This window comes from Desulfosporosinus sp. FKA (genome assembly GCF_002196785.1).
In the GTDB taxonomy this organism is placed as follows: domain Bacteria; phylum Bacillota; class Desulfitobacteriia; order Desulfitobacteriales; family Desulfitobacteriaceae; genus Desulfosporosinus; species Desulfosporosinus acididurans.
On record NZ_NAHZ01000028.1, the window covers coordinates 403700 to 458277 of the forward strand.

Annotated in this window: 50 protein-coding genes (1 of these 50 cut by a window edge); 6 read left to right on the top strand and 44 right to left on the bottom strand. The window is 43.0% G+C overall.

What is annotated here, in order from left to right; all coding sequences use genetic code 11:
- The 3 genes in view from B5771_RS12515 to B5771_RS12525 are tightly spaced (at most 37 nt apart) and all read left to right on the top strand, a layout consistent with a single transcriptional unit that may run on beyond the window.
- Positions 1-1036: the 3' portion of an ATP-grasp domain-containing protein gene (locus B5771_RS12515; protein WP_088187789.1), read on the top strand. 245 nt of this gene lie to the left of the window's left edge; the window shows 1036 of its 1281 coding nt (coding positions 246-1281); the start codon falls outside the window, past its left edge; its stop codon occupies positions 1034-1036.
- 4 nt (positions 1037-1040) lie between these two features.
- Complete coding sequence (locus B5771_RS12520; RefSeq protein ID WP_088187790.1) at positions 1041-1334, top strand: hypothetical protein; 294 nt, start codon at positions 1041-1043, stop codon at positions 1332-1334.
- Positions 1335-1371: 37 nt separating this feature from the next.
- Complete coding sequence (locus B5771_RS12525) at positions 1372-2268, top strand: CoA-binding protein (RefSeq protein ID WP_088187791.1); 897 nt, start codon at positions 1372-1374, stop codon at positions 2266-2268.
- A gap of 356 nt (positions 2269-2624) precedes the next feature.
- On the opposite strand, the gene B5771_RS12530 is transcribed toward B5771_RS12525, so the two are convergent.
- Together B5771_RS12530 and B5771_RS12535 are read right to left on the bottom strand one after the other, a co-directional pair.
- Entirely contained in the window at positions 2625-4721 is a 2097-nt protein-coding gene (locus tag B5771_RS12530; protein WP_088187792.1) for a hypothetical protein, read from the bottom strand.
- Positions 4722-5146: 425 nt separating this feature from the next.
- A complete protein-coding gene (locus B5771_RS12535) occupies positions 5147-5611 on the bottom strand; it encodes a VOC family protein (RefSeq protein WP_088187793.1) in 465 nt (154 codons plus the stop codon).
- Positions 5612-5983: 372 nt separating this feature from the next.
- On the opposite strand from B5771_RS12535, the gene B5771_RS12540 reads away from it, so the two are divergent.
- Entirely contained in the window at positions 5984-7405 is a 1422-nt protein-coding gene (locus B5771_RS12540; protein WP_088187794.1) for a sodium:solute symporter family protein, read from the top strand.
- A 290-nt stretch (positions 7406-7695) separates the two neighbouring features.
- Here the strand turns inward: B5771_RS12540 and B5771_RS12545 are convergent, their stop codons facing one another.
- The 32 genes from B5771_RS12545 to B5771_RS12700 form a co-directional block, all read right to left on the bottom strand.
- The gene (locus B5771_RS12545; RefSeq protein ID WP_348982946.1) at positions 7696-8868 is read right to left on the bottom strand and encodes an iron-containing alcohol dehydrogenase; all 1173 of its coding nucleotides are present in this window, start codon (positions 8866-8868) and stop codon (positions 7696-7698) included.
- A gap of 255 nt (positions 8869-9123) precedes the next feature.
- Entirely contained in the window at positions 9124-9813 is a 690-nt protein-coding gene (locus B5771_RS12550; protein WP_088187795.1) for a response regulator transcription factor, read from the bottom strand.
- A gap of 74 nt (positions 9814-9887) precedes the next feature.
- Positions 9888-10502 carry a TlpA disulfide reductase family protein gene (locus B5771_RS12555; RefSeq protein WP_088187796.1) on the bottom strand — a complete coding sequence of 205 codons (615 nt, stop codon included), beginning with the start codon at positions 10500-10502 and terminating at the stop codon, positions 9888-9890.
- A 20-nt stretch (positions 10503-10522) separates the two neighbouring features.
- Positions 10523-11239, bottom strand: coding sequence for a cytochrome c biogenesis protein CcdA (locus tag B5771_RS12560; RefSeq protein WP_088187797.1), 717 nt, complete (start codon positions 11237-11239; stop codon positions 10523-10525).
- A gap of 210 nt (positions 11240-11449) precedes the next feature.
- Positions 11450-12502 (bottom strand): DUF4179 domain-containing protein, encoded by a 1053-nt coding sequence (locus B5771_RS12565; RefSeq protein ID WP_088187798.1) that lies wholly within the window; start codon positions 12500-12502, stop codon positions 11450-11452.
- A 1-nt stretch (position 12503) separates the two neighbouring features.
- The gene (locus B5771_RS12570; RefSeq protein ID WP_088187799.1) at positions 12504-13031 is read right to left on the bottom strand and encodes an RNA polymerase sigma factor; all 528 of its coding nucleotides are present in this window, start codon (positions 13029-13031) and stop codon (positions 12504-12506) included.
- A gap of 408 nt (positions 13032-13439) precedes the next feature.
- A complete protein-coding gene (locus B5771_RS12575; RefSeq protein ID WP_088187800.1) occupies positions 13440-15344 on the bottom strand; it encodes an FtsX-like permease family protein in 1905 nt (634 codons plus the stop codon).
- On the bottom strand, positions 15331-16095 hold the full coding sequence (locus tag B5771_RS12580; protein ID WP_088187801.1) for an ABC transporter ATP-binding protein: 765 nt from the start codon (positions 16093-16095) through the stop codon (positions 15331-15333). Before B5771_RS12580 ends, B5771_RS12575 begins: the two co-directional genes overlap by 14 nt.
- Positions 16096-16182: 87 nt before the next feature.
- A complete protein-coding gene (locus B5771_RS12585; protein WP_088187802.1) occupies positions 16183-16548 on the bottom strand; it encodes a hypothetical protein in 366 nt (121 codons plus the stop codon).
- Positions 16549-16669: 121 nt separating this feature from the next.
- On the bottom strand, positions 16670-17587 hold the full coding sequence (locus tag B5771_RS12590) for a hypothetical protein (protein ID WP_242966823.1): 918 nt from the start codon (positions 17585-17587) through the stop codon (positions 16670-16672).
- A gap of 395 nt (positions 17588-17982) precedes the next feature.
- On the bottom strand, positions 17983-19707 hold the full coding sequence (locus B5771_RS12595) for a methyl-accepting chemotaxis protein (protein ID WP_088187803.1): 1725 nt from the start codon (positions 19705-19707) through the stop codon (positions 17983-17985).
- A gap of 449 nt (positions 19708-20156) precedes the next feature.
- The gene (locus B5771_RS12600) at positions 20157-21536 is read right to left on the bottom strand and encodes a radical SAM protein (RefSeq protein ID WP_242966824.1); all 1380 of its coding nucleotides are present in this window, start codon (positions 21534-21536) and stop codon (positions 20157-20159) included.
- Positions 21537-21599: 63 nt separating this feature from the next.
- Positions 21600-22475, bottom strand: a complete 876-nt coding sequence (locus B5771_RS12605; protein ID WP_088187804.1) for a DmsC/YnfH family molybdoenzyme membrane anchor subunit — start codon at positions 22473-22475, stop codon at positions 21600-21602.
- A 35-nt stretch (positions 22476-22510) separates the two neighbouring features.
- The gene (locus tag B5771_RS12610) at positions 22511-23062 is read right to left on the bottom strand and encodes a DMSO/selenate family reductase complex B subunit (protein ID WP_088187805.1); all 552 of its coding nucleotides are present in this window, start codon (positions 23060-23062) and stop codon (positions 22511-22513) included.
- A 14-nt stretch (positions 23063-23076) separates the two neighbouring features.
- Complete coding sequence (locus tag B5771_RS12615; protein ID WP_088187806.1) at positions 23077-24744, bottom strand: molybdopterin dinucleotide binding domain-containing protein; 1668 nt, start codon at positions 24742-24744, stop codon at positions 23077-23079.
- Positions 24745-24752: 8 nt separating this feature from the next.
- Positions 24753-25337, bottom strand: coding sequence for an MFS transporter (locus B5771_RS12620; protein ID WP_207652692.1), 585 nt, complete (start codon positions 25335-25337; stop codon positions 24753-24755).
- A gap of 20 nt (positions 25338-25357) precedes the next feature.
- Positions 25358-25696: a type II toxin-antitoxin system RelE/ParE family toxin gene (locus B5771_RS12625; protein ID WP_088187807.1), complete on the bottom strand. Its 339-nt coding sequence runs from the start codon at positions 25694-25696 to the stop codon at positions 25358-25360.
- A 1-nt stretch (position 25697) separates the two neighbouring features.
- A complete protein-coding gene (locus tag B5771_RS12630; RefSeq protein WP_088187808.1) occupies positions 25698-25943 on the bottom strand; it encodes a type II toxin-antitoxin system prevent-host-death family antitoxin in 246 nt (81 codons plus the stop codon).
- A gap of 840 nt (positions 25944-26783) precedes the next feature.
- Positions 26784-27662, bottom strand: a complete 879-nt coding sequence (locus tag B5771_RS12635) for an urease accessory protein UreD (protein WP_088187809.1) — start codon at positions 27660-27662, stop codon at positions 26784-26786.
- Positions 27659-28273, bottom strand: coding sequence for an urease accessory protein UreG (gene ureG, locus B5771_RS12640; protein WP_088187810.1), 615 nt, complete (start codon positions 28271-28273; stop codon positions 27659-27661). The genes B5771_RS12635 and ureG overlap by 4 nt, the downstream gene beginning before the upstream one ends.
- Positions 28274-28331: 58 nt before the next feature.
- Entirely contained in the window at positions 28332-29012 is a 681-nt protein-coding gene (locus B5771_RS12645) for an urease accessory protein UreF (protein WP_088187811.1), read from the bottom strand.
- Complete coding sequence (locus B5771_RS12650; protein ID WP_088187812.1) at positions 29009-29440, bottom strand: urease accessory protein UreE; 432 nt, start codon at positions 29438-29440, stop codon at positions 29009-29011. Before B5771_RS12650 ends, B5771_RS12645 begins: the two co-directional genes overlap by 4 nt.
- Positions 29441-29461: 21 nt before the next feature.
- Entirely contained in the window at positions 29462-31168 is a 1707-nt protein-coding gene (ureC, locus tag B5771_RS12655) for an urease subunit alpha (RefSeq protein ID WP_088187813.1), read from the bottom strand.
- A 109-nt stretch (positions 31169-31277) separates the two neighbouring features.
- Positions 31278-31640: an urease subunit beta gene (locus tag B5771_RS12660; RefSeq protein WP_088187814.1), complete on the bottom strand. Its 363-nt coding sequence runs from the start codon at positions 31638-31640 to the stop codon at positions 31278-31280.
- A 57-nt stretch (positions 31641-31697) separates the two neighbouring features.
- Entirely contained in the window at positions 31698-32000 is a 303-nt protein-coding gene (locus B5771_RS12665) for an urease subunit gamma (protein WP_047809854.1), read from the bottom strand.
- Between the two features lie 27 nt (positions 32001-32027).
- The gene (gene urtE / locus B5771_RS12670; protein WP_088187815.1) at positions 32028-32720 is read right to left on the bottom strand and encodes an urea ABC transporter ATP-binding subunit UrtE; all 693 of its coding nucleotides are present in this window, start codon (positions 32718-32720) and stop codon (positions 32028-32030) included.
- The gene (gene urtD / locus B5771_RS12675; RefSeq protein WP_088187816.1) at positions 32708-33469 is read right to left on the bottom strand and encodes an urea ABC transporter ATP-binding protein UrtD; all 762 of its coding nucleotides are present in this window, start codon (positions 33467-33469) and stop codon (positions 32708-32710) included. The genes urtE and urtD overlap by 13 nt, the downstream gene beginning before the upstream one ends.
- A 35-nt stretch (positions 33470-33504) precedes the next feature.
- Positions 33505-34614, bottom strand: coding sequence for an urea ABC transporter permease subunit UrtC (urtC, locus tag B5771_RS12680; RefSeq protein ID WP_088187817.1), 1110 nt, complete (start codon positions 34612-34614; stop codon positions 33505-33507).
- A 29-nt stretch (positions 34615-34643) separates the two neighbouring features.
- Positions 34644-35549: an urea ABC transporter permease subunit UrtB gene (gene urtB / locus B5771_RS12685; RefSeq protein ID WP_088187818.1), complete on the bottom strand. Its 906-nt coding sequence runs from the start codon at positions 35547-35549 to the stop codon at positions 34644-34646.
- Between the two features lie 200 nt (positions 35550-35749).
- Positions 35750-37012 carry an urea ABC transporter substrate-binding protein gene (urtA, locus tag B5771_RS12690; RefSeq protein ID WP_047809858.1) on the bottom strand — a complete coding sequence of 421 codons (1263 nt, stop codon included), beginning with the start codon at positions 37010-37012 and terminating at the stop codon, positions 35750-35752.
- A 243-nt stretch (positions 37013-37255) separates the two neighbouring features.
- The gene (locus tag B5771_RS12695) at positions 37256-38338 is read right to left on the bottom strand and encodes a response regulator (protein WP_088187819.1); all 1083 of its coding nucleotides are present in this window, start codon (positions 38336-38338) and stop codon (positions 37256-37258) included.
- 17 nt (positions 38339-38355) lie between these two features.
- The gene (locus B5771_RS12700) at positions 38356-41061 is read right to left on the bottom strand and encodes an ATP-binding protein (RefSeq protein WP_242966825.1); all 2706 of its coding nucleotides are present in this window, start codon (positions 41059-41061) and stop codon (positions 38356-38358) included.
- A 196-nt stretch (positions 41062-41257) separates the two neighbouring features.
- Between B5771_RS12700 and B5771_RS12705 the strand changes: the two genes are divergently transcribed.
- Entirely contained in the window at positions 41258-42346 is a 1089-nt protein-coding gene (locus B5771_RS12705) for a response regulator (protein ID WP_242966826.1), read from the top strand.
- Positions 42347-42676: 330 nt separating this feature from the next.
- Here the strand turns inward: B5771_RS12705 and B5771_RS12715 are convergent, their stop codons facing one another.
- The 10 genes from B5771_RS12715 to B5771_RS12760 all read right to left on the bottom strand — a co-directional run bounded on the left by B5771_RS12715 (position 42677) and on the right by B5771_RS12760 (position 53513).
- Positions 42677-44026, bottom strand: coding sequence for an aspartate aminotransferase family protein (locus tag B5771_RS12715; protein ID WP_088187821.1), 1350 nt, complete (start codon positions 44024-44026; stop codon positions 42677-42679).
- A gap of 53 nt (positions 44027-44079) precedes the next feature.
- Positions 44080-45210, bottom strand: a complete 1131-nt coding sequence (locus tag B5771_RS12720; RefSeq protein ID WP_088187852.1) for an iron-containing alcohol dehydrogenase — start codon at positions 45208-45210, stop codon at positions 44080-44082.
- A gap of 154 nt (positions 45211-45364) precedes the next feature.
- Positions 45365-46750, bottom strand: coding sequence for a putrescine aminotransferase (locus tag B5771_RS12725; RefSeq protein ID WP_282433342.1), 1386 nt, complete (start codon positions 46748-46750; stop codon positions 45365-45367).
- 3 nt (positions 46751-46753) lie between these two features.
- Positions 46754-48232 carry an aldehyde dehydrogenase family protein gene (locus B5771_RS12730; protein ID WP_088187823.1) on the bottom strand — a complete coding sequence of 493 codons (1479 nt, stop codon included), beginning with the start codon at positions 48230-48232 and terminating at the stop codon, positions 46754-46756.
- 101 nt (positions 48233-48333) lie between these two features.
- Positions 48334-49140, bottom strand: coding sequence for an ABC transporter permease (locus tag B5771_RS12735; protein ID WP_088187824.1), 807 nt, complete (start codon positions 49138-49140; stop codon positions 48334-48336).
- A 14-nt stretch (positions 49141-49154) separates the two neighbouring features.
- The gene (locus B5771_RS12740; RefSeq protein WP_172408261.1) at positions 49155-50033 is read right to left on the bottom strand and encodes an ABC transporter permease; all 879 of its coding nucleotides are present in this window, start codon (positions 50031-50033) and stop codon (positions 49155-49157) included.
- Positions 50030-51163, bottom strand: a complete 1134-nt coding sequence (locus B5771_RS12745) for an ABC transporter ATP-binding protein (RefSeq protein WP_047809867.1) — start codon at positions 51161-51163, stop codon at positions 50030-50032. The genes B5771_RS12740 and B5771_RS12745 overlap by 4 nt, the downstream gene beginning before the upstream one ends.
- Before the next feature lie 29 nt (positions 51164-51192).
- Positions 51193-51531, bottom strand: coding sequence for a P-II family nitrogen regulator (locus B5771_RS12750; RefSeq protein ID WP_047809868.1), 339 nt, complete (start codon positions 51529-51531; stop codon positions 51193-51195).
- 46 nt (positions 51532-51577) lie between these two features.
- Entirely contained in the window at positions 51578-52645 is a 1068-nt protein-coding gene (locus B5771_RS12755) for a spermidine/putrescine ABC transporter substrate-binding protein (protein ID WP_047809869.1), read from the bottom strand.
- Positions 52646-52925: 280 nt separating this feature from the next.
- Positions 52926-53513, bottom strand: a complete 588-nt coding sequence (locus tag B5771_RS12760; protein WP_047809870.1) for a cytidylate kinase-like family protein — start codon at positions 53511-53513, stop codon at positions 52926-52928.
- Positions 53514-53893: 380 nt separating this feature from the next.
- Between B5771_RS12760 and B5771_RS12765 the strand changes: the two genes are divergently transcribed.
- The coding region (locus B5771_RS12765; RefSeq protein ID WP_172408262.1) for a PucR family transcriptional regulator ligand-binding domain-containing protein at positions 53894-54578 on the top strand (685 nt) is incomplete at its 3' end.

The following is a 54578-nucleotide window of genomic DNA, read 5'->3' on the forward strand; positions in this document are numbered from 1 at the left end:
AGGATTACCGGTCCGTCAGGTACTTGTTGAAGAAAAACTTGATATCAAAAAGGAATTTTACGTCTCACTCGTGATTAATGGTGCAAGAGAAGCTCGATCTCCCATGGTCATGTTTAGTACTGAGGGCGGCATGGATATTGAAAGCGTACCCGAAGAAAAGATTATCAAAATGTTTGTCAACCCAGTAAATGGACTGCAAACCTATGATGGAGTTGATTTGGCGAGTCAAGCGGGAATACCGGCCAAAGACTTGAGTAAATTTGCCTCCTTCTTTGCCAAACTTTCACAAACGTATAAAAAATACGATTGTCAGACTCTCGAAATTAATCCTTTAATTATGACAGGAAACGGTGAACTTATTTGCGCTGATTGTAAGATGGAAATCGACAATAGTTCCGTTAGCCGACACCCGGAATTCGGGATTAAGATTGCCCGGGATCTTCCCGGAGAGCCGACAGAACTTGATTATATTGGCTGGAGTATCGAAGAGACAGATGCCCGGGGAACAGGATTTCTGATGAATATGGGGTATGACGAAGTTAGTCCTTACCATATCGGTTATCACCCCATTGGCGGCGGTTCCGCCATGATGGGTCTCGATGCCCTAAATCAAGTTGGCTTAAAACCCGCGAACTATGCTGATACCAGCGGAAATCCCGTGGGTTCTAAGATATACCGGGTGGCAAAATGCGTCCTCTCGCAGCCAAATATTGACGGTTATCTCCTTGGAGGTTTCATGATGGCTAATCAAGAACAGTGGCATCATGCTCATGCCATTGTCAAAGTTCTCCGCGAGATTTTGCCGACTCAAAAACCGGGTCTCCCCTGTGTTCTTCTCCTCTGCGGCAATCGGGAAGACGAGTCCTTGGAAATCCTCAGGACCGGCCTGGCGGATTTAATGACCCCGGATGGACCTGGAAAGAGAATCGAAATTTACGGAAAAGAACACGTTACGGATACCAAGTTTATCGGTGAACGACTCTTAGCCTTAAGCCAAGAATACCGGGCAGAGAAAGATGCCAGGAAGGTAGGATAAAATCATGATGGAATTTGCTGAGAAAAGCTGTACGATTACAATTGACACCAGTAAGTGCCCAAGTTGTGAAACAAAGGCCTGTGCCGAAGCTTGTAAGAAATTTGCCAGAGGTATCTTGGAAATCGATAGCGAAGGCAGACCTTCTGTTATCCATCGCAGTCAGGAAGAGATTTTACGGCTGGGTACGGAATGCTTGGCCTGTGAGTTTGCCTGTCAGTTCAAAGGCAAGGATGCAATTCGTATTGAAGTTCCGATTAACGGATTCGATGAATATCTGCAAAAGCGTCAGCAGGCCTAAGTGAACTCGAATTTTTTAGGAAAATGAGGGATAAAATATGGGCATTTTGATAAGTAAAGAGACGAAAGTCATTGTCCAGGGGATTACCGGACGTGAAGGATCAGTTCGTACAAAATATATGAAAGAATATGGAACTAATCTGATTGGCGGAACGAGCCCCGGCAAGGCGGGTGAAGAAATCCATGGCGTTCCCGTCTATAACACGGTCAAAGAGATTGCGCGTGCACACGGAGAGATAGACTTCAGCGTACTCTTTGTCCCGGGAAGGGGGCTAAAAACCGCTGTCATGGAGGCAGCAGATGCTGGAGTCAAATACATCATTCCTTGTGTGGAAGGAACGCCAATTCACGATATTATGGAAATGATTGCTTATGCTCAAATGAAGGGCTCGCGCGTTATTGGACCGGGGTCGATTGGAATTATTACTCCTGGAGAGGCGGTTGTCGGTTGGCTCGGAGGCAACGTTGACTGGGCGAATAAATTTTTCCAACGAGGCAATATTGGAGTATTTTCCCGCAGTGGAGGACAGTCAGGGACGATTCCCTGGGTCTTACGGGAAGGCGGTTTTGGCGTCAGCACCGTCGTGCATACCGGTACGGAACCGGTACTTGGAACATCCATGGCAGATCTTCTCCCCTACTTTGAAGCTGATCCAGAAACAGCAGGAGTTGCAGTTTATGCTGAAATCGGGGGATCACAGGAAGAGGAATGTGCTGAAGTAATTGCCTCAGGCCGGTTTACTAAGCCCTTCGTTATCTATGTCGCCGGGGCCTGGGCTCCGGAGGGACAGCGCTTTTCTCACGCCTCCAATATCGTCGAGCGAGGACGAGGTTCGGCCAAAAGTAAGATCGATGCGATTACAAAAGCAGGAGGCTATATTGCCGAAACTCCAACGGATATTCCGAAAATCTTAAGGGAGAAGATTCAAGTATAGTATAATCCTTATCCTTAAATCTCCGAATAATTCATCACGAGTTAAATTCCTGATTTGTCTAAACCTTAAATAGTAACTCTCATCAGAGATGATGGGAGTTTTTTATCTAATTCAGCGATTAAAATGAAAAGCCCCTTATTTCTTACTACAGCTTGAGCCACAGTAATCAAAAAGGGGCAATTTATCCAGTTTTAAGCCCCACTTCTATAAGTGGGGGGTAGTCCTTCGTTAACTTCAGATGGGGTAGAGTCCTCCTTCGCCGCTAAGTATTCCTATTGGGAAAGGCGGCTCGGCAATAATGTCCACCGGACATTATTGTATCTGAAGCACCGATGTTCAGCTATAGCTGAACGAGTTCACTGAAACATAGGAACAACCGTTACTGTAGTCTTTGTTGAAACCCCGCTAGCCGAATCCTTTGCGGTTATCACTAAAGAAGGAATAGAGAGAAGATCATAATTTTTATTCGGAGTTAAAATAAGTACACCGTTGTTCCATGTTACATTACATTCTGCAAAATCGCTTTCAAATACAACCCCCTGAGCGAGGGGCAAATTAGTAATATCGTTTCCGTATTGATCTGTTACGACATAGGTTACATATCCAACTCCGTCAATAGGTGAAACACCTAGCCTAGGCCCGATACTAATTTTCGCGATTTTGGGGCTTTCGGCTGCACTTGATGATCCAGGTTCAGCTATTTTCAAGGTCGCGCTCATCTTTTCACCCGTTACTTTGTCAGTAAGCGTGATTGAAATAGGTTTTTCCATGTCCGATGAAGAATTATAGTGGATTGCGCCTATTCCCACTAATGGATTGAAGGTTATTGATGCATTAAGAGAATTCGTGACCTCTAGCTGAGAAACAGGAATAGCTTCAGTGATTTCCGAATTGTTATTTGCTAGCAGCCTGTAATGAAATATGGCAGTTTTATCTCCTGCTTTCGTTAATGATCCTGAATCAAAAGCAATTTGCTCGATCTTTTTATCAATATCTTGTTTCCAAGAGTGTATGTGCCCTAAATTTTCAGAAGCTTCCACACCTGTAAGTTTGTCTTGCAATTTTAGAATTATATCTTTGTTCGTATTATAGGAATCATATCGAAAGTTACATGATCCTGTAATGGGATCCAAACTAATTATAGAATTCACAGATGAACTGAGAGCAATTTGAGAAGACGGAATTTTACTTGTAATATCTTGGCCATATTTATTAAATATCTGATATTGTAATTGATCTGTTAAGAGAAAGGAGATTTTAGCAACTACTAAATCATTATCATCTACTGTTGTTTTATTTTGCGCCTCCAGTTGCGCTTCTGATTCACCTACATTGAGCGAAGCTGTTGCCCCAACACCCGTCTTATATAAGAGCTTGACCATGACACTTTTATCCGTATCTGTGAAATTATAATTGATTGTTCCTGTACCTGTTAAAGGATCCAAAGTGACATCAGCTTTTGTCGATCCTACCCAGGCAGTTGCAGTAATATCAGTGGCAGGAATTTGATTTGTAATCGTTGCATAACCGTTATCTAGAATCTTGTAACTAAAAGTCGCTGTTTTATCATCAGTTATTAGAGCATTATTCGCAGGAAACAATACTTTTGCCGGTTTGACAGTATCTTCGTCCTGCTTTGCTTCCTCGGAATCATTGGGATTTAAAACGGCTGTTGCTCCAGTTAACTGATCGGTCAATGTAATAATTAACGGTTTAACGCTGTCAGACGAGCTATCAGTTGCAGATAAGCTACTAGTTATTGTTCCGGTCTCTGTTAATGGGTCCAATGTTATTTTTGAATCGGATGATGATGTTGCGGTAATCTGATCAACAGGGATCGAATTCGTAATATCGATACCGAATTTATTTAATGCCTGGTAAGAAAATGTGAAAGAATCTTCACCTGTTTTCTTCAAAGTAGTTGTCGTAAAAATTATTTGAGAGAGTTGATGGTCATTATTCTCAGCTTTCAAGAGTTCAGCAAGATCAGAAGCTTCGGCAGCGCTGTTATCATTAATGCCTTCAATTACAGCAAACTGGGAGGCTACCCGAGTTATGCTGTCACCTAAGGCAAATGTTATCGTCTTCTTAGGATCGGCCTGAGAATTAAGGGAAATTTCGCCCGTTTGACTCGCAGGGTCCAGAGTAATTGTTCCGTCCTTTAAAGCGGTAATTATTTGCGAGGCCGGGATCTGCTGAGTAATTACTACCCCGTATTTATTATCTATTTCGTATCTAAAGGTGAAATGAGTATTATCTTTTCGTACCACATTAACAATCTCAATAGAGGCAACTACGTGATCCTCTCTAGCTTGGGCTTGAGCTTCGGCTTGAGCTTGGGCTTCGACTTCTGCTGGACTTAATTGCCTAGGCTCCCCCGCAAAAGCCGATGTTGGGTACAATAACGAAAATAATAGTATCGGGAGAAAAATTAATATTCTAACTCTTTTCATGTGTATACCTCCACCTCCGCATTACTATTTCATGGACTTAGGACATCAACTTATTCCAAGATGACATTCCTCTCTGTTGTCTTGATATTAAATTGTTAGTTCATTAATCCGTTCCCACAATATAGAGTCTTTGACATAGTTAAAAAGTTACAAAAAAGTTTGTAATTTATATTAAAAATTTTTATGGTATATGTTAACTCGTATGACGAATCCACTAAGAAGCTCAATTACCATTTCGACCCAAGTAAAACATTTCCTTCTTTATTAAATGTAAAATACTCCAAATTGGAAATGTAAGCTAATAATAAGAGGACGCCGGGTCGTCCTCTAAACGGTTTGGATTGAATATTCTGATACTTATATAACTTGTGGGATACGGACATAACTTCGTCTAGTTTAATTACAGCCTTAAAATCTTTGCTTTACTAACTTTGCTTACATTTTTCCACAAATTCAATAGGATGTTGGATGATTTTAGAGGTTTCTTCAATCGAATAGCCCTTAGCAAGATAACGTCGGGCAATAACCGCCATGGACTCACCGATTTCAATCATGTGATAGTCGGGATCATATATACGAACTACTCTTTGCTGCCATTCATATTTCTTTGGCAGATGAACGTATTCAATTGACTCATAAGTACTAAGCTTAGCAATAAACTCCTCAAAATCGTCAACCTCAAAATACAATTCCATATTATTTGGTTTTTCAATAACCGATCCTGACGATAAGTTCGTCAACCAGGCAAAATCCTCTTGGATAGCGAAACCACCGCTAAAGGTTACATTTTTGCCCAAATCAAGAACAACTTCTTGATCAAATAACTCTTTATAAAACTGCTTAGATTTTTCAACATCTTTTACTGCTAGAAGAGCTAACTTAAACTCCATCCCTAACACTCCTGACCTTCAAACTGATTTTAACCATTCTAAGACGCTAGATATTTTGCCATTGATGCAAGTTACTAATATATTAGTAAAATTATACATTTTTGTCAAAGGTTTAGATTTGCTTATTCACTTTTCAGAATCGCATTCATTTCATGAAGCTCAGTAATTTAGGCGAATTATACCTTTTTGCTAAAAAAGAGCGCGATATGGTTTAATTTAAAACAAGCCTGTTGTATAATACTAACAAAACCGCAGGATTATTATATTGCCGATCATTTGGCAATTTAAAGTTCAGCGGAGACAAACAACTAGCGGGCTTTGAGCTTTCTATAAAAGCTTGAAACTTTATAAAACAATAGGAGGATGGTAGGAATGAACGTACCCATGATTATTGTAGCACTTTATATCGTTGCCTTATTTGCAATTAGTGCTTATGCCCGCAAACTTGCGGCAAAGGGGAAGGACGGTTATTTACTGGCGGGACGTCAGTTGACAACTCTTCTTGTGGCTGTATCGATTACTGGTCTCGCCATTGGGGGAGCATCAACGATTGGTGTTTCCGAACAAGCTTACTCAGTGGGATTAGCTGCAGGTTGGTACAATGTTGCTTGGGGACTCGGGGCAATTATTATGGGATTTGTAGCGGCGGGACATTATCGCAGGCTTAATATTACTACAGTTCCCGAAATGTTTGAGCGTTTCTATGATGCAAAAGGCAGAGTCATTAGTGTAGCGAGCCAAATCACCATTCAACTCGTCATCACTTCACTCCAATACCTTGCCGGAGGAGCGATTCTTGCCTCCATGTTGCCCTCAATCTTTACCCTGAAAAGTGGCATGATTATGAGTGCCATCGTGTTTATCGGCATTACCTTTGTTGGTGGAATGTGGTCTGCGGGGTTAGCTAATATTTTAAATGTACTCCTCATATATATCGGAATCACAGTTGCTGCGATTTTTACTGTAATTAGTCAAGGAGGAATCCATCAGATTGCCCTGAAACTTCCCCATAATGTGCCCTATTTTCATCCAGTTGCAGGCTTAGGTTGGGGTATTATTGTTGGCTGGCTTGCTGTAATGATTACCATGGGGATGTCAACCCAAAGTATCGTTCAAATCTCTTGTGGGGCTAAGGATATAAAAACAGCACGCCGAGGCTTTGTTATCGGCGGAATGCTGATGATTCCAATTGGCTTTTTATCCGCGCTTATTGGAATGGCTGCCAGAGTTGCCTATCCTTCGATGAGCGCTACTTTAGCGATGCCTAAAATTATTATGAGTTTAAACCCTCTTCTCGCTGGGATTACTCTTGCAGCATTATGGGCGGCGGATGTATCAACGGCGGGAAGCTTGTTGCTTGGTTCGGCAACCTTGTTCTCACAGGATATCTATAAACGTTTTATCAACCCCAATGTCAGCGAGAAACAATATGCAGCGATCACTAAAGCATCGGTCATCATCCTTGGGCTCCTAACCTTTTTGTTAGCCATGAATGTCGCAGGAATCTTAAAAACCCTCATGGTTGGTCTTAGCCTGACAACAGCCTTTACTGTGGTTTTCTTATTTACTATTTTTGCCCCAGGGCTTGCACGTAAGAATTCAGCGTTCTTTACTACCTTAGTTGGAATCATTGTCATTGTCCTATGGCAGCTGGTTCCTGCCATTCGTGTTGTTTCTAATGTCATTTATTTTGAATGGATTGCCTGTGTCGCTACCTATTTACTTACAGCCATCATCGATTCCAAGTCGGCAAATATTACTCCGGAATCCTTAGTGAAAACTTCAGAAATGTAGCGACTCTACCCCCACCGAAGCAAGGTATGGGAATCACTCCCACTTGATGTGGGAGTCTTACGATCGTATAAATGAAAGTGAAACGAAATAAAAAAACTGACCGGCAGCGAAAACTGTCGGCCTGTTTATGTTAACTGGGTACCATCACTAAACCCTCAACGGCCGAAAACATTTGCCATCAAAGGAACAACTCCAATGAGTATTCTTCTACTCTTAATACTCAAATGGTCAAATATTAAGAAAAATCACTACTTAATTATAATTAAAGTGTTTCTTACTGAACCTCAAAACTAAATTACAACGTCATAACCATAATAAGCAGCCTTATATACTTGAATCAAATCTTCGACGCTGGGCTGACGTGGATTAGTTCCGGTGCAGGGATCTTCCAAAGCGGCCTTAGCATAAGTTTCTACGTTTTCTAAGAAAGAACTTTCGTCCATCCCTAGTTCCTTAAGACTTGCCGGTATTCCGAGTGAAGAATTTAAATTTTTAATAGCTGTGACTAAAGAACTGACCAAAGCTTCATTAGAAGAACCGAGTAATCCTATATATTTAGCAACTTGAGCATAGCGCTGACCGGCAACCTTAGAATTGTACTGGATTACAGCAGGCATTAGAATCGTATTACAACGTCCATGGGTAGTATTAATTGTCGAGATTTTATGCGACAAGCTATGGTCTATACCTAAGATTGCATTGGAAAATGACATACCGGCATAGTTTTGGGCAATATGCATTTTAGTTCTAGCTGTGATATCCGATCCATCTTTAAATGCTTTGGGAAGCCACTCAAAAATTGTCTTAATAGACTCTAGAGCTAAGGTATCAGTATAGTCATTAGCCATAGTTGATACGTACGCTTCAAGTGCATGAGACAAGGCATCAACTCCGGTATCAGCAGTAACATTAGAGGGCATCGAAAGACAAATTTCCGGGTCTAAGATTGCAATATCCGGAGTGATTTCATAGGAAGCCAGAGGATGTTTTATCCCGCCCTGTTCAGTAATTACTGCTACGCAGGTTACTTCCGTTCCCGTGCCGCTGGTAGAGGGGATAGCAATAAATTTAGCCTTATTTCTGAGCGGAGGAATACTAAATGGCGCTTTGATATCTTCAAACCGCTTATCGGGATATTCATAAAATACCCACATTGCTTTAGCTGCATCAATTGCGGAGCATCCGCCTAAGCCCAGAATCAAATCGGGCGCAAATGCTTTCATTTTCTCTGCGCCGCGATAAACCGTCTCAACAGAGGGATCGCCCTCAACTCCGTCAAAGATTGTATAGTCGATATTTGCTTCTTTGAGATATCCTGTGACCTTATCCAGTACACCATTTGCTCTCATTGAATTTTTGCCCATGCATATAAATGCTTTTGAACCCTGAACTTGCTTTAGATACTCTAAGGTACCTGCACCGAACACTACATCTCTTGGTACTCTGAACCATTTCAAATCCAATCTTCTCTCTCCTTCACAATCATCCTTTTCGAGTCGGCAGTCTCTAATCGCCGCCAAAAAAGACTATGTGTCGCTGCTTAAATTTAGAACCATATTCTGCTAAAAAAATAGGAGAGTGTTAGCCGTAAAGCCTCTTTCATTCTTTCGAACTGAGATTGTTCTACGTTTTCCGATTTAAGTGTCACAGTCGCAGTCGTTTCGCGGAATTGAATCAATTCTAAAGTTGTTCCCTTCCTTCGCCAATAAAACAAGCCCTTAGTAGGCAACAAAACGATACCCCATTCCCCTGACCGTTTCAATGATTTCATGGCTACCATCATATCTGAGTTTTTCCCGTAATTTGCCGACATGCACATCGACTGTTCTTTCTGTAACGATTTTTTCCTGATGAGGATAAAGTTCGTCGACAATTTGTTCTCTGGTTAAGATCTGGTCGGGATGACTCATAAAAAAATACAATAAGCGAAATTCATGGTGCGTTAATACAAGGGTTTCTCCGTTGTAATGAATTTCTCCCTTTAATGGTTTCAAGGTAAGTCCTCTGTAATTTATTTTCCTGCAGTTCTGTACGGTTCGCCGCAAAATGACCTCGACTCTTGTCACCAATTCTTGTGGACTGAAGGGCTTGGTGACATAATCATCCGCGCCCATTTTTAAGCCCTGAATACGTTCAGCCTCTTCAACTTTGGCTGATAACATAATAATTGGCACGGTGCTTCTCAATTCTGTTCGGATTATTATACAAACTTCTTCTCCGCTTAATTTGGGCAACATAAGATCGAGAATCAGCAAACAGGGATCGAATTGTTTAAACATTTTCAAAGCCTCTTCACCATCTTCTGCTTCCAAGGCTTCATACCCTTCTCTTTCCAAGTATACTTTGACCAGTCGGCGGATTTTAGCATCGTCTTCAACAACGAGTACAGATTTCCCCTTGGGTGTCATGAACACGCCTCCATCCGTTTAGCAGTGAATCATAACCACGATATCTTATCTTCCCTAACCTAAACACGGCTGCCTTATTTTATAATACCCAACATTTCTTGCATAGACTCAGCGGTCATAGGTCCGTCGATTTTATCACGGATTATCCCCTGAGAATCCAGGATGAAGCTGGCAGGGATTGACGATATATTATATAACTGAGCTGCATCTCCGCTTTTATCCAGAAGTACCGGGAATGTAATACCGTCAGCCTTCATAAATGAGGTAACCTCGGCCTGACTCTTTTCTGCTGTCGTTAAATTGACGGCCAGAATTTCAACCCCGGTGTTTCTATTCTTGGTATAATAGTTTTCCATTTCCGGCATCTCCAAGCGGCAGGGCGGACACCAACTTGCCCAGAAGTTGACAATAACCTTCTTCCCTCTCAAGCTGGAGAGCTTAACGGTTTCTCCACTTACGCTCTGCAGTTCAAAATCCGGTGCCAAGTTCCCATTTTCCAGACCGACAGTCAATGACTGTCCTTGATCTGTATTTGTTGACGCTCCCGCAGAAGTTGAGGCGGACTTTGTGTTCTGCACACTGGCTGAATTGGCTGCAGTATCCGGGCTCTTACTCTTATTCCCGCCCACATCATACATCCCCCAAATCACTAATCCGATCAAAACTGCAATCGCTAAATACTTTTTCATTGCTCAATCTTCCTTTCGTGCTAATATGTAAGATAGCTTAAACTGAACAGCCAGGCACTAATCTTTGGCAGCTGATCTGTATATAACAATAAGCCCATACCAATGAGAATCCAGCCGTTAATTGTAGAGAGCAGACCCAAACTCCGATTGATTTTCTTTACAAATCCTAAAGAATAGGTGATGATCACTGAAATCACCAGAAAGGGAACGCCCAAACCCAACGAATAAACAAAAAGCATCATCATCCCACTATAAACCGTCTTGGCTGATCCAGCCAAAAGGAGGATCGAGGACAAGGCTAACCCAACACAAGGGGTCCAGCCGGCTCCAAAAGACATACCCAATATAAAGGAACGCCAAATATTCTTTTCCCCTGTTTGTTTAGCTTCCCAGCGTTTTTCCATCATTAGAAAGCGTAGTTTTAGGATTCCCGCCATTTGTAATCCAAAAATAATAATCAAAAGTCCGCTTATCTTTTGAATAATATCCCGGTTATGGCTAAAAATCTGTCCCAAGGCGCTGGCCGAAGCCCCCATCATCACGAAGATTATACTAAATCCCAGAATAAAACTGAAAGAACGGGCCAGCAACAATCGCTTGGATACCTCAATCTTATTGTTTCCAAATGTTGAACCGGTAAGATTAGCAACATATGCCGGAATCAGCGGAAATACACAAGGCGATAAAAACGATAACATCCCTGCCGTAAAAGCAAATAGCACCGAAACATTCTCCACAAAACTTCACCCCCATGCTAGTATTACTTCGCAGTAACATTTTCTAATCTTAAGATAAGTTACTAATTCATTATGGTCAATCGTATAAACTATACCATCGAATTTTAAAGATTGTATAAAGATTGAAAATCAGAAAAGCAACCGAAGTCTAGTTAAAACTCGGTTGCTTAGTCAATTTTAGGATCTTAATCTCAAGAGAAATATAATCGTTTACTTTGCAGCTTTCACCAATTTTACAACACTGTTTTTACCGTTAGCATCTTTATACATAATTTTAAACCAATCAACCCTATCAAAGCTCGAAACTTCGAAGGTCATTGAAACCACAGCTTTGTTATTGACCGTAGACATATCTGCCATCCCAGAGCTTTTATAACTATTGCCCTTCGAATCCACTAATTGAACCCTGGATATAATAGTTTCATCATTAGGATTTGGAGTAGCAAGGGAAAATTTAACATTGAACCCGGTCGGCAATAATTCAGCAGAGTCAATACTAAACACTTCATTATTATTCGCTGCAGTATAGGTTATACCTTTAGCATTCGCGAACTGTTTGTCTAAGGAAACCTTCTGATCCCAAGACCCTTTGATAACTTCAAGGGGTTTATCTGCTCTGCCTTTAGCATATAAGGCAATACTCTTAATTTCCACGTTTAGTTGGTCGGTTTGCGGGATACTGGATGACGGAGATTGAAATAAAACATTATATCTTAAACTTCCGCTATTCTTGTTGGTATCATCTGTTGTGGAATCAAATCCTCCTACCGGCTGATTCGGATAACCATCGCCTGAAATAACGTTTCCCTGACTATCGGTTATGAGCATATCCAAATTCATTGATTCCACGTTTTTTAGCGCCTTTAAATCATCAAATTTTACATCAACTGAGAGACCAAGTCTTGATTTGTCAATAACGACGTTGGTAACCTTAGTCTCTACTCCCTGGGATTTTACCGAAGCAGTTTGCAGTTCCTGCCCATATCCATTTTCGACGGCCCTTTCAACTCCGGTATGATTCCCCCAAAATGTTGCTTTTATAGCTGCAATTACCGGCTGATTGAACGTTAAGCCTAAGAAGAGCACAACTGCTGCTGCGGCCATCCAGCGTTCTTTAAAAGACACAAATTTTTTGGCAGACCTTTGTTTTCTTTGGTTGCGAATTTCATTAAAGGCTCCTTCAGCCTTATCAAGAACACTTTGAGGAATTTCAACATTACGACTTAAGGAACTTTTTAATCGCTGCTCAAAATCTCTTTCCATATTACTCTACCTCCAATAGTCCGATACAGCTCGATTTTAACTGTGCTCTGGCCCGAGATAATCTTGATTTTATAGTTCCTTCCTTCTCATTAAGGATTTCGCTGATTTCTCTGGTATTAAAGCCATTGACATAATAGAGAACAATAACTGTGCGGTAGTCAATACTTAATCCCATCAGAATTCGCTTAAAGTCCATATCACCCTCTAGGTAATCATGATTAACAGCTTCGGTTAACTTATCCGCTTCTTCATAAGAGCCAATGCACATTACTCTGCTGTTTTGCTTGATAATATCATTGCATTTGTTAATGAGGATCTTAATAAGCCATGCCTTAAAACTGCCGGGATTTTTCAAGGACTGCAAACTTTTAAACGCTAAGAGAATGGTTTCCTGAATTGCATCTCCAATGTCCTCTTCAGAGGCAAGCCTAGTTCTTGCCACTTTATACAACATCGGCATGTAGGAAGTTAACGCTTGAATAAAAGCTTCCTCATCACCTTTTTGAGCCTTTTTTATTAGAAATTCCATATTGCACCTCATTTATGGCATTCCGGAATGCACATATCAATTTGTCTTTCTATCTATAAGACTCTGTACCTTAGCAAATAGTTGCATGATGCTCAGATATTTTAGTGCCAACAATATGTTAATTTGCAAACAGCCTGCTCCGACGCTGCCCCAGGAAGGAGTACCCCATCAGAAATGAGATGCCTATCTATCCCAATTACAGTTAGCCCTACGAGGTTATCCAGTTTTTAAGACCCCCACTTCTATAAGTATAAGTGGGGGCGGGTCCTTCGTTAACTTCAGGTGGTGTAGAGTCCTCCTTCGCCGCTAAGTATTCCTATTGGGAAAGGCGGCTCGGCAATAATGTCCACTGGACATTATTGTATCTGAAGCCCCGATGTTCAGCTTTAGCTGAACGAGTTCACTATGCTATAGTCCAAAACCTAGCAGTTCTCTTCTCGAATATCTCAGCACAATAACGAATTGAAGCGTCGCTAAGCCCAACCCGATGAGCAGACTGTAGCCGGCAGCCTGCCAGCCATAGCCATAAAATTCATTAACCGCGTAGCCATAAAGACTCCCCATAAACAGACCGGCGATTACTTGAGGCATAAAGTAATAGATGTTTTTATGACGTATCATTGTCAGCATTTCCTCTGCAGTTACACCCAGCCGGCAGAGACCGGATAATAGTCTCTGCTCTTCTTCCCCTTCGGCCTTAATCTTAAAATGAATCATGATATTGGCGGCAGCACAGAATAAAACCTCAACAAAAAACATCACAAACAGCAAAAATTCTGCCGACTGTTGGGCCAAGGTGTAAGATTCAATCCTGGATGTTGCCCGGTAATAACGTTGCTGTACCGCCTGGTCAACTCGATTCTTTTCTAATAAATAGTTCTGGACAGCAGCAATTCCTTTTCCCGAATTCTGCCACTGCTTAAACGAGTACAATTTGAGGATCCCCGCCCAATAATCAGAGCTCTGCCCGGCTATTTTCCGATAATCAGCATCATTCAAAACCAAATTACGATCAGCCAACGTCGGATTTCGATTGAATAAGATACGTACATCACTTCCTGCGGACTTTAATTCCATTGTCTTCTGACCACAATCGAAACCGACCGTTGACGGTGACGTCAGATCATGTTTGTATCCATCCTGAAAGTCAAACTGAAAAACCGTCAAAAACTCACCTTGGGGAATTTGATAGCTGGTGCCAAATTCCTTATTTACTTCGGAAAGCGGAAGCAAATTATAGACTCCGTTGCGCAAATAATCCACCTGCTTGACCCTTTGAACTGCTACCCCATTTTGAGCCAATAGGTTAACGATATTACTGTCAGCCACCTGGTTTTTGCCGAAGATCTGAGAATATTCTAAATCATAGGGGGAATTGCTGATAGCATCCTTGGTAAGAGCCGGATACATAATCCCGGTCGATCCGGCAAAAAAAATACAAAATCCAACCAGCCAGGCAGCTATTATACCAATCCTGCTTCTTGACCCGGCATGCTGCCTGTTAAAAGCGATCCCGAGAAAATGGTGCTCCCGAAACCCCGGAATTATTTTAGCCCAAACGTTATCCAACGCCTCCACCTGGGCCAAAATAAAACCGGAGCCTGCCAAGATAACGCCAAAACTAATTCCCAGCCAAAGCACTAAATTAGCATGAACATAACCAATAAGCATCATCGGAACAGAAACGGAGACTAAGATCACGCCAACGATAAATCGTCCCCTGCTTGATTTTCTTTTCCTCTCGCCTCGAAATTTATCTTTGATCAGATCGATAAGTTCCATCTTTTTGAAGCCTATGACACTCATTGCCAGGGTGAAAAGGGTCGTCAGGCCATAGAGCAAAGCCGTCCATTGATAAGACTCGACGTTAAAATACCAATGCAACCCGGATACCCCAATCACGTGTTGAATTACAAAATAAAAGGCAAAGGCTATCAATGTGCCCAGGAGCAGCCCAGCGAGCAGCGATATCCCAGCAATCAGGCACTGCTCTAAGAGCATATTGGTTAGGACTTCCGTTTCACTCATGCCCATAGTCATTAAAATACCATAGTCATGTTGGCGGAGTTTCATAAATTGCTGATAGGAATAGGGAATAAAGAGAACGAAAAAAATGCCGACAAATAGGCTTGGGGCATAAATATTGCTGGAAATATAGCTGTTTACGCTTTTAGGGTTCATAAACGCCTGATTCGTAAATATGGCCGCAAAGCTATAAAACAGGACAAGAGAAAAGACATTGCCTAAAAAATACAACCGGTAACGCCGAAAGTTAGTCCTTAACATTTTTCTGGAAATATCAAAAAAGGTCATCCTGCTCACCTCCCATCAAGGTCAGCATTTCTGTCAGGGAATCCAGAAATTCCTTGCGGCTGCCTGTCCGCTGTTCTTCGGCCACAAATTCACCGTCTTTTAACAAAACGGTTCTGTGACAATGGCTGGCAGCAAAGGTATCATGAGTGACCATTAAAAGAGTCGTACCAAATTCGCGATTAATCCGCAGAAAAAAGTTCATCACTTCCCGAGTGTGCTTAGAGTCCAGATTTCCCGTCGGTTCATCAGCCAAAATAAGAGCAGGATTATTGATAAGCGCCCTGCCAATAGCTGTCCGCTGTCTCTCTCCGCCGGATATTTCCGTGATACTTTGATCCCGGATATCTTCGATGCCCAGAATCTTGAGAATTTTTTCTGCTTGTTCTTCCTGTTCCTCCGCCGGCTTTTTCTCCAGGATCATCGGCAGCAGGATATTTTCTTTCACGGAAAGGCTTTCAATCAGATTAAAGTCCTGAAAGACCATTCCTAAGCTTCTCCTGCGGAATAAGGCTGTTTCCGCTTTATTCATCTCTGCCAGATACTGACCGTCAATCCAAACGCTTCCCTGATCAGAACAGTCCACGCCGCTGATGATATTTAAGAGAGTTGTCTTGCCGCTTCCCGACGGTCCCATGACAGCAACCATTTCCCCTTGTTTTACCTGCAAATTAAGGCCTTTTAAGATTGTATTTTTTTGGCCATTCCTAGCTTGATAATATTTCCATACATCTCGTATTTCTAAACTGATCATACCCTTATCCCCAATCTTTTAATAAATCCGCACACCAAAATAAAGCCGGAAGATCCGGCTTAAAAAATTGTTATGATTGGGCAGGGTTCATTCGTCCATACGAACGCACAAAGATACAAGGGTATCGTTTCTTCTCCAGAGCAATTTGCTCTGGTTTTTCCAAATAAGACATAGTAATGGCAAATGAAAAAGGATATCAACTCTACCACCAGATCCAATACCCTTGATATTGTCTCTGCTATAAGTATCCTTTATCTTTTCCCAGCCATATGTATCCGTTAAAATAGTATGATTTAATACGATCGACTGATTGCTTGAAATTCCTTCGTGATCGCCACTATTAGAAGTAGTCCCGCTTGAGACAGTCACATTTACAGCCAGGAAAAGAATAAAAACCAACGGAATCAAGGCGATTCTCGTTATATATTTTTTACTTCTGTAGATTAATGTCATCCAATCAAAATCCTTTAACTAAAACGTACATTCATTTACACCTATTATGAAGTCTGATTCCGCATTTATTATATCATAAGCAGAAAATTTCAGCTCAAAGATACATAACAACTGCACGATGCTATTTTAATACCTTTCTTGATACATGTTTATCTTTGGCTGCACAACTATAAAAATTGTCAATTATTAATACCGAAAGGTACGTCCAACAAATTGAAATTGTTGAGACCAATACAAACCGACCTTCCTTAACCAAAACAATATTCAGCTTGCAGCCAATATAATAGATTATATATAGCAAGATTATCACTAAGGCTTTCCAAATCCCTTTAAGTCGCAAAAAATGCATCAGCATAACTGAACCGGATAACAAAATAAAATGTCCCAAGGCTCCATAAAGACGACTAACTTCCGGATCTGAAATTAAGGTTGTGTTGAAATCCTGAAGTCTAGATAACATAAATATGCCCCATACCAAAGTAATAACATTACATGTATAAAGAGCCAAAAAGATATAACCATAATAAAATACAGGCTCAATACCCTGTATTGCTTTTACATACATTTTTTTAACTACCCAGAAAAAAAGCGGAATACCCATGACAGTCATCCAAGTTTCGTACCAGTTATGACGATAGATACCCAAACTTAAAAACAATTCCTCAATAAGGCCATATATCAAGCCAAATATGATAAACCAATAAAATTTTAAATTTAGAATTACAACGAATAAGGCTGAGGCCCCTACCGAAAATTGAGAAAACAAATTACCCACCAGTACATCGTCAAACGGGCGTGGGGGATTTTTCAGTATCATAGGATAATAGACATATGCTTTTAGAAAAAACAGGACCATCGTTTCAAATACAAGAGCTATCCCCGTTATCGTCAGGTAAAATGCAATTGTCAGTTTACGGCGGTTTTTAGCCTTATTCACTGTAAAAATTAATTCTATAATAGTTAAAAGGGCTAAAAGTATGTACCATATTGTATTAGTCCAAAATGTATTGTCATGCATACGACCACCAGAAAAATACAAGCAGCACGTTTAATTCCTCCAAAAGTCATTTTTCATAGCTTGCCCAAAATTTTCAGAAAAGCACAATGGGCAATCAATATTATCCTTGATTTTACTGTTTACGATTTTTCACCCCATAAAATAGGGTATTGTCTCTTAGATCATAAAAGACAATACCCTTTCTCAAGTTTATAGATAGGAATAATCCCTGATTATCACACTCCGACGTCTCTTTTCTCTCATTGTTCGGTAATCCTCACGGATTCAGTTATTCTTGGATCTACTACAATAACACCATACAATAGAGTTCGACAAGTTGCTAAGTATAAGACGTTCTACCATTAGTTCCCCACCATTTGTTCCCCAAATTAATACGCACCCTTACACTTCTTCGCAATAGCTATAGTTTCCTAAGATTACGAAATCGAAAAGCGTCCAATCAATACCTTCAATTGATCAGCGTATCCTGCCAGCGTCTCAGCGATGGCCCGCATTTCCTCAATCGACGCATTTTGTTCTTCGGCAGAAGCTGCTGTGGTCTGAGTCTGATTTGACGTCTCCTCAGAGCGTTCAGCAATTATCTTCATACTGGACATAATAACCTGGCTGCTCTTTTCAACTTCTTTTACAAATTGTTTTATATCTTGACTTAAATCGGCACTCTCCTCAACTGCCGTCAAAATCGAACCGAACTGTACGGCTATTTCATCAAGATACTGACTGCCTTGTTTCACGCTTTCCCGGCTTCGTTTCATACTATTATTCACATGTTGGGCAGTTAACTGCATTTTATCCACACTACCCTCAATTCCCGTAAGGCTTCCTTTAACTTGTTCAGCTAATTTACGCACTTCTTCTGCAACCACCGCGAAGCCCTTTCCATTTTCACCAGCCCTCGCAGCCTCTATTGCCGCATTAAGGGCCAATAAATTGGTCTGTTGGGCAATATCTCCAATAATTTGAACAGTCGATGCAATAGACTTCGATTGACTTTCCACCTCATTCACCATTTCATTAAGCTCGTCAACTCTAACCTCAATCTCTTGCATTTGATTTAAAGTAAGGTCCAGCGTTGCCTGCCCAGACCGGGCCAATTCAGAAGAATGCAACGCCGCTTGGTTGACGTGAGCACTTTTTTCTCCTGCGAGATTAACTTGCTCTAACATTGCTTCAAGATATTTCTGATTGGTCCTGATTTCTTCAACTTGTTCGACTGCCCCTTGAGCAATTTCTCCTGCTGATATTGCAACCTGTTCGGCAGCACGGGCAGACTGATCCATACCATCTCGGACATTACCTGCAATTTCAGATAGCTCGCCGGACGTCCCCTGTATTTTATTAACCATTGTATGTAAGGTTTCATTCATTTTCTGTAGGGCTCCTTGCAATTCTTCGCCCTCACGGTTAAACGCTTTGATCTTATTCAAGCTGCCTATTCTAATTTTTCCCTCAGCGATTTCTTCAGCTTCTTTGATCAAATGATACAATAATTTTCTCATACCTTTCCCTAACCATAATCCTAAAACCAGAGCGGCAACAATACTTACAATCAGGATGCCAATCGCTAGATGTAAAACACGCTGATAGAGGGCAGTATGATTATCCATACGAGTATGAAGCACACTGTTCAACTTCAAATCATATAGTTCGTCGGCCAGAGTAGATGCTTTAACACTTTGAGTATCCAATTGCTTGATAATTGAGGCTTGCTTTTGGGCCGCTTGCTGCATATCAGGGATATCTGTGATTGCTTGGTCTGCTACTGAAAGGTAGTTTTGCCAAACCGTTATGAACTGATTGAGTTTTTGTTTTTCCTCATTCAAAAGCACCTCTGTTTTTAAAGTATTAAGATTGTCCTGCATTCCTTTAGCTATTTTTTGTAACTCGGCTTTAAATTCATTTCGCTGAGCTAATGGGCTGTTGAGCATCATAAATAATTCTGCTTGGTAAGCTTGGGTATCATGTCTTAGATCCTGGAGATGATCCATAGGCACAATTTCATTTTGCTGCATATCTAATGTGTCCGCATACATGCTCTTCATCCCATATAGACCAACGCTCCCGATCAGTCCAGCTGCTACGCTTAAGCCTAAGACCAGTAATACAATCTGTGCGGTGATTGACATTCGTTTTTTTGTCACTTCTCCTGCCCCTTCCCGAATCCAAAGTTTAAATACATAATTGTAACAAAAGTATAGTCTAATTATTTGAGCAAACTATGAATAAATAATTAAAATTTCATTAAAATATTTAAAGCCCAACAAGGAAAATAATGGTGTTAACTAATAAACTCTTCAAAAATTAATTTCCTAACCGCTATTTATTCTAATATTCATACCAGTTATATATTAAGTAGCTAGAAAAACGCTATGGTTGTTTACACCGCATAAGCTAACATAGACACACAGCATTAAGTAAAATATAATTCCCCACAAAAACAATTCACAAGCCAAAAGCAATAGGGTATTATCTCTTAAAACTACTAAGAAATAATACCCTACTTTATTTTCATTAATTTCCCATCCAGCATGTCACGGATTGCCACTTTCATCAAAGCTGATTCATATTTTCCTTTCTTGCAATTTTACTTTTATAATTCGTTTTGCCACTGAAAATTGCTAGGATAAATCAAATCCAATTTAAGTTCACGTAAATATTTGCCATCATTACGTTCTTCCATAATATTTGAAGAAATAACTACCTCTAGATCAATACCTTTAAGAAAATCGATGCCTTTTACATTGAACTCCAAAAAGTCATAGCGTTGGCTAAGATTATAAGTTTTAATGTGATTGTTATCTAAAATTTGTTTGACAGTTAAGATATCGTTACCGAATACCTTTGCAGATTTGTAATAATGATCTTTTCCCGATAAGTAATAATAACGTTCAACACGCTGCCCAAGGTTTTGTTGATAAATTTGTCCGGTTAGCTTATTTTCAAGCGAACAATAATGAACTCCTAACTTAAGCTGTTGTTCAATTGCATATTCCAGCAGATCAAGGCATTCTATTTCACTTCTGTCTATCGGCAGACCTCCGGCATACCAATAATCGTACAGCACATTAAACGGTGGATTTTTAATTTTAAATCCTCTCTTGCGAAATTCCTCAGTATTATAGAAAGGATAGCAAAACTCCAATAGATTAATACCGTTAATATCCAGCGCATTCAAGTGAGATAATAATTTTTTCATTTCCTCTAAAGTACCTGGAATTATCGGCATCTCAACCATGACAACAGGGATATACGATTTAGCTAAGGCGATATTGTTAAGAACTCGGCTGCGTACTTCTTCAGTGTCTCCCAGCTTAAGACTAAAGCGAATTTCATTCAGTCCATTTTCTTGAAGTGCTCCTAATAAATCCGGATTAAGAAGATCCCCAGCTGTGTAGAGTCGCGTATAGACATTTGGAAATAAATCCAGTGCTGTTTTAAAAAAGCTGACGACTTCGGCTGGATGAAGCAGCGGTTCCCCCCCAGATAAAGCCAAGTGTGAAATTCTTTTACCTTGTTGGTGAATTTCTCGCAATTCTTGTCCACAGTTTCTCAGATTCTGGCGATAATATTCATATCCTTCCTGGTTAGGGTTAAAACAAAAATAGCATTGGCGCGGGCACTGTAGAGAAAAAAACAGGGTTGTCGATCCCACTCCAGTCTTACAATTCTCACAAGCAGGTGACAACCAATTAAGGAAAAGACTTTTATCATCATTACGAAAGACTACACCCAAATCCCGCAATCGCTCCATTTTATGACGTATCTCTTTTTCTTGATTAGCGCCTAAGTTAAGACCCGAGGCAGTAATTTGAGTCAGGAATCTTTTGTAGATATCGCGATAAATCTGTGCATAACGCAGCAGACTCGGATTCTTTATGGTTATGCCCTGTTCATTATAGAGATTAATAAGCATTTCTTTACCTTTCTTGATACATAAGATCATGCCGTTTATGCGAGTACAAAAAGCCAAAGGTGTTCTCACTTCACTAATATAGTGGAGCGAGAACACCTATATTTAATGATTAGCGTCTCATCACTTTAAGCCAATCATTATTGATACAGCGGATCCGTAAAATACATAACGGCCTATAAATTCTCCGACTGCGATCAAAGCCAGTGAACCGTAAACCCATTTCTGAATGGGTACCTTATTCCCAATTTGTTTCAATGCATAGTAAAGCGAACCTGCTCCAACAAGAGATATCAGCCCTCTGAGAATTAATACGAATAGATAGCTTCCCGTAAGAAGCTGGGCTGAGGCCACTGCAGCCATGTTACCGCTATCAAGGCTGCTAATAAAAATAGGCAGATAAATCAGGGGGAGAATAACTGAAGCCCAGGCTATGAAGCTGATTTTTTTGAGATGTACTGCAACGTTTTCAGAAAGCTGCCTTTCTTTTCCTCCACAAATAATGAAGGCAGCACATCCTGCACTCCCCAAAGCCAACGTAGCTCCAAAAAAGGCAACATACGTATTCGCATTCATCCAAGCAGGACGAACAGAGTGGCTATAAATATTCGACATACTCAAAACAGCTGCCAAGCCAACCAGTGAAGTAATCCATCCTAAAGCACTGCTCGGCTTCTCCTTTTGAAAGGCTTGATAACTGATAAAGGATAAAACGAGAAACCCTCCGGCAGTTAAAATTTCACGACTAAGCCAGGATGTTTTCAAGTTAAGAATAGAGCGATAGGCTCCTGTTGGTGTACCCAAGTGGAAGAGGGAAAGAACAAGGGCAACGACCATAATTCCCACAACCGCTTTGAAGCCTGGCTGGGTTAATTTAGCTGCCTCTTGAGGATTTTGCTTCAATAATAAAGAGCGAACCACCATTAACATAAGAAAACTTCCAATGGCCAACTGGCTAACGAGCGTAAACATCATCAAAGGCCATTCTTGAGCAAACATGTAAAAGGCCTCCTTCCATAATTTTTAGTCATTCGCTATTTCATCGCTTCTTTATTTGCCTTAATGGTTAACGATGGATGGGTTATACCAGAGTCAGGCAAGGGTTTAATATCCGCATTATTTCCGTATTTTTTTCGCAGTTCTTCAATATCGCCGAATTGCAAAGCTCTCATCTGACAAGCATCAACACAGGCAGGATTTTGGCCCTTATCAATGAGGTCAGCACAAAAAGTGCACTTACCCACCTTACCCAACTTCTCTATATACTGTGGTTCTCCATACGGGCAAGACCAGGTACAGAGTTTACAACCGATACATTTATCGCGGTCGTGCATAACAATGCCGTCCTTCTCTCTCTTATACAGAGCTCCGGTCGGACAGTTCTGGGTACACTTAGGTTGAGCACAATGATTGCAAGCAATCGAAAGGTTATATTCCCATGGATTCGGGTATTTGCCGCCTTCAAAATTGTACACCTTGCGGAAAAAAATTCCGACATCGAGATCATTTTTATCTTTACAAGCAATTTGACAAACCTTGCAGCCAGAGCAAATTGTCATATCATAATAAAACCCAAGTTGCGCCATTATTTTTCACTTCCTTAGAAAATGATTCGTTGAGGCCATTTAACATCCGGATCGAGAGGTTGGTTATATTTCTCGAGCTTCACATTGCAAGAATTAAAGCCTGTATGCCCTTGACCGGTTGGGATATGTCCGTCAAGAATTCCCGTACAGCCGGCTTTATCAACTCCGGCTTGCTCATCCATTTCCACCCAGGCACCTTCGCCAAGCGCAACAACACCTGGCATAATACGCTCAGTGACCATAGCCTGACGAATAACTGAGCCATGACGGCTGGTTACTTTGACAATATCATTATTTTTAATTCCTAGTTTTTGAGCGTCACTGGCATTGATTCTCAGTTCCTGAGGAAAGGCTTCCCGCAGCCAGAGTACATTATCTAAGGTCGAATGAGACCTCCGATAGTAATGAAGAGTAATGACTTGGAAAGGATAACCGTTCTTAGCACCATCTTCAAAGCCCTCACGCGAAGGTTCGTACTTAGGTAAAGGTGATTTCGTCGTAAAGCCCACTTTTTCAATGGCCTTTGCGAGAGAGTCGCAATAAATCTCAAATTTTCCGCTTGGAGTTGCTAATTTCTTGCCAACCGGATCGCCAATAAAGTCCTCAAAACTTGTAAATTCCAATTTGTCGCCGCGAGACCTCGGAATTTGATAAATCCCCTTTTCTTTGAACTCTTTATAGGAGATGCGTCCCGTTTGCGGGGTTCCTTTCGCTCCCAGTTCCTTGATATCTTCCGCTGTCAAGGTGACTAACTTTTCATAACCTTTTCCGTCTGCCTTCATTACCTTAGCACCGGCGATCTGGTTATACAGCATTTGCGCTTCAGACAACGGGTTAATCGCTTTTGTTGGATCAAGCCCCAGCCTTTTAGCCACTTCCGTTGCAATCCACATATCACTTTTGGCTTCGAAAAGCGGCTTCATGATTTGACGAAAATAAATAAGAATTTCACGATTCCCTGTAAGTAATCCCCCCAAACGCTCCCACTGCGAGGTAACCGGTAAAACAACATCAGAATACCGAGCGTCCGTCGATAAGAATAGGTTTTGCGCAAGGACGAATTCAACGTTACGGTGTGCCTCAATACCCCGTGTGGTCCCCGCTCTCTGGTTCAAGGTATTCCCAAACCAATTCCAGACCATTTGGATATTGATGTTTTTCTGGACACCTTTACTTGCAGTATATTTACCTTTTAAAACGGCGTTCCACATTTCACCGCTATTAATTTTACTTTTCGCTAGGGGATTGGGAATCGCAGGCAAGCCGCTGGCCCCGGGTTGTACTAACACCGGTCCGGCATTTGTTGCCCGATTGTGCATATTGGGGCTAACTCCTGCACCAGGTTTGCCAACATTACCTGTCATAAAGGCAAGGGTCATTATCGCATGCGGAAAATGCTCTCCATTATTTATGCGGGCAGGTGCTCCACCCGTAATAATAGCTGCAGGTTTTGTCGTTGCATATTCCTGAGCAAGTTGACGGATCTTATCCGCACTTACACCACAAATCTTTGCTGCCCACTCCGGTGTTTTCGGGGTTCCATCAAAAGTACCCAGAACATAATCTTTAAAGTTATCCTTGGGATCTGCCCCCTCCGGCATATGATCTGCATCAAAGCCCACACAATAAGTATCCAAAAAGTTTATATCCAGTAAATTATTCGTTAAAATATGATGGGCCATCCCCAGAACTAATGTTGTATCAGTAGCCGGGTGAATACGGCAGGAATTCCTTCAATAACAAACAGCCATCTCCATCCCGCATAACCCAGCCAGTGGATATGGTCCAGGACATAAGTAGCCAGAGGAGCTCCAACAATATTGGAAATCGGACTCGCCACCATGAACAGTGACGTAGCCCAAGCCCTTTCTTTTGCAGGAAACCAATAGGTAAAATAGTATATGATTCCCGGAAAGAAACCGGCTTCGGCCATACCCAGCAAAAAGCGAAGAAGATAAACATGAGTGAAATTCTGAGCAAAAAAAGTTAAGGAGGTAATCATTCCCCAGGTAACCATGATTCGCGCGATCCATTTGTTGGTTCCAAGTCGGTGGAGAAGAATATTGCTGGGAACCTCGAAAATCAAAAAAGTTATAAAATAAGCCGCCGAGAGCGATCCATAAGCTGCCGAAGAAATATGCAGCGCTTTATTCATTTCCAGGGCCGCAAATCCCAAGTTTACACGATCTATGATATTAACGATATAGAGAATAAAGGCAAACGGCAAGATTCTATATTTAACTTTAGTCAATGTTTGTTTCGCGATATCTGACAAAATAAATTTCTCCCTATTAATCAGCAATTTCCATTATCTTCGCAACTTGTGTGAATTCCAAAAAGTATCTGCATAAAGTCCTGCCGTTCATTCAGAATTCTAACGATTAGCACTCTATTATCTTCAATCCTATAGAATACATAATTTCTTTCAATAAAGATATACATATACTCTGTAGGAAAATCAATCATTTTTCCCAGATCCACACCTAATGCGGGATATTCCTCTAATCTTCTAACGCTGCCTATAATTTTAGCAAGAGCCTTTTGAGCAGTATCAACTCCAAAACTCTCAATAATATATGTTTTAATTTTTTGCAAATCCTCCAGAGCCTTCGGAGAGAATTCTACTTTTTCCATACTACAATCCTAATGAAACTTCTACTTCATCAGCAGAAAGCCACCCTTTCTCCCTGGCTGATTTTTCCCCTTCTTCAAGCTGTACCATAAGCTTTACCATTGCGCGAAGCTTATCAAGTTCTTCCAACTTAATAATTGCATATTCACCTCTTCCATTTCTGGTAAGGTAAACCGGATTGTTGTAAGATACCTCTTTGAGTACTTCTGTATAATTTCTCAAATCGGAAATTGGTTTAATATTTGGCATTTTCATCACTCCTAATTACTATTATATGTCAAACCATTAAAAACAACAATGTAAATTAACATGTTAATTTACAGCACTTAGAGAATCTCGCAAAAATGTCCAATTTTTTCTTTCTCTTTAATTTGTACATAGCAAAAGAGTAGCATCTACAAATGCCTTTGTGATATAGAAGACAGAGTAATTGGTTTAGACATGGGAGCCAATGATTATTTAATTAAACCATTTGACTATAAGGAACTAGAGTTTATCGCTTGAGTTCTCCCGCAAAGAAAATAAGAAAGGGAACCTTTGCCGGTCCCCAATTCTCTTTGTGGCAGAACCCAATTTAGGCGCTCAGGCTGCTCTCCAGCATAGCCTTATCCTCCATAATTGGTAAGAGCCACCTATAGTTTAACCAAATTTTCTTTCAAGCAGAATTTCCATTGTCGAGTAGAAATGTGCCTTTCGCGCAAAGCTAGATTGAGCACACAATGATTTCACGTTACTGTCCATAGGCATGGCTCCTTGATTATAGTTTTTCTAGTACTTGAAAAACTATTAGAAGTTTTCAAGTACTAGAGATTCATATATCCAAGGTTATCATAACAAGTAACTTTAAGACAGGTACTCATTATTGACCGTTTACGAATAAAAGGTCAGTCAACGTTTCACTTTATGAAACAACACTTCAGAACATAGAATATACTCCGTTATTTTCCCGGATATCCAATCATACTTTCTGCTACGTGTTGAGGGCCCTTTTTGGATTAATATTGTGTATTATTTGCGTTGGTTGAACTTATTGATTTTATGTGATCTCCAGGCGAATATGTCAATTAGTTAGATTGATTCTCACCGAATCTAAAATTTTCTCCACGGCCACTCCGGCTCATTAAATAATCTCAAACGCAAGAGTTTCCAAATCTCTTTGAAACCCTCTTGAATACTTTCCGCACTATGGCCCAAGGCCCGGAAACAATAAGTCTGTCTCTTAATTTCAGTTCCGGCGATTAAAATCTTATAGCGTTCAGTGATCTGTTCCAAAAAACCGTCTTCATCTTCCGTATGACGCTGCAAAAGTTCAGACATTACCAACGGCAGATGCTGATTAATGACCCAAAAGGTGCCGTAATGCGTATAGCCATGCATCGGGCCAAGGGGGCTGTTCCAAGTGTGTAAAAAAGGAGGCAGCTTTGACGGCTCCAGCTGAAACCGGTCACAGCAAATTAATTCACCATCCAAAAAAATCCGGGTCTGCTGATCCAGTAAATTATATTTAAAGAGCTCTTGGCGGGCAACCCGTCCAGGAGCCGTAATTTCCCAAAAAAAGGCTGATGCTTGACTGGAAATCCAGAGATTAGTGCGACTGAATAAACATGCTTCGGCAAAGGGTATGACCACTTCCGGCATATATTCGAGTCTAGCCCCTTTCTCGACAATCAAGGTTGTTAATTGCCTGGAGAGATTTCCTTGCGGTGAGCGAAAGACCTTGGTCGCCCCTTGACCAAAAACAACGGCCTGTGCATCCATCTTTACCCGTACAGAAATACTGTGCTGATCTCCTTGCAGGAGGCCGGCAGCGGGATTCATAATAAAGAAAAAAGCCGCTCTCTGATCATTGGCATAGAGAGGGGCTGAAGCATGCAGCGGCATTCTTTGCCGCAGAGAGCTGATATAACTCCTACCATTTTCTTGCTGAACTTCAACTTGCAGAATACCGTGTTTTAAACTTGGAATCATGCAGTAATATCCTCCATGATCACGTTTTTCCGTATCCACATTAAAACCTGATCTAAACCTTCTTCATTTTTCAGATTGGTAAACAAAAAGGGCCGTTCACCGCGCATGCGCAGCGAATCTTGAGCCATCACTTCCAGACTGGCCCCAACATATGGAGCGAGATCTGTTTTATTGATGATCAAAAGATCGGAGCGTGTAATTCCAGGGCCCCCTTTGCGGGGAATTTTTTCTCCCTGTGCCACATCAATAATATAAATCGCGACATCGACTAACTCCGGACTAAAGGTCGCCGCTAAATTATCCCCGCCGCTTTCCACAAAAATAAGTTTTACATCTGGGAATCTCTCTTTAAGTATCTCAATCGCTTCCAAATTCATTGAGGCATCTTCCCTTATGGCTGTATGAGGACATCCTCCCGTTTCCACGCCAATGATTCGCTCCGCCGGCAAAACCCCATTTCGGCAAAGGAATTCCGCATCTTCTTTAGTAAATATGTCATTGGTGATCACAGCAACACTATAATCCGCTGCCAAATAGCGGGTCAGTTTCTCTACAAGGGCAGTTTTGCCTGATCCCACAGGGCCCCCTACTCCAATGCGAATCGGCCACATAGCGAAATCCTCCTTTTATCAAGTTTTTTATAAAGCTCTTAAAAGGCTCTTAAAGGGCCTAAGACATAAAGATCCGGGAATATAATTGTTCATGGGCCATAGCGGCCCAATCGAAGGCCGGTGCACTGCCGCCCCAATCTTTTTCCGTAGCGGCAGCTGCCCATTGAATGCAAGTATTGAGCAAGGGTTGAAGCTGCGCAAGCACCTGCTGTCCGCTTGTTTGTCCCAACGGGACAGCCCGCACTCCGTTGGCAATCAGAGATGCTGTACTCATATGCGCAAAAGCAGCCAGCAGCAAGGGTAATTCGATTTTGGCGCTGGCTCCATAATGTCCCAGAATAATAGCATGATGACCAAAGGGGAAACTTACGTCAACAGTGTAATCAGCATCAATTTCCGCAAGTAATTGGCGCAGCCTCTTCCCCATCTTGTGACTGCCTTCACGGCTTTCCGAGGACAATTTCAGAGCATTTAACCGCCTGTCCAGTAAACCAAGGCGCTGCTGATCGGATTGCCGGGCAGCATCCCAAGCAAGTTTTACCGCGAGTAAATCTGTTGGCCGCCAAGTGTAATAAAGAAACGTTTGCATAAAGTGTGCCAATTCTTGCTTGCTATTAATGTCACCGCGCTGAATCAAAGTTTCCATTCCGAAAGATTGGGTAAACCCTCCTGAAGGAAAGGAGGAATCCGCCAGCTGCATCAAGCGCAGTCCTTTTTCCAGAGCAGAATTATTCATCATGGTACAAAAGCCCGCTCCTCTTTTACCGGGGATAAACCCAGCTTGACCAGCTGCTCAACGAGCACCGGATTATAAGGGGTCAGCAAAGCATCACTCTTCACCTCGATAGGGGCATGCATATTGCCGACGGCATGGGCAGCTAAACCCATTTCCTTCATATTTTGGACCGGAACAAGCAAGACCGCTTCTTCCTTTACCCTTACGACAATGACGTGGTTATCTTCTCGGTAAAGAATATCCCCGGGATGCAGATGCCCGTTCTCCAGTTGGATTCCTATATCCCGGCCCACATCCGATGTCTTGCGCAGAATTCTCTTCTGGAGTTCATCCCAGGAAAGGAAAACCTGTTCAATGGTTAAAGCCTCTTTTCCAGGCTGCTGATCTTCTTCCAAGTCTCTCAGCTTTCCTACCACTTTCGTAACTATCATCAGCTTAAACTCCCTCCCATCCTAAAACATAAAGTAGCGCTGAGCCAGAGGCAGGATCTCAAGGGGTTCACAAGTCAGGTTCTCTCCATCGGCAGTCACTTGATACGTTTCAGGGTCCACTGATATCTGCGGTGTCGCCGAGTTATGCTTCATATCGGCCTTGCCAATATTGCGGCAGTTCTTCACCGGAACAAGTTGTTTGGCCAGTTTTAACTCTCTGGCCAGTTTTTCCGAATCCGCTGCCTGAGATATAAACGTTAGGGAACACGCGGCGATTGCTTGCCCAAAGGAAGCAAACATCGGCCGTTGGATCACCGGCTGAGGTGTGGGAATGGAAGCATTGGCATCGCCCATAGCGGCATACATAATAAATCCGCCCTTGATCACCATACTTGGTTTTACCCCAAAAAACTTCGGATTCCAAAGTACCAGGTCCGCTAATTTACCCTTTTCAACCGAGCCTACCAGATGACTGATTCCGTGGGTGAGGGCGGGATTAATGGTGTATTTGCTAATATAGCGTTTTATCCGGTTGTTATCATTCTCTCCGCTCTCAGATTCTAAAAAACCCCTCTGCAGCTTCATCTTATGGGCCGTTTGCCAGGTTCTGATGATCACTTCGCCAACCCGCCCCATGGCCTGAGAATCTGAAGACATCATGGAAATGACACCCAGATCATGTAAAATATCCTCGGCAGCAATGGTTTCCGGCCGGATGCGAGAATCAGCAAAAGCGATATCTTCCGGAACTCGTTTATCGAGATGATGGCAGACCATGAGCATATCGAGATGTTCCTCCAGGGTATTCACCGTAAACGGCCGGGTAGGATTCGTTGAAGATGGCAGGACATTAGGCAACGAGGCTACTTTAATGATATCCGGAGCATGGCCTCCTCCCGCTCCTTCGGTATGAAAGGTATGAATCGTCCGCCCGCCAATGGCAGCAATGGTATCTTCGACAAATCCGGCTTCATTCAGAGTATCCGTATGAATAGCGACCTGAATATCATAGTCATCGGCAACTTTCAGGCAGCAATCAATTGCGGCAGGTGTTGATCCCCAGTCCTCGTGCAGTTTAAGACCCATGGCCCCGGCTTTTACTTGGGCTATCAAAGGTTCGGGCTGCGAATTATTCCCTTTCCCGAAAAATCCCATATTAATCGGAAAGGCTTCAGCAGCCTGCAGCATCCGGTACATATTCCATTCCCCCGGCGTACAGGTCGTAGCATTCGTTCCGGCTGCCGGGCCGGTCCCGCCTCCTAGCATGGTTGTAACGCCGGAAGCAACGGCTGTTTCAACTTGCTGCGGAGAAATAAAATGAATATGGCTGTCAATTCCGCCTGCCGTAACGATAGAGTTTTCTCCGGCAATCACCTCGGTCCCAGCCCCAATCGGCAGGTTAACTCCAGCCATTGTTTTAGGATTTCCTGCACGGCCCAAGCCAAAAATCCGACCTTTCTTTATCCCAATGTCAGCCTTGATAATACCCCAATGGTCGATAATTACGGCATTGGTGATCACTGTATCCATAGCTTCGTTCAAAGCTTGAGGGTCCTGGCCCATCCCATCGCGAATAACCTTGCCACCGCCAAATTTGGCTTCATCACCGGGGCTGGTCATATCATCTTCTACTTCCAACCATAATTCCGTATCTGCCAAACGAATTTTATCGCCAGTGGTTGGTCCATACATATCGGCATGCTGACGACGGGACATATTCAATGTCACAGTTCCATTCCTCCTCATATTCTCTCGTCGGGACATGTCGGCAAAATGATCCGCACGAATGATTTTGTTGACAAGCCCGGGAGAAGGCTCTCATCCTTGCTGGGATTGCCTAAATTCCGATTTGGCTAAACCCTTGCTCTCGAGCCCGCTCTATGCATATCGACTTGTCCATACAGCCGGAAGTTAAGTTATTGGCTCCCAACCAAGGCCCTTTACCGGAAAATTGAACAAGGTGTACCGTGCGTCTTTCCCCGGGTTCAAAGCGAACTGCGGTCCCCGAGGGAATATTTAAACGCATGCCCCAGGCTAAAGCCCGCTCAAAGATCAAATACTTGTTCACCTCAAAAAAATGAAAATGCGATCCCACCTGGATGGGCCGGTCTCCGGCATTTTCTACAACCAGGATTTCTGTTTTTAGCCCTTGATTGGCCTCGATAATGCCTTCGGCCAATTTAACCTCTCCCGGTATCATTAACGTTTACCTCCTTTAGCAAAAAGCCTATTCTTATCTCCAAACCCAAACCTGAATCTAAAGGATCGGATGATGAACGGTCACCAATTTCGTCCCGTCGGGAAAGGTTCCCTCAACCTGAATTTCCTCAATCATTTCCGGGACCCCTTCCATAACCTGGTCACGCCTTAAGATCTTTAGCCCCAGTTCCATAAGCTGGGCGACGCTATAACCCTCCCGAATTCGTTCCAAGAGTTCGGCGCTGATCAAGGATACAGCTTCCGGATAATTCAATTTTAAGCCCCGGTTTAAACGGTCACGCGCCACCTGTCCTGCAGTATAAATTAATAATTTATCTTTTTCGGCCGGACTAAGATGCATCCCCTAACCCCCTTTCCTGATCTAAATTTAAATGGCCAAGAGTTTCTGAATTTCCTCTTTATTAATTTCCCGAGTGAAACCTTTGGCCACGATGCGTCCTTTTTCCATGACGTAATAATAGTCGGAAACCTCCACAACAAAGTCCAGATACTGCTCGACAATCAGGATCGTTAAGTTCTCTGCCTGTTTCAATTGTTTAATGACCCGGCCGATTTCCTGGATCACAGAAGGCTGAATTCCTTCCGTTGGTTCATCGAGGATCAATAATTGGGGCTTAGCTACCAAGGCTCGGGCAATCGCCAGCTGTTGCTGCTGCCCCCCGCTTAAGTCTCCCCCTTTTCGTTGCAGCATGGTTTTTAAAACCGGAAACAAGTCGTAAACCGTTTCATCAATACTTCCCTTGCCGCCAAGGGCCTCAAGGCCAAGCAATAGATTTTCCTGAACCGATAACTGGGGAAAAATATCCCTCCCTTGTGGGACATAACTAATCCCTTGCCTCACCCTGGAATACGTAGGTTCCGCAATGATTTCACGACCGTTAAATTTAATGCTTCCCTTAGGGGTACGAACCAAGCCCATAATACTTTTTAAGAACGTCGTCTTGCCCACCCCGTTGCGTCCAAGAAGACAGACCACCTGCCCTTTAGGAACCTGCACATTTAAATTATTTAGGATGATGCTTTCTTCATAATTGGCCTCTAGTTTTGTTACATCAAGCATTCGCCTTCCCCACCCCGTCCAAGGTATACATCGATTACCTTTTGATTGCTTTGAACCTCAGAGACACTTCCCTCATCCAATATTGCCCCTTCATGCAAGACCGTAACCTTCGTGGCATAATCTCTGACAAATTCCATATCGTGTTCCACAACGATGATGGTACAATTTTGAGCTATTTTTTCCAAAAGTTTCCCGGTGGCATCCGTTTCGGAACGGCCCATACCGGCAACCGGTTCATCTAAAAGCATAAGCTTGGGCTCCTGGGCCAGAAGCATGCCAATCTCCAGCCACTGTTTTTCCCCGTGAGATAAGGCCTTGGGGGTGTTCAAGCGTTTTTTATATAAACCGATTGTCACTAAGATATCTTCAATTCTCTCGTGTTGCTCTTTGTTCAGTTTGTGAAAAACAGACGAATATAACGACCTGTCTTTGACCACCGCAAGTTCCATATTTTCGTAAACGCTCATGTGCGTAAATACGGAAGGCACCTGAAACTTTCTGCCTATGCCGATATTAACAATCTCGTGTTCCGAATAGCGAGTGACATCCAGATTACCAGAAAACAACACCTGTCCGGATTGAGGCTTAACCCGCCCGCAAATGGCATCGAGCAACGTTGTTTTGCCGGCGCCGTTGGGTCCGATAAAAAAACGAATCTCACCTTTCTCAATCTCTGTCTTAACATGATTTACAGCCCTGAATCCGTTAAAACTGACCGTTAAATTATCAATTTGCAAAATGGAATCCATGTCCCCACCGCCTTTCAATTCTATTGTTCCGCGGGTTAAGCCGCTTTATCCGTACTTAGGTGCTCGGTATGGTTAGGGGTTTGCTTAAATTTCCGAGCCATTTCTTTGACCAGCCCGACAATCCCCTGGGGCATTAACAAGACAACAAAGACAAAGGCTAAACCAATGAAGTACGACCAGACATCCGGAAAGCTGTCACTGATTCCGCTTTTCAAGGCATTGACCAAAATTGCCCCAATCACAGCGCCGATCAGTGTTCCGCGGCCGCCAATCGCCACCCAGATAACCATTTCAATCGAGGGCACTATCCCCATTTCCGCCGGAGAAATAATACCGACTTGAGGCACAAAGACAGCACCGGCAAGGCCGGCAATGGCCGCAGACAAACAATAGACAAAAATTTTATAGGTAGCCGGATTATACCCCGAGAACCTTACTCGGTTTTCCCCGTCCCGGATGGCGACAAGGATCCTGCCGATTCTTCGTTTAACTAAAACGTTGCAGAAGAGATAAGTCACAACAAGAAGAGCTAAGGAAATGTAATATAAAGTAAGCTTTGTGGTATCGTTTGACAAAGAAAAACCCATGATGCTTCTATAGTTTGTCAGACCGTTTGTTCCGCCGGTGTAAGCCTGTTGGCCAACAAAAAGCACACTAAAAATAATAGCCAAAGCTTGAGATAAGATAGAGAAATAAACTCCCCGAATACGATTCTTAAAGGTAAAAAAACCAATTACGAAAGCCAACCCAGTTGGAATCAAGATGGCCATGGCGATGGCCAAAACGCTGTTCGTAAAGGGTTTCCAAAACCAGGGGAGAGATTCCAAGCCGCTCCAAGACATAAAATCCGGCAGTTTCCCTTGGGCGGCTTCTAATTTGAGGTACATGGCCATACAATATGCTCCAAGTCCAAAGAAAACGCCATGCCCAAGACTAAGAATACCGGTAAATCCCCAAATCAAATCTAATCCAATTGCCAAAATAGCATACGCTATAAATTTTCCCAGTAGATTGACTCTAAAAATCGATAAAAATAAGGGAGCAAGTACTAAAAGTAAAATAAGGAAAGCGAACACAAGCAACTCTTTAGATTTTATTAAACGTCGAAAATCAAATTGCGAATTTCGATCATTGGCCTCAGTCATTGTCATCCCCCTTTCCATCATCAGCATCCTTAGTCATCTAAAGAACGGCTGCTGATATTGAACAACCCATTAGGCCTCCACTGCAATAAGGTAATAATTAAGATAAAGACCAGGACCTTACCCAGAGAAGCATTAGTCAAAAATTCAAGGGTCGTGTTCGCCGTCCCGATTAAAAGCCCCCCCGCCGCTGTTCCCACGAGGGTTCCTACTCCGCCCAGAACAACAACCATAAAGGTATCAACAATATAATTCGTCCCTAAGGTAGAGCCGATTGAACCAAGTAAGGTTAAAGCACAGCCGGCAATTCCGGCGAACCCTGAACCAATAGCAAACGTGTAAGCGTCTACTCTGCGGGTATTGATCCCCATGCTCTCGGCCATTTCCCGGTTCTGCATGACTGCCCGGATTCTTCGTCCGGTTTTGCTTTTGTAAAGCAGGAGAAACATACTGAGCAGACAAACAATGACCAGAGCGATAATAAACAGCCGCTTATAAGGCAATTGCAGTCCTTGGCTGAGGACAAGTCCGCCGTCCAGCCAGGCCGGACTTTTCACATCAACATTCGGTGCGCCAAAAATATTGCGAGCCAGCTGCTGAAGTACTAAGCTAACACCCCAGGTTGCCAGTAAACTGTCCAGCGGTCTATTGTAAAGGTGCCGGATAACCGTACGTTCCAAGACAAAGCCGACAAGACCGGAAACGATAAACGACGCAGGAATAGCCAATATGAAGTAGAATCCGAATAGGCTTTTAGGCAAATGCAGGAATTGATTCTGCATGAGATACGTTACATAGGCACCTATCATAATGAACTCACCATGGGCCATGTTGATGATTTTCATCAAACCAAACGTAATGGCTAGTCCCAGTGCGGCTAATATAAGAATAGAGCTAACGCTGATTCCATTAAAAATTTGCAAGAGATAAGTTCCCATTCTTCCACCACCTTCTCCATACTATTAGAAGTATAAGTGCAACTAGGCAGTCGCCTTCGCCAAAGGCTAACAAGTGCGATGGCAGTGTTTTTGGGCACCAGCCGAATTTTTCTTTATAAGGCTGGGGTTTAACGGCGGAGGGCAATAAGCCTGCACCGTTAAACCAACAATTTAAGCCATCATTAAGAACATGAATTCTTCTAATTGCTGAGTCCTTTAGCCCAAGGGTAGGATTTTAGATAAGGATCAGGTTTGACCGCCTTGCCGGTGCTCCAAATCTCCTTAATCGAGCCATCGGCGGCAACCTCACCAATTCTGACCGTTTTCCATAGATGTTGATTTTCACCCTCGATTTTAACCTGGCCTTCCGGTGCCTGGAATTCAATTCCTTTAGCAGCCTGCCGAACCTTATCCACATCGGTGGAGCCTGCTTTCTTGACAGCCGCAGCCCATAAATACACGGCATCATAAGCTGCTTCAATCGGATCATCAGTTACACGGTCAGCCCCATATTTGGCTTGGTATTTCTTCACGAATTCTTTATTCTCCGGGGTATCGGTTGTTTGATAGTAGTTCCAGGAAACCAGTTGCCCGGCCATATTGGCGGCGCCAATACCACGGACTTCTTCCTCAGCGACACTTACTGAAAGGGTTGTCAGGTCTTTAGAAGTGATCCCTGCATCCTTTAGCTGCTTGAAGAACGCAACGTTGCTGTCGCCATTCAAAGTATTGAAAACAACATCTGGTTTTGTGGCTTTAATTTTGTTGATGATGGTACTATAGTCGGTGAACCCAAGTGGTGTGTATTCTTCATCAACCACTTCGCCGCCTAAATCTTTAAGCTGGGCTTTAATAATCTTGTTGGCGGTTCTGGGGAATACATAATCCGATCCCAGCAGGAAGAATTTCTTGCCTTTATTTTTGAACAGCCACTCTACCGCCGGAACGATCTGCTGATTAGGCGCAGCCCCGGTGTAGAAAATGTTGGGGGATGATTCCATCCCTTCATATTGAACCGGATACCAAAGTAAGCCATTGTTTTCTTCGAATACAGGCAATACTGCTTTGCGGCTGGCTGAGGTCCAGCAGCCAAAGACAGTCGCCACCTTATCTTGCTGCAACAGTTTCTTGGCCTTTTCAGCGAAAGTAGGCCAGTCTGAAGCGCCGTCTTCCACCACCGGCTCGATTTTTTTGCCTAATACTCCACCCGCCGCGTTAATCTCATCAATCGCCATCATTTCCGCATCTTTGACCGACACTTCACTAATAGCCATCGTTCCGCTTAAGGAATGAAGAATTCCAACTTTAATTGTGTTACCTGAAGTGTTCCCTGAACTTGTAGTTGCCGCCGGTTGACTAGTTTGAGCGGCTCCACAGCCTGTTAGCAGTAATCCGGCAACAAGTGTCAGGGAAATCACTCCCGTTAGGCGTTTTTTTAGTTGCGTCGCTAAAATCTTTTTCATATCTTCCATCCTCCCCTTGAGCTAAGACAGCATGATTGGCCGCGATCAATGCTGAAGAGTTGCGATAGCGCTATCGAACCAAGCAAAAAGGCGCTGTAAAAAATGTTTTCTCTACCTCTAAAGGTACAAAACATTTATCCTCAGCGCCTTTGCCAGTTAAACTATATTCATTTTGGCATTTATCCAAGAGAAATCAAACCTTACAAAACAGCTTTTTTTACCTAAAAAAACGGTTAAAAAATTTTACCCTTCCAGCTTTCGAAACTGTAACGGAGTAAAACCGGTGTAATTCTTAAATAGTCGGCAAAAATAATCCGGACTGCTGTAGCCAAGTTTTTCACTCACTTCATAGTTCTTATATTTGCCGGTTCCAAGCAAGTGCTTGGCATATTCCATTTTGACCTTTGTAGCGTAATCATTAAAGTTCACTCCAATTTTTTGTTTAAAAACCTTCCCTAGATAGTCTTTGCTCACGTGGACTTCATGGGCAATTGACTCGAGGGTAAGATCATCGCCTAGATGATCAATTACGTATTGGCAGGCTTTTCTGAGCATACTGTCTCTCTGATGAAGCTCATATTTCTTTATTACATTGACCAATTCTTTAATGCGGTCCAGAAACTCCGATTTCAGCGCATTCAATGAATGGGTATCCTGAAGAGCATGGTCAAAAGCCTCGTTTTCAACCTTCTGGAGCCAGGAGTATTCCTGGAATATGGTTCCGGTTACGTTTAAAAGCATGATTTCCAGTAACTTGGCCGTCTTAAACAGGTCTTGATCCAGTAACTCACTTAAATCCGCAAATACCATTTCCGCTTCAGTCAATGCTCCCCAATTTCCTTGGAGGATAAAATCTGCAATTCGCTTTTCTCGATTTTTAGGGTAAAAGAGAGTCAGGCTTTCTTCAATCAGTCTATGTTCTTCCTCAGCCCTTATTCTTTGTTGGTTTCTTTCCTCCAAATAGTCTTTCGTTCTTTGTAAAGCTTCGCTGAGAATCTCATCCTCCAGGGGTTTGGTCATATAATCAAAGGCCCCTAAGCGTATTCCTTGTTTGGCATATTCAAAATCGCTGTGCGTACTCAACAAAATGGTACAAATATCCCATTTCCGCTCCCGCAGTTCGCTGAGGAACTCTATCCCGTCCATCCCCGGCATCCTTATATCGGTTATGACAAGATCAATTTGACAATTTCCCAGTTTTCGCAAGGCTTCTTTACCGTCACAAGCCTCTTCTTGCATTTGAAATCCATAATCTGCCCAATTTCTATATCTCCTTAACATGTACCTTACGGCTTTATCATCATCAACAATTAAGACTTTAAACACCTGCCTAACCTCCTTGTCTAGGCTGTCGAGGCCGCACTCTTTTGAGTTAAAACGTTCTTTAGCTGAACTGCGGCCTCTTCAAAATTGTACGTAAAAATTGTTTCACTCAGTTGGTTATAGTCCTGACTACTCAACCCTGACTTCAGAAAAGACTGACAAGCTGCAAACACAGTCGTCGCTTCAGCATCCCCTTCTTCCAGAAGCTTAACAAGTCTATCCAGCTCGTTATAAACAGTTTTATTTTTTACAGAAAATTCTTCTGCAGCTAGGGGGGAGTCAGCAACAAACTGAGCTGCAGCTTTTAAAGTTGCTGCCAAGACTTTGGCATACTGATTTATTTCTTGAGCCATCATCTCTTCATTTCGGCTGCCTAGAGCATTTTCTAAGCGCAGGGATACTTCGTTCAGTTTCCTTGCTCCAATAGTTGCTGAAATTCCCTTAAGTGTGTGGATCAGTATTTTTGCTTCAGCAAAATCCCCCTTTGTCAAAAGTAAACTTAATTGATTATGATCATTTTTATGGGTAGCCAGGAATCTCTCCAGGATATGCTTATAGCCTTCCCGCTTGCCTTGTAAGCGCGCCAGGACACTTTCAAAATCGATCCATGTATTCGAATTACCTTCTTCTGTTACGGCTTGTTCCGTCAATCCGCTCGATTCAATCGATTCAGTTGATCCTTGGTACAGAAAGTTTCTTAACTCTTCAATCAGTTTCCCAGGGTTTAGGGGCTTCGTTAAGTAGCCGCTCATTCCTGCCGATTTAACCCTTTCAGCAACCCCCTCAACAGCATCTGCCGATAAGGCGATAACCGGCGGAGCATCTATACCCTTAAGTTCTAAGATACGCCGGGCCGTTTCATAGCCATCCATTTCAGGCATTCGAATATCCATCAAAATGACATCATAACGGGTTCTTGCGGCCAGGGATACTGCATCAAAACCGCTCTGAGCTGTGTCAACTTCAAATCCAAGGTTTTCGAGAATCTCTTGGGTCATTTGTAAATTTATTTGATTATCCTCCGTCAAAAGAAGTTTTTTAGCAGCAAACAGCCGCGAGTTTAGTTTTTCGCTTTGAGAAGATGTCGCTACATAACCGGCGATTTCTAATTTTGCCGTAAACCAAAAGGTTGATCCTTTTCCCGTTCTACTACGGACACTAATTTCCCCCGCCATGAGACTGACAATTTTTTTGCATATAGCCAGCCCTAAGCCGGTTCCCCCATACTTTCGGGAAGTAGAGGCATCCCCTTGGGTAAATACCTCAAACAAATGCTTCATTTGTTCCTCAGGTATGCCTACTCCAGTGTCAGAAATACTAAAACGAAGGTAAACCTGGCTGCCGCCGCTTTTTATAACTTCAACTAAAACTTCCAATTTTCCCTTGTCCGTAAACTTAATTCCATTGGATAGGAGATTTAAAAGAACTTGCTTGAGTCTTGTCACATCCCCTTTTACATAGCGCGGAACATCCCCTTGTATTTCACAGTGAAAACTTAAGCCTTTGTGCTGAGCTTCAAGTTCAAACAAACTGCATATCTCCCTGACTATCTCGTATAGGTTGAATTCCACAACTTCGAGAATCATCCGACCGGCTTCAATCTTAGAAAAATCAAGAATTTCATTAATAATCCCCAATAGGCTCTTAGCTGCCATAGTTACATTTTGCATGTATTGCTTCTGTTTAAGCGTAAATTCGGTATGATCAAGTAAATAGAGATAGCCAATAATTGTATTCAGCGGCGTCCTTATCTCATGACTCATATTGGCCAAAAATTCACTTTTAGCATTATTAGCCTTTTCGGCTTCTTCTTTAGCAGTTTTCATTTTTTCTTCGGCGTGTTTTCGCTTGACTAATTCCTCCTGAAAGGACCGGTATAAGTCATTAAAGGTATTGGCAAGCAATCTGAGTTCCAGGGAGCCTTCCGCCAACAAGCTGAAGTTTTCCTTGTTAAAGGAAAATACTTTTAACAATTCGGTATAATTCCTGATGGGAAACGTCACCTGTGTAAAGAGAATTCGCAGCAATACCGCAACCGCAGCAATAATAATAACTGCCAAGATTGCCTGCAGGATAGCAGCCCTTTGGGTGGCATTCCGGGCACTTTCCAATTCTGCTTCCAAGCGGGTATTCATAATCTGCTGGAATTTATCGATGGGGTTCATAATGCTCCGCTTGTCGGCATCGTATTTAGCATCAAACATGATGTCCCGTGCTTTAGCCAGCTTTTCCTCAGCACTTAGTTTTTGATCTTCGGCGCTTAAACTGTAGGAAGCCACTTCTGGCGGCATTTGCGCCTCCGGTTCCTGCAAAGCATTAAGTACAAGCCGCATGGAATGTCTTTCCGTGTTCACCAGGGCATCTGAATTCTTTTTCGCCTCAGCCAACAAGGCCATTTCTTCACTGGGAGAGTGTAGTTCCGCCAGCCGAGAGATTACATGATCCCGTGTTTTGGTAACGTTGATCTCCTCCCAGTATTTGTTCATATGAGTCTTATCATTGGTTACCGCATACTTGCGCGCTTCATCCGTTAAATAATCCGAAGCATTGGCTAAATCAATGCCCAGTTGTTTAAATTCTGTTCTTCTTTTTTCGGCATTCTGTTCATCTTTAATGCTTGAACTCATGTAAACAACACTGCTTCCCAGCAGGATGGCAATAAGAAAAAAGATTCCTACCATTAAGGCACTAATTGTCGATTGTTTGATGATAATTTTTGATGGCATTTGACTCATCTCCAATAAAAAAAGCAACGGAGCGAGTTTGATCCTTCAAACAGGCTCCGTTGCCTTAATACCCAATAGATTAAATGTATTATATAATAGAATCAGACCCTAAGCAAGGACCGCTTTAGCCTCTGACTTGTTTTAGCAGAACCCTTCCTTTAGAATTTTACTATCAAATCAATTGGAGCTGGTCTTTTTGGATTTTACCCAAGCAATGAATCAACCAGAAATCCTCCTGGTGGACGATACACCGGAACATATTGAAACAGCTGTAATGATGCTGCGGGAAAGCAACTTTAAAGTGCGCATCGCTACCAAAGGGAGTACTGCTTTTAAGTTAATTGAGCAGCATCCTCCGGATCTTATCCTCTTAGATGTCTACATGCCGGAAATGGATGGCTTCGACATCTGCCGAATTCTTAAAACCGAAAGTGATTTTAGCTATATTCCCATTATTTTCCTGACATCCAGCAATGATGCGGAAAGTATTAAAAAAGGATTTGAACTCGGTGCCCAGGATTATGTCGTTAAGCCTTTTAATACTTCAGAACTTCTTGCTCGAGTCCATACCCATATCAAGCTTAAAAAACAAACAGAATCCTTGATCAAAGCGAATCAAGAACTGGATAGTTTTTGCTATACCGTTGCTCATGACTTAAAAGCTCCGCTGCTCTCCCTCAGAAAACTCACAGAATACCTGGCTTTAGACTACTCAACTCTACTGGATAACGATGGCCTGGAACTAATTGATAACATTCAGCAAAAGTCGCAGGAAGTTGTCAAACTTGTTGACCATTTACTTGAGCTCTCAAGAATGAGTGAAATGCCGATGAACATCGAACCTATTAATTTAGAGCAATTATTCAGGAAAGTTTACGACGAGCTCATCAAACTTGAACCCTTAAGAAATGCAAACTTTATAATTAATAATATCCCCATTATTCGAGGTGACCCAGTCATGATTAAACTCCTCGTTATCAATATCCTCTCCAATGCTTTAAAATACACCCGCAATCGCAAAGATGCTTGTATTGAAGTCTCATCTTCAGAAAATGAGACTGAATTCACCATCTCTGTCAAAGACAATGGTGCAGGCTTTGATATGCGTTATGCTTCACGATTATTTAGCGTCTTTCAGAGACTCCATTCGCAAAATGAGTTCGAAGGCTCCGGTGTCGGTCTGGCCATCGTCCAAAAAATTCTTAAGAGACATCATGGTTTAGCCTGGATGACAGGAAAGGTTGATGAAGGGGCAACATTTTACTTCAGTTTGCCCAAAACCTAAAAGCACAGGCGAATAACTTGGCCTGTGCTATAAGTGGGGTTAACTCTTTCTATTCCTATTTGCTGCCCATAAAATTCATATTACAAAATTTGATGTTGTTATTATCTCTTTCTTTAAAGCAATGACATATTCTTACACATTCCGGACACCGAAAATACATATAGGTACTACCGTCGTGAAACGTATGAACGCCTTTCAGCTCAGAATTGCTAATCTTAATTTTATTGTTACAATGTTGACACTTGATTTCATAAATAACTTCCATACCTTTACTCCTATCTTTGACTGGCATACCCTGTTTCCCAGTTCAAAAGGATAGCAAATTCAATTCTATCTGCATTTCTCAATGGCTGACTCTAAGATTTGCAATCCCCTTTCGAGCTGAGCATCAGTAACAACCAGTGGGCACAAAAATCTTATGACATTTGCATAAATTCCCGCACTTTCTATGATCAAGCCATTTAATGCCGCACACTTCACAATATCCGAAACCAATTTGGGATTAGGATTTTTACTCTTTTTATCGGTAACAAATTCAATGCCCATCATACAACCTATACCTCTTATGTCGCCAACCTCTTCATATTGCTCTTGCCACAGGTTAAATTTTTTCTTACATTTTTCAGCAATATCCAAAGCACGTTCACACAAGTTATCCCGCTCAATTATTTCTATAACTTTTAGGGCAGAGGCGCAGGCAAGAGGGTTTCCGCCGAAAGTACCTCCGATAATACTGCTCTTAACACCGTCAAAAATTTGGGCACTGGCTGTAACGGCGCTAAGTGGAATTCCGCCGGCAATAGATTTTGCAGTTGTAATAATGTCTGGAGCATAACCAGCCTCAGCCCAGTAGTTTGAAACAAACATCTTACCCGAACGAGCAAAGCCCGTTTGAACTTCATCGGCAATCATTAGTATACCGTTTTCATCACATAGTTTTCTGATCGCCTTGACCCACTCTAAAGGTGCAGGAATAAAGCCACCCTCTCCCTGCACAGGCTCGATAACAACTGCAGCCACATATTCTGGCGGTGATGCTTCTTCAAATACTTTTTTAAATTTATCCGCATAATAAGCAATTTTCTCTTCTTCCGTATATCCTTGCGGTCCTCTAAAGAGATAGGGGAATTCTGCACGGTATACCCCATCTGGGAATGGACCAATACCGGAGGAATAAGCCTTTTTGGAAGTCATAGCAGAAGCAAGCAGAGTCCTGCCATGAAAAGCGCCCGAAAATACGATAATATTAGGCCGCTTTGTATAAGACTTAGCAATTTTAACGGCATTTTCAACAGCTTCTGCGCCGGAGTTTACAAACATTGTCTTTCTCTTTTCACCTTTGACGGGGATAATGTGGTTCATTTTTTCTGCCAGCTTAATATATCCTTCATGAGTCACTATGTTCATCATAGCATGGAAATATTTATCGGATTGTTCTTTGACAGCCTCAATTAATTCAGGATGACTGTACCCTATATTCAGTACACCTACTCCTCCCACCCAATCAAGAAAAATATTACCATCCACATCTTCCAACATTGCACCTTCTCCTCTGCTGATTACGCAGGGATAAACACAGTTTATGGCATTTGGAACGGCTTTCCCTCTCCTTTCGATGATTGCTTGGGCCTTCGGGCCCGGCAAAGGTGTATTTATTGTTGGCAAAGCATTTCTAAGCATATAAATTATCTCCTTAACTATAAAATTTAAAAATATGAAAAGGAACATTTTCTTTATATGGCTTTCCGGTATATCCGTTTGATATCTTCCAAACTAAAGACAACCGGATGATTGGCGATACCGGCTGCAGAAACTTTCAGGCAATTTTCCGCCATCCAATCCACATCTTCCAGAGTAATTCCTTGCTCGCCCAGGGTCGTTACTAAATCAATTTTAGTAAGTAATTCTCTAATTTTCGGTACACAGTCCTTTTCATCTTTGCCACCTAAAAGTTTGGAAATGATAGCAAATTTCTCAGGTGCACCACTGATTGATTCTTCAAAAATTACTGGGGCAAGGGCTGCTAGCCCCCTGCCATGAACAATATTTTTTAGACCGCTGGCAGGATGTTCCATTCCATGAGGTGCTGTAACTCCTGCTGTATTAATAACCATTCCGCCTAGTGTACTGGCGAAACACAGCTGCTCCCAGCTGTCAAGATCTGACGGATCATCATATACTTTACCCAGGCTATGGGCACTGAGACGGATGCCTTCCAAAGCCTGCATTCTGGTCAACGGCTGCGCTAGAGAGGACAACCATCCTTCCATACTGTGACAAAGGGCATCAAAACCAACGCCAGCCAGGATGGATTTTGGCAGAGTAGTCATAAGCAGCGGATCAATTATGGAACAGGCAGGCACAATGGCCTTACAGCGCAAAGATTTTTTATCCATAGTTTCCGGATTGGTCATTACGGCAAAACCGTTTCCTTCACTTCCCGTACCGCAAGTGGTCGGTATGGCAATCACAGGCAAGGCTTGATCACTGAATTTCCGGCCAAAAACATAGTCATTGATATCACCGTTGTTAACGGTTTGAAAGGCGATACCCTTCGCAGCGTCGATACTGCTGCCTCCACCTACGCCGATGATAACGTCGCAACCCTCCGCAGCTGCCAGTGCTGCCCCTTCGTAGATTGTGGTAGTCAAAGGATTCGGGGTGACCTTGTCAAATAAACAAAAGGAAACCTTGTTCTCTTGCAAAAGTGTTTCAATCTTATGCAAAAGGCCGGAGCGTTTGGTGCTGCTGCCGCCAGTGACGATCAGAGCACGCTTGCCCAGTGCGACCGCCTTTTTGCCTATGGTATCTGATTTTCCGCAGCCGAACACGAAATTAACCGGCAAATGGTATTGAAATTCCAACATAATTGATCCTCCAAAAGTGCGGGGAGAGAAGCTCAGCATCTCTCCCCATGATATTTCTGGTTTTGGTGCAAATCTGCTAAGATGTTCTCTTTCTCACATCGACCAAACCTTCCCTAAGATGATCGCACTTGCCTTAGGGGAGCGTGGATTATTAGAGCGAATCAATCTGCTTATCCGCTTCAGCAACTGCCTGCTCAAAGCGTTCGACAACGATGTCAAAATCCTTGTAAGAAGTGGTCGCTGCAGGCTCAAAGCGGATTACCTTAGAATTGTTGAGAGTTCCGGCTGTCATGACACGTCGTGCGAACATGCCTTTGGCCACGATATAGCCGATCTCTGATTTGGGGAACTCAACCCCAATCATCAAGCCAATACCGCGGATTTCAGTTAGAACGCGCGGATACTTAGCCTGAACCTCCTTTAGCTTTCTTATCAGATATTGACCTTTTTCTTTTGCCTGCTGCGGTATGTCATATTTGAGCATGAAGTTTATCGTGGCAATTGCCGCGGCGCAGGCCAGGGGATTGCCGCCGAAAGTTGGTGAACCAAGTATCCAAGGATTATCCTGGAGTTCCTGAGTCCACAGATGAGGGCGGGCTATAATGCCTGTGATGGGCATGATGCCTCCGCCGAAGGCCTTACCATAGGTCATGATATCAGGGGTTACCCCTTCTTCCTCGCAGCGAAACATAGAACCCGTCCGCCCCATGCCGGTCTGGATTTCATCAAAGATTAAACAGACCCCATATTCGTCACAGATCTGGCGAACCTCCCGAAGATAGCCTTGAGGCGGGAGGATAACACCGGCTTCGCCCTGGATCGGTTCGAGGATAACAGCCGCTACTCCCTCTCCCACAGCTGTGAGGTTTTTGATTGCTTTACGGATATCCGCTGCCACTCCATATTCCACGTGCTGCACCTGCTGCACTATCGGCAGATAGGGAATGCGGTAAGTACCCTTCCCCCCCATTGACAGAGCCCCCATTGATTTACCGTGGAAACCTCCGATGGTGGAGATATACCAGCGGCCGCCCGTGGCAATACGAGCGAGTTTAAGCGCCATCTCAACTGCTTCGGCACCGCCATTAGTGAAAAAGCAGTATTGCAAGTCGCCGGGGGTTATTTCCGCCATGGCTTTGGCAAGATAACCGCGCAGCGGATCAAGCAGTTCTTGGCTGTGCAATGCTTGCCGGTGAAGCTGTGCCTCCACCGCCTCTAAGATTTCCGGATTTCTATGACCGCACATATAAATACCAAACCCGCCTAAGCAATCAATGAATTCCTCACCGTAAACATCGTAGAAATAAGAGTCGTGATCCATCCACTCAACAAAGGCGGCATTCGTAGAAACCGATTTGCGGTATTTAAGCCAGCCGGGATTAACATAGTTGTTATAGTTCTCTATTGCATCTTCGACGATTCTTCCCTTATCTTCTTTACTGAGCTCGTGGCCGGTAATATAACCGAGTGCCCTGTCAAGTTCTTTTAGTGCCTGCTCTTTACTCATTCTAAACTCCTCTTTCCTTGCCTCATAAATTTCTTATCGTTCTTTAAACCAACCGAGGGGAGACGGTTCGAGATTGATGTTAATCTGTTTCACCTCGGTATATTCCTCAAAACCAAAGGTGCCGAGTTCGCGACCCAAACCGCTCTGTTTGTAACCCCCCCATGGAGCTTCGTTATACGTTGGATTGTAAGCGTTGATCCAAGTAATACCTGCCCGCAGCTTTTTAATGACACGGAGTCCTTTAGCGCCATCTTGCGTAAAGACCCCGCCTGCCAGTCCATAAATCGTGTTATTGGCCATGGAGATGGCTTCTTGTTCATCTTTGAATTTTTGGACAACCAACACCGGTCCGAAAATCTCTTCTTGAACAATGCGCATTTCTGGTGAGGTGTCGGTAAAAATCGTAGGTTCTACGAAGTATCCCTTTTCTAAACTGCTATCCAGAATTCGGTTTCCACCGCACACCAGCCTGGCACCTTCTTTTTTCCCCAGTTCTATGTAATCAAGTACCCGGTTTAGGTGCGTTTCACTGATCAAGGGACCCATTTCGACGTCCTCCTCCAGCCCCGGCCCAACCTTGATTTGGTTGGTCCGCTCGACAAGCCTCTCCAGGAATTTGTCATGGATGCTCTCTTCAATTAGGAGCCTGGAGCCTGCGCTGCAAACCTCACCTTGGTTTACAAAGATGGCAAAAAGAGTCCAATCCACAGCTGCCTCCAGATCGGCATCAGCAAAAATGATATTCGGCGATTTACCGCCCAGTTCGAGGGAGATATTCTTAATGTTGCCTGTTGCAGCCATCATAATCGAACGTCCTGTCTTAGTACCGCCTGTAAAGGCGACTTTATCAATATCGAAATTGGCAGCAATCTCGTGCCCTACTGTATCACCGGCACCCAGCACCAGGTTAGCAACCCCCTTGGGATAACCCACTGCGTCAATAAGTTCAAAAAGCCTGATAACTGTTAATGGTGTTAGCTCTGAAGGCTTAAAGACAACTGTGTTGCCTGCCGCGAGGGCCGGTGCTAATTTCCAGGCAGCCATCAACAGCGGATAATTCCAAGGAACGATCTGTCCGCAGACACCGATGGGCTCGCGAACAACCAAAGTCTGCATCGGATCAGCTACATCGAAAGTCTGACCATGGGGCTTGGTGGCAAGACCGGCGTAATACCTAAAGCAAGCCACCGCGTCACTGACATCGCACTGAGCTTCACGCAAGGCTTTGCCATTGTTCTGAGTTTCCAGCTTGGCAAATTCTTCCGTCCGCTTTTCCAGGGCGTCGGCGAGGGCAAACATAAATCTGGCGCGTTCACTTGGAGACGTCGCCATCCAGCCATCTTCATAAAAAGCCCTCTTTGCTGCAGCGACGGCAAGCTTCACATCTTCCGCAGCGCCTTCGGCTACGGTTGCCAGAACACTGGCGTCGGCTGGATTGATAACGTCTCGGGTCTTACCGTCAAGCGCCGGCACCCATTGACCGTCAATATACATTCTTTCGAAACTTTCCATGCATAAGCTCCTCTCTCGAAATTAATTTGCAGTTTATAATTATGTTTCTGGGATCATTAAATCTAGACGACTGCTGCACAACATATCGGGAAAGCATTTTGTCATCCAACCTGACCCTTTTTGGAAGTTTTGGCCTCGAAGGTTCGCATAAACACAAGTATTAAGAGCGTGATCAGGATAATCACAGTGACTAAGGCATTGATATCCGGCGAGACTCCGGTTTTGACCTTGTTGAAAATATAGATGGGCAGTGTCATGCTGTCCACACCGGTGGTAAAAAAGCTGACAATCACATCATCGAGGGATAGCGTAAGTGCCAGCATAGCACCGGCGAGAATTCCTGGGGCAATGATCGGCAGAGTAATGCGTAAAAGAGTACGCAGACGGGTAGCACCCAGGTCCATCGCAGCCTCTTCCACAGACATGTCGTAGCCGGCAATACGTGAACGCACCGTAACAACAACATAAGGCATCGAGAAGGTGACATGGGCAATAATCAGCGTCGTAATACCCAGACTAATATTTAGAATGTGGTAAAAGGCGAGCAAAGAGATGCCCATAACGATCTCGGGGATAACAATGGGGATATAGAGAAAGGAGTCGACAATACTTTTACCCCTAAATTCATAGCGAAACATTCCTATAGCCGCAAGAGTGCCAATAAAAACTGAGATGACGACAGTAGCGGAGGCTACGATCGCTGTGTTTTCCAAGGCCGACATAAGATCTGTGTTCTGCAGCATAACGCCGTACCACTGGAGAGTGAATCCCTGAAAAACGATATTGAGCTTAGAGGAATTAAACGAGAAAAAGACAATGATCGCGATGGGCAGGTAGAGAAAAATATAGATTAGGGTCACAAAGACCGCCGACAGGAGCTTGGTTAACTGTTTGTTGCTTGAATTCATAACCTTACCCCCCCTTAAGTAATATTTTCGAGACTACCGCCGAAGTGCTTGTAGACTCTCATCAAGACGATGGTGAAGACAATCAGGAGAATCGATAGAGCTGCGCCAAAGGGCCAATCTCTCGCCGCAAGAAATTGGTTTCTAATAAGATTGCCAACGAGGACGGAATTGCCGCCTCCTAATAAGTCACTAATGAAGAAGTAACCAAGCGTCGGGATAAAGACTTGGATACAGCCGGCAAAAACACCCGGAACGGTGAGCGGGAGCGTCACCCGCCAAAAGGCTCGCCGCGGCTTGGCACCGAGATCGTTGGCGGCTTCCAGTAAAGAACGATCAAGTTTCTCGATTGAGCTGTAAAGCGGCAATACCATAAACGGAAACAGGGTATAGACCATTCCGACCATCACAGCTCCGTTTGTATAAAGCATCTGGAGTGGCCGAGAAATCAAGTGCGTTGATAGCAGCAGGGTATTAAAGGTACCGTTCGTCCGCAGCAGAATTATCCAGCCATAGGTACGAATGAGTGAGTTAGTCCAAAAGGGCAGCATAATTAGGGAAAGCAGAATACTTTTGTTGCGGTCATCGGCTCTGGCAATGATATAAGCGAAAGGATAGCCTATTACCAGGCAGAGTACCGTGGTTGCCAGAGCAATGACAATGGAAACAAAAAAGATCTTCAGGTAAAGGGGATCATAGATCCGCAGGTAGTTTTGAAAATTGAAATTCGCAACGACTCCCCCATAAGTACCCTTTTTCATAAAGCTGATGACAAGGATATATCCCAGGGGAGCGGCGACGAAAATTAGAAGCCAGAGGATAACCGGACCAACCATCAGGAAAAGGGGAATGCTTCGGGAAAGAGCCCTTCGCTTCTTAAGTGCGACTGTATTCATACACTCACCTCGATTTTCGGGACCTGCTCTATGAGATTATAGAGCGTTTCCTCATGGGTATGGAGAACAACGGTACTGTCCTTTTCCCAATAGACCCAAACGACCTCGCCTGGGGAAATCAGCGGTGTGCCTGCCAGCAGGCTCATTTTAAGTTCCTGACCATTAGGCAGTTCAATGATTGTCTTGATAATCGAACCTACATAGATATGTTCTTTGACAGTGCCCCTGATGTTGAAACCGGGCACAACGGCAGCAGAACATTTGAGCTTTTCAGGGCGCACTGAGATATAGACCATCTCGTCATGGCTGAACCCTGCTGCGCTGACCTCGGCGCTGCCAGTTTCAAAGATAACATTGAGGTTGTCGCCGTCGACACTTCCAACCGAAGCCTCAAAAATATTCGATTCACCAATAAAATCCGCGACGAATTTCGTTGCCGGTTGATTATAGATCTTATCAGGCGGGCCGATCTGCTCCAAAATACCGCTGTTCATGACTGCGATGCGATCGCTCATGGTTAAGGACTCTTCCTGATCGTGTGTTACATAAACAAAGGTAATACCCAGTTGGCGTTGGAGGTGCTTGAGTTCAACTTGCATCTGTTTGCGCAGTTTAAGATCCAACGCACCCAGAGGCTCATCAAGCAACAAAACCTTAGGTCGATTGACAAGTGCTCTGGCAATAGCCACACGCTGTTTCTGTCCGCCAGACAACTGGGAAGGCATCCGCTTCTCGTAGCCATCCATCTGCACTAAGGAAAGCATCTCGCCAACCCGCTGTCGGATTTCCTCTTTCTTGACTTTTTTCTCAGTTAGCCCAAAAGCAATATTGTCATAGATGTTCATATGAGGGAACAAGGCATAATTCTGGAACACAGTGTTGACATTACGCTGGTAGGGTGCCTTGTTCCCAACATCTTCACCTTCGATGATCACAGCGCCTGAGGTCACGGCTTCAAATCCGGCAATCATTCGCAAGGTTGTCGTCTTGCCACAGCCGGAAGGCCCGAGCATCGTTAAAAACTCACCCTCCCGTATCTGAAGGTTTAGGTTTTTGACGACCTTGTTAGCACCATAAAATTTATCCACATTGCGCAGTTCAACCATAACCTTATCAGATACTTGTGCCATGCGGGCACCTCCTTATTGCTTGTGTCGGTTTACAGAGTTTTCTCTCCTCTCTCTCCGGTTCGTATACGCATGACATCGCGGACATCGGAAATGAACACTTTGCCGTCTCCTACGTTACCCGTCGAGATTGTTTCGTGGAGCTCAGTAAGAATCTCCTCAACATCCTCATCTAAAACGACCGTCATCACCTGAACTTTAGGCAGTAAGTTTATCTCGAGGTTAAGTCCTTCAAACTCCTTGATTCTGCCCTTTTGGTGACCACAGCCCATAACGGCTGTGACTGTAAGGCCGATATAGTCGTGCTTAGCAAGGATTTTCTTTACATCGACGAGTTTCTCGGAACGAGTGATTATTTCAAGTTTTACCATCTTGTTTCCACTCCCTTTTCTGGTTTAGCTGTACCCGGTTGATTCATCAACCCTTAAATTCTGTCCAGATTCTATCAAATTGGCTCAACGAGGCCCCTACATCGTTAAGAAGTTCGCTGCTTTTAATCTTGTCGAAGGGAATATTGCTGGCTGGGTTGTCAAGATAACTTTTCGCTAACAATGAATGGGCAGCTTTGTTGGGATTGGTATAGGGGTACTCGGCGGAAATTAATTTACTAACTTTCGGATCAAGGATGTAGTTAATGAACATCTCTGCTTCCTTTTCATGCTTGGTACCTTTAACGATACAGAGGTTATCAATAGTAAGCCCGGAAATTCCCTCTTTAGGCCAAACAATTTTGATATCCGGGTTCGATTTGATGGCCAGAGCAGCTTCGCCATTGTAGATGAGGCCAATAGAGCATTCTCCTGAAATCAAAGAGGTTTTAGGGCTGTCACTGTCAAATACCTTAATATTTGGTCTGAGCTTCTTTAACCAACGTTCAGCTTCTTGAAGATCATTTTCGTTGGTATCGTTGAGCGAGTGGCCTGTTGCGAGCAAGGCGGCTCCGATAATGGGCCGCTCATCGTCAACAACGACGATCTGGTTTTTGAACGAGGGATCAAGCAAATCGTTATAGCTGGTGATGGTCTTCGTCACCTTTTTAGTGTTAACCGCCAGAACAACCGGACTGGAAAGGTACGGAACTGTGTATTTATTTCCCGGGTCGTAATCACGGTTGAGAAAGCTGTCATCTATGTTTTGGAAATTCGGGATATTATCTTTGTTAATCGGCTGAATAAGATTTTGGGCTATCATGCCTTTAACAGCGTAATTACTGGGTACGACGACATCATACTGTGAGAGTCCGCCCGCTTGTAATTTAGCGATCATTTCCTCGTTAGAAGAGAAGTTGCTCATCTTGACTGTGATGCCATACTTCTTTTTGAAGGAATCGAGCACTGACTGCGGGGTATACTCAGTCCATTGAAAAAAATTAAGTTCTTTAGTATCGCTGCCGTCACTCGTAGTTTTACTGGAACCGCAGCCGCCGAGAGATACCACTCCAAACGTCAAGAGCACCACCATAACCAAGGATAAGATACGTTTCATGAAAATTCCTCCTTACTTTAATTTAAAATAATAGTTGTGTTAGTTATCTCTTTATAAAAACTTAACAATAAAAACGGTTGTTAAGCCAACACCTATGTCAGGATAAAGAAAACTTAGCTGGCGCTAAGCCTCTGGCGAAAGCGGCAGGTTAGTTGCACTTATGCTAGAGGAAAGTATTTAACCGAAGGTTATACTTTCTGATAGTACAAGAAAAGAGGGTTGTCTCGCCTATAGCGAAACAACCCCATTGTTGTTTGTTGCATGATTTTTTGAGATCCTATTATTTCAAATTGAATCTCTTCCTTATAATTTCTACGAGCACATCACAGGTTCCCTCGACTCCCAGCAGACTGGAATCCAGCATTACATGCTTGAAGTCTTTATCTGACATAGAGTAGCCACAGTAGTGTTTGTGATATGCGTCCCTAGCTTTGTCTACAGCAGCAATCATTTTCTTTGCCTCGGCGGGTTGCATATCGAGCATCTCCACACAATTACAAAGTCTTGCGGTATACGGTGCATAGATAAATACATTAATAATCTCCGTACAATCTTTGAGAATATAATCTGAACACCGACCGACAATAATACACGGCCCTTTTTCCGCAAAATCCGTAATAATTTTTCGCTGAACAGCAAATATTTGATCCTGAATTTCGTTAGTCCCCATACCCAACGGGTAACTCATGTTGAAAAATGCAGAGTTTGCACTTTCTTCTTCATCACTTATGGTTGAAACCGGAAGATTCAGCTTCTTTGAAGTAAATTCCACGATCTCTCTGTCGTAATATTCGATGCCCAACGTTTCACTGACTTTGCGGGCAATTGGCCGACCTAGACTGCCAAACTGCCGTGCTATAGTAACCACAAATTTTTGTCCCGTAGTTAATCATCCCTTTGGAGAAATCTTGTTGTGTTTATGTTAGTATTTTAGCACAAATAAATTAAAATCCAATGGCTCCACGCTACAAATATTTCGTCTTCTTTTGTATTCCCAGTACAATTCATTAGCCCTTTGGGTAATCATCCAGCAACAATGCCTCCCCCAGATAAGAGTATCAAGCATTTTCCCAAAGGCCTTGGACAACTTCAGTTAGAATTCAGCTTATTATTTCATCCAATCGGAAACTCCCACTTCTTAAGTGGGAGTGGGGCCCCCGTACTCTGCTTTAGCGAAAGCGAGTTCGCTCTTTAATTAGTAATATTAGTATGATATACTCTAAAAAATCTGCCAAGGAGGTAAACCCTATGCGGACACAAGTAAAAACGTTATATGAGTCTGCAAGAACAAAATACATGCTGACCATCCTTGGTGGGCAAAACGGATTGAACAATGCTACTTCCTGGGTATATGTCACCGAAGATATTCAAACCGTTTCATTTTTAAAGGGTGGAGAGCTGGTTATTACCACAGGGCTTTTTACGCAAAACAACATTAATCTGTATCACTTCATCCGTACGATCGCTTTGCACAATTGCAGCGGCATCGTGCTTAATGTAGGCAAGTATATTAGTAAGGAAGATATTACTCCAGAAATTATCGAGTTTTGCAATATCAACGGATTTCCGCTCTTCACTATGCCTTGGGAGATACATTTAGTGGACATTTTACAGGATTTCTGCAAACTCCTTCTCTATGACAACAATTGGGAAAATCAACTCAGTGCAACCTTTCAGAACGCCATTAATCAGATGCCGGTACAAGACAATACTCTCCGCACTCTAAATCAGTTTGGGTTCGAAACTACAGGAGATTACAGGGTTCTCGTAATCCGTAATTTAGCAGATACAACCATAATTACCTCACCACTAAACAGCTACAGTCTGAAATATCACCTGTTCCAATATGACAATATGCACATTCTTGTCTATAATACGACGCAGAAACAGCTTTCCTTGGAAAGGGTTATTACACTGATTTGTTATTGTGACA

Coding starts and splice junctions, on each gene's coding strand:
- urtE (WP_088187815.1), bottom strand. CDS start 32,720: ATGCTTGATGTAACAAAACTAGAGGCCAATTATGAAGAAAGCATCATC.
- B5771_RS12570 (WP_088187799.1), bottom strand. CDS start 13,031: ATGGAATTTCTAATAAAAAAGGCTCAAAAAGGTGATGAGGAAGCTTTT.
- urtB (WP_088187818.1), bottom strand. CDS start 35,549: ATGGGAACTTATCTCTTGCAAATTTTTAATGGAATCAGCGTTAGCTCT.
- B5771_RS12730 (WP_088187823.1), bottom strand. CDS start 48,232: ATGGAAAGTTTCGAAAGAATGTATATTGACGGTCAATGGGTGCCGGCG.
- B5771_RS12525 (WP_088187791.1), top strand. CDS start 1,372: ATGGGCATTTTGATAAGTAAAGAGACGAAAGTCATTGTCCAGGGGATT.
- B5771_RS12550 (WP_088187795.1), bottom strand. CDS start 9,813: ATGACACCCAAGGGGAAATCTGTACTCGTTGTTGAAGACGATGCTAAA.
- B5771_RS12715 (WP_088187821.1), bottom strand. CDS start 44,026: ATGCTTAGAAATGCTTTGCCAACAATAAATACACCTTTGCCGGGCCCG.
- B5771_RS12535 (WP_088187793.1), bottom strand. CDS start 5,611: ATGGAGTTTAAGTTAGCTCTTCTAGCAGTAAAAGATGTTGAAAAATCT.
- B5771_RS12665 (WP_047809854.1), bottom strand. CDS start 32,000: ATGCATCTTAGTCCGGCCGAAAAAGATAAATTATTAATTTATACTGCA.
- B5771_RS12605 (WP_088187804.1), bottom strand. CDS start 22,475: ATGTTTGCTCAAGAATGGCCTTTGATGATGTTTACGCTCGTTAGCCAG.
- B5771_RS12635 (WP_088187809.1), bottom strand. CDS start 27,662: ATGATTCCAAGTTTAAAACACGGTATTCTGCAAGTTGAAGTTCAGCAA.
- B5771_RS12575 (WP_088187800.1), bottom strand. CDS start 15,344: ATGACCTTTTTTGATATTTCCAGAAAAATGTTAAGGACTAACTTTCGG.
- B5771_RS12740 (WP_172408261.1), bottom strand. CDS start 50,033: ATGAATACAGTCGCACTTAAGAAGCGAAGGGCTCTTTCCCGAAGCATT.
- B5771_RS12565 (WP_088187798.1), bottom strand. CDS start 12,502: ATGGAAAGAGATTTTGAGCAGCGATTAAAAAGTTCCTTAAGTCGTAAT.
- B5771_RS12540 (WP_088187794.1), top strand. CDS start 5,984: ATGAACGTACCCATGATTATTGTAGCACTTTATATCGTTGCCTTATTT.
- urtC (WP_088187817.1), bottom strand. CDS start 34,614: ATGACTGAGGCCAATGATCGAAATTCGCAATTTGATTTTCGACGTTTA.
- B5771_RS12700 (WP_242966825.1), bottom strand. CDS start 41,061: ATGCCATCAAAAATTATCATCAAACAATCGACAATTAGTGCCTTAATG.
- B5771_RS12585 (WP_088187802.1), bottom strand. CDS start 16,548: ATGACATTAATCTACAGAAGTAAAAAATATATAACGAGAATCGCCTTG.
- B5771_RS12660 (WP_088187814.1), bottom strand. CDS start 31,640: ATGATACCGGGAGAGGTTAAATTGGCCGAAGGCATTATCGAGGCCAAT.
- urtD (WP_088187816.1), bottom strand. CDS start 33,469: ATGGATTCCATTTTGCAAATTGATAATTTAACGGTCAGTTTTAACGGA.
- B5771_RS12745 (WP_047809867.1), bottom strand. CDS start 51,163: ATGGCACAAGTATCTGATAAGGTTATGGTTGAACTGCGCAATGTGGAT.
- B5771_RS12735 (WP_088187824.1), bottom strand. CDS start 49,140: ATGAATTCAAGCAACAAACAGTTAACCAAGCTCCTGTCGGCGGTCTTT.
- urtA (WP_047809858.1), bottom strand. CDS start 37,012: ATGAAAAAGATTTTAGCGACGCAACTAAAAAAACGCCTAACGGGAGTG.
- B5771_RS12580 (WP_088187801.1), bottom strand. CDS start 16,095: ATGATCAGTTTAGAAATACGAGATGTATGGAAATATTATCAAGCTAGG.
- B5771_RS12645 (WP_088187811.1), bottom strand. CDS start 29,012: ATGATGAATAATTCTGCTCTGGAAAAAGGACTGCGCTTGATGCAGCTG.
- B5771_RS12615 (WP_088187806.1), bottom strand. CDS start 24,744: ATGGCCCATCATATTTTAACGAATAATTTACTGGATATAAACTTTTTG.
- B5771_RS12555 (WP_088187796.1), bottom strand. CDS start 10,502: ATGAAAAAGTATTTAGCGATTGCAGTTTTGATCGGATTAGTGATTTGG.
- B5771_RS12610 (WP_088187805.1), bottom strand. CDS start 23,062: ATGGCGCAACTTGGGTTTTATTATGATATGACAATTTGCTCTGGCTGC.
- B5771_RS12755 (WP_047809869.1), bottom strand. CDS start 52,645: ATGAAACGTATCTTATCCTTGGTTATGGTGGTGCTCTTGACGTTTGGA.
- B5771_RS12530 (WP_088187792.1), bottom strand. CDS start 4,721: ATGAAAAGAGTTAGAATATTAATTTTTCTCCCGATACTATTATTTTCG.
- B5771_RS12625 (WP_088187807.1), bottom strand. CDS start 25,696: ATGGAAAAAGTAGAATTCTCTCCGAAGGCTCTGGAGGATTTGCAAAAA.
- B5771_RS12650 (WP_088187812.1), bottom strand. CDS start 29,440: ATGATAGTTACGAAAGTGGTAGGAAAGCTGAGAGACTTGGAAGAAGAT.
- B5771_RS12630 (WP_088187808.1), bottom strand. CDS start 25,943: ATGCCAAATATTAAACCAATTTCCGATTTGAGAAATTATACAGAAGTA.
- B5771_RS12520 (WP_088187790.1), top strand. CDS start 1,041: ATGATGGAATTTGCTGAGAAAAGCTGTACGATTACAATTGACACCAGT.
- ureG (WP_088187810.1), bottom strand. CDS start 28,273: ATGTGGCCGATTCGCATTGGAGTAGGGGGCCCTGTGGGATCAGGCAAA.
- B5771_RS12750 (WP_047809868.1), bottom strand. CDS start 51,531: ATGGTAAAACTTGAAATAATCACTCGTTCCGAGAAACTCGTCGATGTA.